51 protein-coding genes, 6 tRNA genes and 1 pseudogene (1 of these 58 only partly in view) are annotated in these 57291 nt (G+C 56.7%); 34 read left to right on the top strand and 24 right to left on the bottom strand.

What is annotated here, in order from left to right; genetic code table 11:
- A protein-coding gene (locus WFM49_RS07350) for a LysR family transcriptional regulator (RefSeq protein ID WP_230940579.1) crosses the window boundary here: on the bottom strand, positions 1-328 show its 5' portion. It extends 596 nt beyond the left edge of the window; only the first 328 of its 924 coding nucleotides appear in the window; the start codon lies at positions 326-328; the stop codon falls past the left edge of the window.
- 306 nt (positions 329-634) lie between these two features.
- Here WFM49_RS07350 and WFM49_RS07345 point away from each other — a divergent pair, with 306 nt between their 5' ends.
- Positions 635-2014 (top strand): MFS transporter, encoded by a 1380-nt coding sequence (locus WFM49_RS07345; protein ID WP_022983431.1) that lies wholly within the window; start codon positions 635-637, stop codon positions 2012-2014.
- A 246-nt stretch (positions 2015-2260) separates the two neighbouring features.
- Positions 2261-2695: a hypothetical protein gene (locus tag WFM49_RS07340; protein ID WP_336972581.1), complete on the top strand. Its 435-nt coding sequence runs from the start codon at positions 2261-2263 to the stop codon at positions 2693-2695.
- A gap of 58 nt (positions 2696-2753) precedes the next feature.
- On the opposite strand, the gene WFM49_RS07335 is transcribed toward WFM49_RS07340, so the two are convergent.
- The 13 genes from WFM49_RS07335 to dacB form a co-directional block, all read right to left on the bottom strand.
- Complete coding sequence (locus WFM49_RS07335) at positions 2754-4064, bottom strand: amidase (RefSeq protein WP_336972579.1); 1311 nt, start codon at positions 4062-4064, stop codon at positions 2754-2756.
- Positions 4045-5211 carry an oxamate carbamoyltransferase subunit AllG family protein gene (locus WFM49_RS07330; RefSeq protein ID WP_336972576.1) on the bottom strand — a complete coding sequence of 389 codons (1167 nt, stop codon included), beginning with the start codon at positions 5209-5211 and terminating at the stop codon, positions 4045-4047. The genes WFM49_RS07335 and WFM49_RS07330 overlap by 20 nt, the downstream gene beginning before the upstream one ends.
- A 9-nt stretch (positions 5212-5220) precedes the next feature.
- A complete protein-coding gene (locus WFM49_RS07325) occupies positions 5221-5835 on the bottom strand; it encodes an NAD-dependent dehydratase (RefSeq protein ID WP_336972574.1) in 615 nt (204 codons plus the stop codon).
- A gap of 47 nt (positions 5836-5882) precedes the next feature.
- Entirely contained in the window at positions 5883-6755 is an 873-nt protein-coding gene (locus WFM49_RS07320) for an NAD-dependent epimerase/dehydratase family protein (RefSeq protein WP_022983428.1), read from the bottom strand.
- Between the two features lie 20 nt (positions 6756-6775).
- A complete protein-coding gene (locus WFM49_RS07315) occupies positions 6776-7741 on the bottom strand; it encodes a PDR/VanB family oxidoreductase (protein WP_336972572.1) in 966 nt (321 codons plus the stop codon).
- A gap of 18 nt (positions 7742-7759) precedes the next feature.
- Positions 7760-8983: an aromatic ring-hydroxylating oxygenase subunit alpha gene (locus WFM49_RS07310; protein WP_022983427.1), complete on the bottom strand. Its 1224-nt coding sequence runs from the start codon at positions 8981-8983 to the stop codon at positions 7760-7762.
- Between the two features lie 520 nt (positions 8984-9503).
- Positions 9504-10382: a LysR substrate-binding domain-containing protein gene (locus WFM49_RS07305; protein WP_254499724.1), complete on the bottom strand. Its 879-nt coding sequence runs from the start codon at positions 10380-10382 to the stop codon at positions 9504-9506.
- A 158-nt stretch (positions 10383-10540) separates the two neighbouring features.
- Positions 10541-10930 (bottom strand): hypothetical protein, encoded by a 390-nt coding sequence (locus WFM49_RS07300; RefSeq protein WP_009455163.1) that lies wholly within the window; start codon positions 10928-10930, stop codon positions 10541-10543.
- A complete protein-coding gene (locus WFM49_RS07295) occupies positions 10927-11316 on the bottom strand; it encodes a phage holin family protein (protein ID WP_009455164.1) in 390 nt (129 codons plus the stop codon). The genes WFM49_RS07300 and WFM49_RS07295 overlap by 4 nt, the downstream gene beginning before the upstream one ends.
- Positions 11317-11474: 158 nt before the next feature.
- On the bottom strand, positions 11475-11792 hold the full coding sequence (locus WFM49_RS07290; protein ID WP_009455165.1) for a DUF883 family protein: 318 nt from the start codon (positions 11790-11792) through the stop codon (positions 11475-11477).
- A gap of 145 nt (positions 11793-11937) precedes the next feature.
- Positions 11938-12660 (bottom strand): hypothetical protein, encoded by a 723-nt coding sequence (locus WFM49_RS07285; RefSeq protein WP_336972567.1) that lies wholly within the window; start codon positions 12658-12660, stop codon positions 11938-11940.
- Between the two features lie 101 nt (positions 12661-12761).
- On the bottom strand, positions 12762-13412 hold the full coding sequence (upp, locus tag WFM49_RS07280; protein ID WP_009455167.1) for a uracil phosphoribosyltransferase: 651 nt from the start codon (positions 13410-13412) through the stop codon (positions 12762-12764).
- A gap of 70 nt (positions 13413-13482) precedes the next feature.
- The gene (dacB, locus tag WFM49_RS07275) at positions 13483-14931 is read right to left on the bottom strand and encodes a D-alanyl-D-alanine carboxypeptidase/D-alanyl-D-alanine endopeptidase (protein ID WP_022983426.1); all 1449 of its coding nucleotides are present in this window, start codon (positions 14929-14931) and stop codon (positions 13483-13485) included.
- Positions 14932-15089: 158 nt separating this feature from the next.
- Between dacB and queA the strand changes: the two genes are divergently transcribed.
- From queA to secF, 5 genes are all read left to right on the top strand, one after another.
- Complete coding sequence (queA, locus tag WFM49_RS07270) at positions 15090-16154, top strand: tRNA preQ1(34) S-adenosylmethionine ribosyltransferase-isomerase QueA (protein WP_336972564.1); 1065 nt, start codon at positions 15090-15092, stop codon at positions 16152-16154.
- Positions 16151-17287, top strand: a complete 1137-nt coding sequence (gene tgt, locus WFM49_RS07265; protein ID WP_009463845.1) for a tRNA guanosine(34) transglycosylase Tgt — start codon at positions 16151-16153, stop codon at positions 17285-17287. The genes queA and tgt overlap by 4 nt, the downstream gene beginning before the upstream one ends.
- An 89-nt stretch (positions 17288-17376) precedes the next feature.
- A complete protein-coding gene (gene yajC, locus WFM49_RS07260; RefSeq protein WP_003803689.1) occupies positions 17377-17721 on the top strand; it encodes a preprotein translocase subunit YajC in 345 nt (114 codons plus the stop codon).
- A gap of 60 nt (positions 17722-17781) precedes the next feature.
- A complete protein-coding gene (gene secD / locus WFM49_RS07255; RefSeq protein ID WP_022983425.1) occupies positions 17782-19653 on the top strand; it encodes a protein translocase subunit SecD in 1872 nt (623 codons plus the stop codon).
- A gap of 52 nt (positions 19654-19705) precedes the next feature.
- Entirely contained in the window at positions 19706-20644 is a 939-nt protein-coding gene (gene secF, locus WFM49_RS07250) for a protein translocase subunit SecF (protein WP_009463846.1), read from the top strand.
- 446 nt (positions 20645-21090) lie between these two features.
- Here secF and map read toward each other — a convergent pair whose 3' ends face one another.
- Entirely contained in the window at positions 21091-21858 is a 768-nt protein-coding gene (map, locus tag WFM49_RS07245; protein WP_336972559.1) for a type I methionyl aminopeptidase, read from the bottom strand.
- Complete coding sequence (locus WFM49_RS07240; RefSeq protein ID WP_009463848.1) at positions 21855-22076, bottom strand: ParD-like family protein; 222 nt, start codon at positions 22074-22076, stop codon at positions 21855-21857. The genes map and WFM49_RS07240 overlap by 4 nt, the downstream gene beginning before the upstream one ends.
- A 262-nt stretch (positions 22077-22338) precedes the next feature.
- Here WFM49_RS07240 and miaB point away from each other — a divergent pair, with 262 nt between their 5' ends.
- The 5 genes from miaB (at position 22339) to lnt (ending at position 27843) form a co-directional block, all read left to right on the top strand.
- Complete coding sequence (gene miaB / locus WFM49_RS07235; RefSeq protein ID WP_226348958.1) at positions 22339-23739, top strand: tRNA (N6-isopentenyl adenosine(37)-C2)-methylthiotransferase MiaB; 1401 nt, start codon at positions 22339-22341, stop codon at positions 23737-23739.
- Between the two features lie 3 nt (positions 23740-23742).
- Entirely contained in the window at positions 23743-24738 is a 996-nt protein-coding gene (locus WFM49_RS07230) for a PhoH family protein (protein ID WP_009463850.1), read from the top strand.
- Complete coding sequence (gene ybeY / locus WFM49_RS07225; protein WP_250757217.1) at positions 24731-25207, top strand: rRNA maturation RNase YbeY; 477 nt, start codon at positions 24731-24733, stop codon at positions 25205-25207. Before WFM49_RS07230 ends, ybeY begins: the two co-directional genes overlap by 8 nt.
- A gap of 148 nt (positions 25208-25355) precedes the next feature.
- Entirely contained in the window at positions 25356-26237 is an 882-nt protein-coding gene (locus tag WFM49_RS07220) for an HlyC/CorC family transporter (RefSeq protein WP_009463852.1), read from the top strand.
- Positions 26224-27843 carry an apolipoprotein N-acyltransferase gene (lnt, locus tag WFM49_RS07215; protein ID WP_009463854.1) on the top strand — a complete coding sequence of 540 codons (1620 nt, stop codon included), beginning with the start codon at positions 26224-26226 and terminating at the stop codon, positions 27841-27843. Before WFM49_RS07220 ends, lnt begins: the two co-directional genes overlap by 14 nt.
- A gap of 57 nt (positions 27844-27900) precedes the next feature.
- On the opposite strand, the gene WFM49_RS07210 is transcribed toward lnt, so the two are convergent.
- Positions 27901-30723: an EAL domain-containing protein gene (locus WFM49_RS07210; RefSeq protein WP_336972556.1), complete on the bottom strand. Its 2823-nt coding sequence runs from the start codon at positions 30721-30723 to the stop codon at positions 27901-27903.
- Positions 30724-31279: 556 nt separating this feature from the next.
- On the opposite strand from WFM49_RS07210, the gene WFM49_RS07205 reads away from it, so the two are divergent.
- The 6 genes from WFM49_RS07205 (at position 31280) to WFM49_RS07180 (ending at position 31953) form a co-directional block, all read left to right on the top strand.
- A tRNA-Ala gene (locus WFM49_RS07205) sits at positions 31280-31355 on the top strand.
- 27 nt (positions 31356-31382) lie between these two features.
- A tRNA-Glu gene (locus WFM49_RS07200) sits at positions 31383-31458 on the top strand.
- A 20-nt stretch (positions 31459-31478) separates the two neighbouring features.
- Positions 31479-31555 (top strand) — tRNA-Asp (locus WFM49_RS07195).
- Between the two features lie 125 nt (positions 31556-31680).
- Positions 31681-31756: transfer RNA gene (locus WFM49_RS07190), tRNA-Ala, on the top strand.
- Positions 31757-31781: 25 nt separating this feature from the next.
- A tRNA-Glu gene (locus WFM49_RS07185) sits at positions 31782-31857 on the top strand.
- A 19-nt stretch (positions 31858-31876) separates the two neighbouring features.
- Positions 31877-31953: transfer RNA gene (locus WFM49_RS07180), tRNA-Asp, on the top strand.
- Positions 31954-32104: 151 nt separating this feature from the next.
- On the opposite strand, the gene WFM49_RS07175 is transcribed toward WFM49_RS07180, so the two are convergent.
- Positions 32105-32419: a hypothetical protein gene (locus tag WFM49_RS07175; RefSeq protein ID WP_250756732.1), complete on the bottom strand. Its 315-nt coding sequence runs from the start codon at positions 32417-32419 to the stop codon at positions 32105-32107.
- A 245-nt stretch (positions 32420-32664) separates the two neighbouring features.
- On the opposite strand from WFM49_RS07175, the gene WFM49_RS07170 reads away from it, so the two are divergent.
- The 4 genes from WFM49_RS07170 (at position 32665) to WFM49_RS07155 (ending at position 38073) form a co-directional block, all read left to right on the top strand.
- Positions 32665-33276 carry a TetR/AcrR family transcriptional regulator gene (locus WFM49_RS07170; RefSeq protein ID WP_336972553.1) on the top strand — a complete coding sequence of 204 codons (612 nt, stop codon included), beginning with the start codon at positions 32665-32667 and terminating at the stop codon, positions 33274-33276.
- A 54-nt stretch (positions 33277-33330) separates the two neighbouring features.
- Positions 33331-34416 carry an efflux RND transporter periplasmic adaptor subunit gene (locus WFM49_RS07165; protein WP_336972551.1) on the top strand — a complete coding sequence of 362 codons (1086 nt, stop codon included), beginning with the start codon at positions 33331-33333 and terminating at the stop codon, positions 34414-34416.
- Complete coding sequence (locus tag WFM49_RS07160) at positions 34413-37475, top strand: efflux RND transporter permease subunit (RefSeq protein ID WP_324577949.1); 3063 nt, start codon at positions 34413-34415, stop codon at positions 37473-37475. The genes WFM49_RS07165 and WFM49_RS07160 overlap by 4 nt, the downstream gene beginning before the upstream one ends.
- Before the next feature lie 115 nt (positions 37476-37590).
- Complete coding sequence (locus WFM49_RS07155) at positions 37591-38073, top strand: DUF3293 domain-containing protein (RefSeq protein WP_009463860.1); 483 nt, start codon at positions 37591-37593, stop codon at positions 38071-38073.
- Here WFM49_RS07155 and WFM49_RS07150 read toward each other — a convergent pair.
- Complete coding sequence (locus tag WFM49_RS07150; protein WP_009463861.1) at positions 38050-38472, bottom strand: acyl-CoA thioesterase; 423 nt, start codon at positions 38470-38472, stop codon at positions 38050-38052. The genes WFM49_RS07155 and WFM49_RS07150 overlap by 24 nt on opposite strands.
- A 288-nt stretch (positions 38473-38760) precedes the next feature.
- Here WFM49_RS07150 and bioB point away from each other — a divergent pair, with 288 nt between their 5' ends.
- The 3 genes from bioB (at position 38761) to WFM49_RS07135 (ending at position 41814) form a co-directional block, all read left to right on the top strand.
- Positions 38761-39777 carry a biotin synthase BioB gene (gene bioB / locus WFM49_RS07145; RefSeq protein WP_336972546.1) on the top strand — a complete coding sequence of 339 codons (1017 nt, stop codon included), beginning with the start codon at positions 38761-38763 and terminating at the stop codon, positions 39775-39777.
- Between the two features lies 1 nt (position 39778).
- Entirely contained in the window at positions 39779-40630 is an 852-nt protein-coding gene (locus WFM49_RS07140; protein ID WP_035271192.1) for an EamA family transporter, read from the top strand.
- Between the two features lie 164 nt (positions 40631-40794).
- Complete coding sequence (locus WFM49_RS07135; RefSeq protein ID WP_336972544.1) at positions 40795-41814, top strand: BMP family protein; 1020 nt, start codon at positions 40795-40797, stop codon at positions 41812-41814.
- Between the two features lie 101 nt (positions 41815-41915).
- Here WFM49_RS07135 and WFM49_RS07130 read toward each other — a convergent pair whose 3' ends face one another.
- The 5 genes from WFM49_RS07130 to WFM49_RS07110 form a co-directional block, all read right to left on the bottom strand.
- On the bottom strand, positions 41916-43424 hold the full coding sequence (locus tag WFM49_RS07130) for an MFS transporter (protein ID WP_336972542.1): 1509 nt from the start codon (positions 43422-43424) through the stop codon (positions 41916-41918).
- A gap of 167 nt (positions 43425-43591) precedes the next feature.
- Entirely contained in the window at positions 43592-44101 is a 510-nt protein-coding gene (locus tag WFM49_RS07125; RefSeq protein ID WP_009463866.1) for a peroxiredoxin, read from the bottom strand.
- Positions 44102-44435: 334 nt separating this feature from the next.
- Positions 44436-45761 (bottom strand): TRAP transporter large permease, encoded by a 1326-nt coding sequence (locus WFM49_RS07120; RefSeq protein WP_022983420.1) that lies wholly within the window; start codon positions 45759-45761, stop codon positions 44436-44438.
- Positions 45758-46393, bottom strand: a complete 636-nt coding sequence (locus tag WFM49_RS07115) for a TRAP transporter small permease (protein WP_336972534.1) — start codon at positions 46391-46393, stop codon at positions 45758-45760. Before WFM49_RS07115 ends, WFM49_RS07120 begins: the two co-directional genes overlap by 4 nt.
- A 119-nt stretch (positions 46394-46512) precedes the next feature.
- Positions 46513-47496 carry a TRAP transporter substrate-binding protein gene (locus WFM49_RS07110; RefSeq protein WP_026485094.1) on the bottom strand — a complete coding sequence of 328 codons (984 nt, stop codon included), beginning with the start codon at positions 47494-47496 and terminating at the stop codon, positions 46513-46515.
- A 115-nt stretch (positions 47497-47611) separates the two neighbouring features.
- Here WFM49_RS07110 and WFM49_RS07105 point away from each other — a divergent pair, with 115 nt between their 5' ends.
- From WFM49_RS07105 to WFM49_RS07070, 9 genes and pseudogenes are all read left to right on the top strand, one after another.
- Positions 47612-49582, top strand: coding sequence for a PAS domain S-box protein (locus tag WFM49_RS07105; RefSeq protein ID WP_336972529.1), 1971 nt, complete (start codon positions 47612-47614; stop codon positions 49580-49582).
- Positions 49575-50213, top strand: coding sequence for a response regulator transcription factor (locus WFM49_RS07100; protein WP_250756727.1), 639 nt, complete (start codon positions 49575-49577; stop codon positions 50211-50213). Before WFM49_RS07105 ends, WFM49_RS07100 begins: the two co-directional genes overlap by 8 nt.
- A 79-nt stretch (positions 50214-50292) precedes the next feature.
- Positions 50293-50796: a cyclic pyranopterin monophosphate synthase MoaC gene (gene moaC / locus WFM49_RS07095; protein WP_336972525.1), complete on the top strand. Its 504-nt coding sequence runs from the start codon at positions 50293-50295 to the stop codon at positions 50794-50796.
- A gap of 19 nt (positions 50797-50815) precedes the next feature.
- Positions 50816-51073, top strand: a complete 258-nt coding sequence (gene moaD / locus WFM49_RS07090; RefSeq protein ID WP_035271201.1) for a molybdopterin converting factor subunit 1 — start codon at positions 50816-50818, stop codon at positions 51071-51073.
- 1 nt (position 51074) lies between these two features.
- On the top strand, positions 51075-51554 hold the full coding sequence (locus tag WFM49_RS07085; protein WP_336972521.1) for a molybdenum cofactor biosynthesis protein MoaE: 480 nt from the start codon (positions 51075-51077) through the stop codon (positions 51552-51554).
- On the top strand, positions 51547-52089 hold the full coding sequence (gene moaB / locus WFM49_RS07080) for a molybdenum cofactor biosynthesis protein B (protein WP_336972519.1): 543 nt from the start codon (positions 51547-51549) through the stop codon (positions 52087-52089). The genes WFM49_RS07085 and moaB overlap by 8 nt, the downstream gene beginning before the upstream one ends.
- Before the next feature lie 103 nt (positions 52090-52192).
- Positions 52193-53398 (top strand): molybdopterin molybdotransferase MoeA, encoded by a 1206-nt coding sequence (locus WFM49_RS07075; protein WP_009463876.1) that lies wholly within the window; start codon positions 52193-52195, stop codon positions 53396-53398.
- 272 nt (positions 53399-53670) lie between these two features.
- Positions 53671-53790: pseudogene (locus WFM49_RS18635) on the top strand (ESPR domain-containing protein); the annotation flags it as partial.
- Positions 53791-53865: 75 nt separating this feature from the next.
- The coding region (locus WFM49_RS07070; protein ID WP_336972516.1) for an autotransporter-associated beta strand repeat-containing protein at positions 53866-57291 on the top strand (3426 nt) is incomplete at its 3' end.

The raw sequence follows: 57291 nt of genomic DNA, 5'->3' as shown, positions 1-57291 counted from the left end.
CGTCCTGCACCGCATAGTCGTTATAGGCAATGATCAGGTGTCCGATATCGCCAAACTTGGCTTTCTGAGCCAGCTCGATCCCGCGCTCCAGATGCACAAAAACCTGTTCGATTTCCTGCAGCAATAAAAAGCCTGCCGCTGTGAGCTTGACCTGGCGGGTGCTGCGTTCAAACAGGTCCACCTGCAAATCATCTTCCAGTTTTTTGATGATGCGCGTCAGGCCCGGTTGCGTGATATGCAGCAGCTCCGCCGCCTTCTTGAAATGCAACTGTTCGGCCACCGTTTTAAAGGCGCGCAGGTGATGCAAATCCAGGCGTGCGGGAATCATGGTTTTGCTCATATTTTAGATTGATAACATCGCGATCAATAATAGTGCGCGAATAGTGAATGGACAAGCAATTTGCAGAGGATTAGCTTATCTAGCACGCACTGGATGGCGCTTTGCAAGCATGCCAGGACCGGATGCCCAGCCCCACGGAAAGGAGGAACTCATCCTGTTGCAGCCGATGCTCTAGCCGAGCTTTCAACCAATACCAAGAAAAGATAGACACGTAGAAATAATAAAAAAACCAGCTACCCCCACAGGGTTTGATTTCAAAAAACAGATGGTCCCAATACTTGAGGAGACATAAGTATGCAAAGGGAAAGCACCGTGGCCGAATCGGAACATACCGATACGGGTCACATCAAGAAAGTAATGATGGGTTCAGCGGCCGGTACGATCGTTGAATGGTTTGACTTTGCCTTGTTCGGCTATATGGCCGTCTACATCGCACAAAACTTCTTCCCCTCGGAAGACAAGATGGCGGGCCTGCTGGCCACCTTTGCCGTATTTCTGGTGTCCTTTATTGTTCGCCCCCTGGGCGGCATCTACTTTGGCAGGCTGGGCGACCGCATTGGCCGCAAGAAAATTCTGGCCCTGACTGTCTTGCTGATGTCCGGGTCCACCGCCGCCATTGGTCTGATTCCAACCTATGAAAGCATTGGCATCTGGGCTCCGGTTCTGCTAATCATCATCCGCTGTATTCAGGGGCTGTCGGCCGGTGGCGAATATACGGGCGCCACCATCTACACCGTTGAACACAGCCCCATGAACAAACGCAACTCCTACGCCTGGGCCATGTCCGGTGCTACATACTTTGCGTTTGCACTGGCAGCAGGGATCAGCGCCGGCCTGGCCGCGATTGTCGGTACCGAGGCCATGGGCGATTGGGGCTGGCGCACCATCTTCCTGCTGGCCGTTCCCATGGGCATCGTGGCCTTCTTCATTCGGGATCATCTGGCCGAGTCGCCCGAGTTCCAGCAAATGCGTGCGGAGAAAAAAGGCCAGCTCAGCTACAGCGCGTCCCAGGTCTTCAAGGCAGAGGGTTCCAATATTGTGAAGCTGGGCGGCTTTATCGTGCTGTACGCCCTGTCCTTCTACATTTTCTCCACCTACATGAACACCTTCCTGCGCACGGTCATTGGCTTGTCCTCCGTCCAGTCCCTGACTGCGAACATGGTTGCCCTGCTGTTTGTCACCGCCCTGACCCCGCTTGCCGGTGTGATCTCGGACCGGGTGGGCCGCCGTCGCATGATGCAATTTGCCGCTGTCTGGCATGCGCTGTTCACCATTCCGGCCTATATGATCGTCAGCAAGGGAGCTTCGTTGGAGGCCGCCATTTTCGGCATGCTGATTATCGGTATTGGTCAGGTGGCAGCCAGCGTGGTGGCCGTCACCCTGCTCTCGGAAATGTTCCCGACCGACATGCGCTATACCGCTTCGAGCATGTGCTACAACATCACCTTCGCAATTTTTGGTGGCACCGCACCTTACCTGGCTATCTGGCTGACGGCGCAAACAGGCAGCTATCTGGCTCCCGCGTTTTACGTCACGGTGGTCGCGGTTCTGTGCTTTTTCTGGGTGACTGTGCTGATGCCCGAAACCGCCAACAAGCCTTTGCGCCGCTACCACACCGAACCGGCTCATGATGCCAAACCGGCCGTCAGCATGGGCAAGGCAGGCGCCAGTTAAGCCTTCTTTATTCCCGCTGGTTTTCCGCAATCAACAGCCCTGTAAAACAGGGCTGTTTTTTTATGGAAAAAGAGCATTGATTTACATTAAAAGCAATTCACATAAAGCTGATTCTGCCCATACAGAAACAGTATTCCCATACCGGCTTCTATAGAATAGCCTTCTATAGCCCGCGTCAAATATAGACTCACCTCCTGCCTTAAGCAGACTGAAGAATGCGCTTGCACTGCCCAAGGGATTTGCACCATGACCACCATCAGCCTCACCGACGTAACCGTAAGCAGCGACGCCGCCTCGCATGCCCAAGGGTGGCTGACGGTTCAATTCAGTAATGGCTACCGCATCCAGGCCTCCTGCCCCGAGAGCAATGACAACTGGGCTCAGGAAACCCGGCAGTTGTGCAAGCCAGGACATCACGACGGTCTGGCTCCCACACAGGTGGACGAGCTGCTGATGCAAGCGGCTGACGATGGCAGCTATGTCGTCTTGCAGGCCACTTTACCCAAGACCTCCATTCCCATGACTTACGCCCGGCCCGCTGACGAGCACGTTTATATGGAGCTGTCCCATAAACAGCAAAGCGTTTTCAGCGCAGATTTTCTGGCCATTGCTGCGATTATTTTCGGGGCCTTGTATGGTTTGAAATGGCTCTTTGAAAAGTACCTGCTACCCAAACTATAAAAACGCAGCCCAAAAAAAACGTCCTGTAAAAACAGGACGCTTAAAAGAAAAAAGAAAACTACACCGCCAGAACTGAGCTGCTGTTTAAAAAGCGCTGCTGCAACTGACGCGCCTGTAAAAGCAAAACATCATCCTGGTGCGGCTTTCCAATCAACTGCAAACCCATAGGCAACTTCTGGAAATACCCCAAAGGCAAGGACACCACCGGCAAACCCAGCAACTGCCAGGCACGACTCATGAAGGGTGCCCCCGTTCCTTCGGTTTTATAAGGCGCAACACCGGCTGCCGCAGGTGCCAGAATGAAATCCGCCCCACTATCTGCAAACCACTGCAGCATTGCCTGTTTGAGCGTGTCCGCTCTTTGCAAGGCAGCGATGTACTCCTTGTAGGGAAAAGCCAGACCCGTGCTCATCAAGGACTGCATATGGGCGCTCAAGGTTTCATGCTGCTGTTGCTCGTACACCAGATTCCGGGCCACTTCATAAGCCATGATCTGAGCATGCAAGGCCGTCAATTCAACAAGGGCGTCCTGCAAGGGAAAATCCACCAGCGTATGCTCCTGTTCCAACAAATCCTGCTGGCACGCCAGCAAGGTCTCCAGCATCTTGCCCTGAACTTCACCCAATGCCTGCCCGGAGAAAACACCGAACACACAAGCCGCCTGCGCTCCCGGCGTGCTCAGAGTCAAGGGTTTGTGCAGCAGAATATTGCGCAGCAAGAGCGTGTCGAGCACGTCATTGCTGAGTATGCCCAGGGAGTCCAGAGACTGAGCCAGCGGCTGAATATTGCGCAAGGAAAACTCGTTCTTGCTACCTACATAGCCAATGCAGCCACAGTAGGACGCTGGCCGTATGACCGATGCCGCCGTCTGGGTCCCGAAGGCGACTGGCACCATGAAATCAGCCACGGCGGCAGCAGAGCCGCTGGAGGAGCCGCCGGGTGTGCGTTCGGCATCATGCGGGTTATTTGTCTTGCCAGCCTGAAAATAAGCGAACTCGGTCGTGACCGTCTTGCCCATCAAAATGCCGCCTGCCGCTTTCATCGCGGTAACGCAGGAGGCATCCATATCCGGAATCCGATCCTGATGAATAGCCGAGCCCATTGTGGTGGGAATACCGGCCGTATCAATGACGTCCTTGACCGCAAAGGGCAGACCCATCAAGGACGAGGCCTTGTAAAAATCACTGCGGCTTTCGTACTCGGCCAGATAGTCGTCCTGATCAATCAGATACTGCCAGGCACCAATCTTGTCATCGCGTATGGCAATGCGCTCATAAAAGGAGGCCACGATCTCCGGCAGACTGGCTTCGCCCGTATGCAGAGCATGCAGCAATTGATGCAAAGGCAGCTTAAACCACTGTCGTTTCATGCTGCCACTCCTTGAGAGCTTGCAATAAAGAGGCATCCACCGTCGCCACCCCACCACCAACACGGCCACGTTCTCCGGCACCGTCAATCATGCCCAGCAGCACCAACGGCCCGGTATTGTTGGCAATCACTTGCGCAAAATTGCTAATACCATTGCGCCCGGCCAGAAAGGGCAAGCGGGTTTTCAGGAACTTGTTTTGACGCGTCAGGTAGTCCGAGGGTAGAAAAGCGTGCAGATTCCTGGCACTCATTCCCGCCAGATCCAGACACTGGCCACCCAGCCCTACGAAATCCACGACAGCACTATCGCCCAGGGCACCCAGTGCTTTTGCCTGCTCATTACCGGGCTCTTTATTGCCAGCAATAACAGGAGCGTCCGTAACCAGCCAAGTTGTGGAACTGGCCAATTGCAAACCAAAGCGCAAGCCATTACCGCCAACTTTAACGATGGCATCCGCGCCATCAGCAGGAGCCTGATTTGCCAGAATCAAGGCACTGGCGGCCATCCAGTAATTCAAGGCCCAGGCCATCGCGCCATATAGAAAGCTTTGGCTGGCGTCGTCATTAATGCCCCAGGAGACAATAATGTCGGCCAACTGCCGGGAGCCATGCATGGTACGAGCATGACCATCATCACCATTGAGCAGGGAAGCCTGAACAATAGGCCCCAGAGCGACCGGCCCCTGAAACTGTGCAGCCAGCCGCGCACCCAAACCCTGATGCAACCAACGCAGATGCGGCACCATTTCATCGGCAAAAATACCCAGGCGGGTACACCATTGCATGCCTTCATTCAGCACCGAGTACTTCTTGTTTTCGGGCTGATTACTGTCGCTGACCTCAATCAGATACATGGACGGCGTGACCACTCCGGCCAATGGCACCACCACGCCGTAATCCTGCGCGGGAGCCAGTTGCACGCCCCCTGCGTCCAGCAAGGCTTGCGCCTCTTGTTTGCTAGCTGCCCAGCCCTCATACAGAATGCCGATCAAAGCCGAATTTCGGATTGCGGCAGGCAACTCCTGTGCATCCCGAAACGGTGGCCCGGCATGCAGGACCAGGCGGCCTTGCGAGGGCAAAATGGATTGCAGAGGCCGGACCCCTGTCCAGGCTGGCATCACGGCCTGCGTCTCTACATGCTGAGCCATATCGTCTCCTTACGCCACGCGCACCCAGGTTTCGCTGTTCGCCAGGCTGGCGGACTGCGCACGCGAGCCGTTAAAGTCCCGCTCTATGGTGTTGCCCGGCAAGGCCGTGCCATTGATCAGCACCCTGGCTTGCTGGGCCGGGTGGAACACGCACATCATTTCGTGCTGCTGGGTTTGGGTCTGGCTTTGCGGCAGGTCCACACAAATCGCTGGCTGCGTCATGTGATGCCATTGCAATTCCACCGCCAGACCTGCACTGGCGGAGGTGACAGATTCGCTGACCAGCTCAGGGAAACGGTTCACGGTCTGGAAAACACCGTCACTCAACACTTGCAACTTGTCCAGCGCCACCGCCTTGCGAAACAGACCAAAATGGCGCACAAAATCCTGCACCAGATACTCGGCCAAAGGCTGGTTGTCCGTAATCAGCAAACGCGCGTCGCTGTCCTGCCCGTCTTCGTAAGGCTTGTCCAACACCAGGATGGCCTGGCCGCTGCCATACGCCGAGCTGGCGATGCGAAAGTACAGGGACAAGGACGACCAGTCCTGTTCAGGGTCAGTCTTCAAGTAAATAAAAGGGTTGTCACCCGTCCAATCCAAGGTGCCGGTTTTAATTCCCGTCATGCTCAAGTCTCCGTGTTCAATGTAGTCGTCATGGGTGCCTGGGCGTTTCACGCCAGGTCTTTTTCCACCGCGTATTCCTGGCGCAGTAGCTGGAAGTCCGTGCTTGGTTGCCAGCCCAGAATTTCCTTGGCCGCATGGCTGCTGAAAATGGAGGCACGGGGATTGTTCTGATACCAGCGCGGGTTCTTGATTTCAGGCACAGGGCCGATAATCTGCTGATACCAGTCTGTGGTTGCCAGGGGGTGGGAGCTATCGTCTGCGCTGATGAAAAACACGCCGTAGCGTAAACCTTGCAGATTCACGGCGGCCTCAAAGGCACGCGCCAGATCCGCAGCCCAGATGTAATAGAACAGCCAGTTACGCTGCGGGCTGTCAACGAACTGGATGTACTCGGCAATGGTTTCCGGCAGCACCACGGCCAGCGGACGCAGACAGATCACTTCCATATCGCTGGCATCGCTAAAGCTTTTTGCCATCTGCTCCATAATGATCTTGCTGACGCTGTAGGCCTGATAAGGCTTGTTTTCATGGGCCTCGTCCACAGGCAGATACTGGGGTTTCCAATCAGCTCGCATCTCGGACAGACCGCAAGCGGAAATGCTGGAACACAGCACCACTTTCTTGACACCGTTTTCGCGACAGGCTTGCAGCACATGCCAGGTGCCGCGCACATTGACGTTGATGTACTGCTCCTCAGCAGCCTTCCAGTCGAAATCAATCGCCGCCAGGTGAATCACGGCATCGGCATCTTTGGTGGCCGCACGCACGGCCTCCAGATCCATCACATCCGTTTGAATAAAGGAAACCTGATGCTGGCTGGGTTTCAGATCCGCCACGACCACATCCATGGTCTGCATCAATTGCTGTACGACGTACGAGCCCACACGGCCCGAGCCGCCTGTAACCACCACTTTTTTCATGGTGTTTCTCCTGTTTATTGTTATAGATCCAAAACCAGTTCGGCCGACAAGGCGCGCGAAACGCAGATCATCATGGTTTCATTCAGCTGCCGTTCTTCTGGCGACAGCACAAAATCCCGATGCTCCGGCAAACCGGAAATCACCACAGTTTCGCAGGTGCCGCAGGTGCCGTTCTGACATGAGCACTTGACCCGTATACCTTCCCGTTTCAAGGCGGCCAGAATCGTTTCATCCCCCGCTACCGCGATGCTTTTGCCCGACTTTTGCAAAGTCACGGTAAAGCCCTTGCCTTGCAGCAGGGCCGGATCGGTCTCTACCGAGAAGCGTTCCAGCACCAGCTGCCAGCCAATATCGGCCTGTTCCTGTTGATAGTTTTCCAAGGCAGTCAGCAATGGTTGCGGACCGCAGGAATAGACGACGGTTTGTGCATCCAGCGTTTTCAATGCGCCTTGCAGATCAAACAGCCCGTCCTGATTGGAGGCATGCGTGGTGATACGCGCAGCATCCACTTGTTGCAGCTCTTGCAGAAAAATAAAATCCGCTGCGTTTCTTGCCAAATACAGCAAGTGCCAGTCCAGGCCGGCTGCCGCAGCCGCCTGGACCATGGGAACGATAGGCGTAATACCTATGCCTCCGGCCACAAAAAAGCACTTCTTGTTTGCAGCAAAGGGAAAGTGATTTTTCGGCACGCTGACAGCCAGCGCATCACCTTCCTGCAACACCTCATGGATATACGCAGAGCCGCCCCGCCCGGCTTCTTCTTTCAGAACGGCAATTTGCCATTCACGGGTATTGGCCTGCTGGCCACACAAGGAATATTGACGGTAAAGCGGTTCGGTCTGCGACACCGCCAGTTCCAGTTCAATATGCGCCCCCGGCTCCCAGACGGGGAACGCGCCCCCGTTTTGCAAACCCAGGGTCAGGCCCACAACGCGCTCTGACAGCCTGGTTTTCTTCAGCACGCGTGTTTGCAAAGTTTGCTGCATGATGCTGCTCCTGCTCCCTTAGGCAATCGCTCGGATCGGCAATACCCGGCTTTGCTCGTCCACACGGCGCTCTTCTGCGCGGTACAGATCAATCAGCCAGTTTTGCAAACGCTTGATGACCAGCTCTTCATTGGTCAAACGACCACGGGAGGCAAAGTTGGATTGCATGCCCTGATGCGAACGACGCCAGGCAAACAGGTCCTCAATCATCACGGGGTACAGATCATCGTGTTCCTGATCGAACTTCTCTTTGTGGTCCTCGCGCTCCAACGTTTCCTGCGGGTACATCCAGGACACGCCATAGGTGGACTGCTTGGCGCTCTTGGGCAGCCACATGAAGTACTTCACCTTGTCGGGCATGGCCACCAGCAAAAGGTTGGGAGCCACGGTCACGTAAGAAAGCTGGGTCCGCTCCTGGTCAGTCAAGCCCTTCATGGGCGGCTGCAAGATGGAGCCGGTATGCGTGGGGGCTGCGTCTTTGTGGGTGGAGATCAGGTTGTAGGAGACAATGCCATTGGCCACGTCATTGAAGACAGCGGTTTCATCCACACGGTCCGGATTGGTTTCGTACATGCCGCCCCAGGACGAAGCGTGCAGAAAGCTGCAGTGGTAGCACTCGTCATTGAAGATCTTCCAGTTCCAGTCGAAACCTTCCATCTTCAGGGGTTCCGAGGACTTCAGCTCGGACATGCGATAGTTCGCCAGCTGCTTGCCCAGATTGCCCAGGCGGGTGTGCAAGGCCGGTGCCGTAGCGTCGTAGTTGATGAAGATAAAGCCTTCCCAAACCTCGGCGCGGATCTTGGGCAAACAGACGCTCTTGGGGTCAAAGCTGGCACCGGTATCGGTCAGACCTGGGGCGGAAACCAGCTCGCCTTCCATGTTGTAGACCCAGGCGTGCAAGGGGCAGCTGATGCGGCGTACATTGCCTGCACCTTCCAGCAACAACATATTGCGGTGACGACAGACATTGGACAGTACATTGATGCCACCTTCACGAGTGCGGATGGCAAACAGCGCATCATTGCCTACATCGAAGGTGAAGAAGTCACCAGCATTGGGGATGTCAGTGGCACGGCCCACACAGAACCACTGCTTTTTCCAGACGGCATTCAGCTCAAACTGGAAAAACTCTTCCGAGGTAAAGCACTCGGGGGGCAAGGCGAAAACCTCGTCGGTTTCCTGCTGAAAGTAGCTGCGGTCAAATTCTTCAATCGCAATGGGCGAGCGTAGAGCGGTATTCATCTCAGTATCTCCTCTGGTTTGCATAAGCACCATGAATGGCTTTTATTAGGTCAAGCCAATCATGCGACAGGGAGCGACACTTGAAAATTGAGCAAATTTGACGGAACGATGAGTTTTTTTTGTTGCTGAATATGGGTAACGAGAAAGCGGTAGGTCGCAAGCACTGCAAAGTGTGGAAATTCGCAGCGTCATGAAACCCGATTCATGGCTGCGTGTCAGGTATTTGGCAAGCAGGTATGAGCGGTGTGAGAACTATGCGAAGCTTGATATAGCCTCCAGTCACACGCATCAGATCGGGGTTCCACACCCTGATCGTTGAGAAGTGAGCAATGAACGACGTGCGATGAGCGATGAGCGATGAGCGATGAGCATCCAGCCTGGTTCGGAAAGGCCGACACATAAAAAAACCTGCATATTTGCAGGTTTTTTTAAAGACGCAGGGACAGCGACAAGATCAGCAAAGAGCGGAGAAAGCCCGGTCACCAAGCACAACACATAGAAGCCATCTAGCAGCTATCGCCTAGCGTATTGCAATCGACGCCACCCAATCCACAAACTCCTGCTCCTGTCGGCTAAGGTTTGCCTCCTTGGGGTAGGCCAGGAAATAGGCATACTCTTCCAGGCACACATTGAACAGCTGGACGATTTCCTTCCTGTCGATCAAAGGCTTCAGCAAGGCCGGACAGCCCAGCATCACCCCTTGGCCATTCAAGACCGCATTCATGCGCACATTGGTGTCATCAATGTGAAAGCTCTTCTTGGCCGTCAGCTCCTGTCCTGCTGCCTTGCGTAACCACTGCTCCCAGCACAGCTGATTTTCTTCATGAATCAGCACATGCAGGTTCAGATCTTCTGGGGACGTAATCTTGCCATGCGCCTGCAGGTAAGACGGCGCACAAACAGGCGTCAAATTGCCGGGGATGATACGCAAGGTTTGCAACTGCGGCCAATCGCCCTGCTTGCCCCAGACGATAGCAAAATTGATGTTGTCCCTGAAAAAATCCGGAGCCTGCAGCCTGTGCAACAAGTTGATTTCAATGTCTGGATGCTTCAGCCAGAAGTCTCCCAACTGCCCGGTAAACCACATGCTGGACACAAAGGGCCGCAAGGATAGATTGATACGGCTCTTGCCGTGCGGCATGCGCAATTCGCTCAAAGCCTGATTGATCTCGTAAAACGGCCGTTGCAAACGGTCGAATAGAAACTGACCCTGATCCGTTAGTTCCAGAGATCGGTTCTTGCGCAGAAACAGCTTGCAAGCCAAATACTCCTCCAGCACCTTGATCTGGTGGCTGACTGCCGAGGGAGAGACCAGCAGGTCTTCTGCCGCCTTGGTGAAGTTCAACCTTTGCGCCGACACCGTAAAGGTTCTTAAGGCATTCAGTAATGGCACCTGCATGACGGGCTATGTCTCCTGACGTGGGTAGCTTTGTTCTGGAATTATTTATTATCGGAGCATAAGCCTTGCCGCCTTCAAAAACCAGTCAGGCAGAACGCCGAGCTTGCGGCAGGCAAAAAAAAACCGGCCTGGGCCGGTTTTCAAACAGACAAGCAGACTTACTCGTCCACATCGGTTTTGCGTCGTACCGGAACCAGTACATTGCGTGCTTTCTCACGTGCCGACCTGGAAGAATCAAACAGCTTCCAGGCTCCCAGAGCCAAAGCCCCGATACGCATCCAGCGCCCGCCAAAACTGCTCAGCACGGCAGAAGCACCGGACAACAGGAACGGATAACGGCGCGACAAGGACAGCGCGCTGGTGACTACACCGCCCATGCTCAAACCCGACGGCTTGACGCTGTTCCACAAATTGCCGGGGCTTAAATCTTCGCCCAGGGAGTGGATCTGGGACGACATGGTCTGCCGCTCCAACGAGGCGCGGACTCGCAACAGTTCAATACGCACAGCCCGCTCCTGGGCGGACATGCTCTCTTGCTTCGTGCTCATTTGCCGTCTCCCTCGGAATCCCTCAAGCGCTCAATAAACGCGACATCGCGACGCAACTCGGACAAGGTGGCCGAAAAAGGAATCGGGCCTGTAGTCAGACGACGGCGTACGGCCAGGAAAAGACCCACTCCCAAACCGGCATACAGAACGACCAGCACTCCCAAAGCCCAGTAACGATAATCCGTAGGCCAGAAGTACAAGGCCAGCAACAAGCTGAAAACCAGCACCGCCAGAGTGGAGAACAGCAGTGCGCCAAACACCATGCTGAAGATGGTGATCAGGCTTGCCTTTTGCTGACCGGCTTCCAGAGCGAACAGCTCCAGCCTGGTACTGACAGCCCCTATCAAGGTAGAACCAAGCTGACTGATAGTTTGCCTAAGCGCCATGATTTATCCCTGCTCTGCGACATCCTGCCATTGCATGCAATGGCAAGAGCCTGATTTCTAAGAGGCTGCCGATCTGGACCGCAAAGTCCAGATCGGCAGGGCTGCTTTTTATGCTGCTGCAACCCCGCAAAGGGCCCGCAGCGCAGAGCAAAGACAGATTAACGACGGCTGATCAGCATACCGAACATCAGGCCCACAATACCGGCCACGCCAATGGCTTGCCAGGGCTTGTCGTGGACATAGTTGTCGGTTGCCTTGGCGGCACGCACACTGTGCTCGACCACGGCTTCCTGAGCATCGTGCAGGGAATCCCGGGTCACACGCAGAGAGCGCAGCGCCTTCTCACGCAGCTCACCGGCCTTGTCGCCCGTGGCTTCAGCGGCCTCACGCATCAGTTTTTCAGCTTCATCCAAGCTCGCTTTCACTTCTTCGATGAATTTGTCCCCGCTGTTTTCCACACTTTTCTTGGTAGCCATAAATAACTCCTTGCAGTTGAAAGGGACACGCGACAAATACGTATCGCCAAGTGAATGGCGCCATAGCAGCGCCGCACAAAATTCTTTAACCCGCAGTTTTCAGGATAAAGATACTCGATGTACCTGAGACCAGTCAGTCGCAGGTTTACTTCAGTTGCGTCACATCCACCGTGGACGGGACACCGTTCTGAATACTTTCCTGCTTCATCACCATCTGCACATCCGGGCAATACCAATCCGTAACCTGGGAGTTGATGCCCGGTATGGGCAGACTGATGCCACTGAAACTGGCCTGGGTAGGCTCGATCTCGCGTTGATAACGAATAGGCCAACATTGGTAATTGCCCAATGCAGTCTGTACCGATTGTTGAGCTCCAACCGTCTTGGCACCAGTATGAATGCGCAAGACATTGGCGTTGGACTGGGAGCGCTTGTCCAGATTAATCTGGAAATCCTGGCGCGGAAAGGTCTGCCCTTCCTGCAGCCCACCGTGTTCGTAGGAAAACAGGCCCAGCAGGCGCAGGTCAAACGAACCTTGAACGGCTTCCAGACCACCACGGCCATCATCGCGCTGGAAACGGGTGCGGCCCTCGCGCACCGTCATCACGTAGTCAATATTGGGCTTGCTGGCCGGCAAACCGGCCAGGGCTACACTGGCCTTGCCCTGTACACGCGCCTGGCACTGATCACCGCCCTGCTTTTTCACGTCAGAAAAAGCCAGATCAGCGCCCAAGGCCAAAAAGCCCGAGCCAGTCAGTTGTATCTGCCCACCGTCACGCATGAAAGGCACGTCACACAAACCAGCCTGAGCCGAGCTCAGGCCCAACATGACCAACAGCGGTGCAGCCATCCAAGCATTCAGTTTCATGTACATCCTGATTCAGTGAAACTTAGATTCGACTCTTTATTATGCCTATCCCCTCTGGCGTACTGGCAAGGGATTGTAAAAAAGCACGACAAGTTCTGGACTTAGAGTTCGCCGTCCTGAACCTTCTGGCGAGTACCAAAAATACGGTCGCCCGCATCGCCCAGCCCCGGCACGATATAACCATGCTCGTCCAGATGCTGATCAATGGACGCGGTATAAATATGAACATCAGGGTGATGTTTTTCAAGAGTGGCGATGCCTTCCGGAGCCGCCACCAACACCAAAGCGCGAATATTCTTGCAGCCTGCTTTTTTCAGCAGATCAATTGTGGCGACCATGGAGCCGCCCGTTGCCAGCATGGGGTCAATAATCAGGGCCAGGCGCTGATCCAGCTCGCCGACCAGACGCTCCAGATAGGTCTGGGCTTCAAAGGTTTCTTCGTTGCGAGCAATACCAATCACGCTGACTTTGGCGCCAGGAATCAAGCTCAACACCCCGTCCAGCATGCCAATACCAGCGCGCAAGATAGGCACAACTGTCACTTTCTTGCCAGCCAGCTTTTCCACTTCCACATTGCCACACCAACCTTCAATGGTGGTGGGTTCCAGAGGCAGATCCTTGCACGCCTCGTAGGTCAGCAAAGAGGCAATTTCCTGAGACATTTCGCGGAAATTTTTCGTGCTCAGATCTGCCTTGCGCATCAAGCCCAGCTTATGGCGGATCAAAGGGTGGCGTATTTCGTGTATGGGCATGATTGCTTCATCAAATTAGGGACTAACTAAAAACAGGGCTGCAGCACAGCAGCCCGCACTATCGTGATCGTCAACGTACTGCCAGCCACTTCACCACCGCATCAAAAAAGGGTCGGGCAGAGGCAGAACGTTCGTCATTGACCATCATGACGACAATATACCGCTTTCCGCTGGCTCCCAGCACGTAACCGGCCAAGGCACGGCTATCGCGCAGCGTGCCGGTTTTCAAGTGGGCACGGCCCTGGACCTCGTCATCGCGCAAGCGCGAACGCACCGTGCCGTCCACACCGGAGATCGCAAAGGACGAAATGTACTCGGGCATCCAGTTCGAGCGCCAGGCGACTTTCAGCATGTCAGCCATGCCGCCCGCCGTGACGCGGGCATTGCGTGAAAGGCCCGAGCCGTTGTCCACGGTCCAGCCTGCGGTATTGACCCCCTGGCGACCGAGCACGTTCATGACGGCGCGCTCGCCGGTGGCCACCGTGGCACCGGGACCATTCATTTCTGCGCCCACGGTCAGCAAAATGGTACGGGCCATCACATTGTTGCTTTGCTTATTAATAAGACGGATCAGGTCAGACAGGGACTGCGAGTCATGCCAGGTAATCGCCTGCGCACGAGCCGGCACACGGCCTGCTTTGATGTCGCGGGCCAGGGTGCCGCCCAGATCGCGCCACAGGCTGCGGAACAGCTTGTCAAAAAACTCGGTTTGGGAATGAACCAGACGGTAAACGCTGAACTCACCGCAAGAAGCGGCGGCCTTGCCACTGACACGGACCACCATGCCACCGGCTTCAGGCTGAATCTGGGTACCAACAACAGGCGAACCAGGGCAGGTCGCCGTCGACCACTCGACTTCACCCTGTACGCGCACTCCGGGCAAAGGCGGGTCAATAATCGCAATCCATTTGCGCGCCTGTGTATCTGGCTGGAACACCAGCCGGGAAGCACCTAGCCCCACCATCATGGCATCCGGGCTGGCGTTATAGGGACGGTCACCCGCATTATCGAAGTCACCGGGATTGATGGTGACGTTGCCGAAGATGGAACGATCCACAATAACTTCGGTCAGATTCTTCACCCCACGCAAGCGGAGCTCGCGCAACATGTCCCACAACTGCGGCACGGTCAAAAACGGATCGCCCCCCGCCTTGATGTACAGAGGCCCTTTCAAAGTGCCTTGTTCGTCCACCTGCAGGCCGTCCTGGGCCATTAACGTCGTACGCCAGGTATATTCTGGCCCCAGAGCGGACAAACCGGCCCAGGTACTGACCAGTTTCATTACCGATGCGGGGTTACGGGGCTCCTGGGGATTGACGCCGATCAGGCGCGGACCGTCCACCTCGTCTACCACGATGGACAGAGACGATTGCGGCAAGCGGCTGGCGTTCCATACCGAAGCCAGCTCGGGCGGCAAGGCCTGGGCCAGGGCTAGTGATGCGCCTTGCACCATGAGCAAGGTGGCCAGAGCCACGTGCTTGCAACGACTCAAAACAGGCTTTGCCTTTAAAACGCCCATGCCCTCGTCTCCAACAGATCAATTCAGGAAAGACCCAAGCATACCGAAAGAAAAACACCACGGATATGGCCGTTTCAGCAATCTGGCGGCAAAGCGTTAAAATAGTCGGTTACCCCATCAGGCCCGGCCTTCTGGCCAGTGGCCCTTTACGACAAACCATGAGCATCGACCCCTCTTTAACTATCGCCCAGTTCGACTACGAGCTTCCCCCTGATCTGATCGCTCAAAGCCCGCCGGCCCAGCGCCAGGGCAGCCGTCTGCTGCATCTGGACGGTGCCAGCCAATTGCATGACCGCCAGTTCACCGACCTGCCCAGCCTGCTGCGCAAGGGTGACCTGCTGGTCTTTAACGATACGCGCGTCATCAAGGCCCGCCTGCATGGCCAGAAAAGCAGCGGCGGCAAGGTGGAAGTGCTGATCGAGCGCGTAACCGGCCCCGATACGGCTCTGGCCCATATCCGCGCCAGCAAGTCCCCCAAACCTGGCACGTTGCTGGAACTGGCCGACGGCAAGGTACTGGCCGATTGCACCGGGCGGGAAGACGCCCTGTTTGCGCTGCGCTTTCACGAGCCTGTGCTGGACATGCTGGAGCAATACGGCGCCACGCCTTTGCCACCCTACATTACCCACGCAGCGGACGAGGAAGACGACTCGCGCTACCAGACTGTTTACGCCCGTCACCCCGGTGCCGTGGCCGCCCCGACGGCTGGCCTGCACTTTACCGACGACATGCTGAACACCTTGCGCGAGCAAGGCGTGGACCAGGCCTTTGTGACCTTGCACGTGGGTGCAGGCACTTTTCAGCCTGTGCGTGTGGACAATATCAGCGAACACGTCATGCACGCCGAGCGTTACCATGTGCCCGCCACCACCCTGGCCAAGATCGAAGCCACCCGCGCTGCCGGTGGCCGCGTCATTGCCGTGGGCACCACCAGTGTGCGTTCGCTGGAGTCTGCCGCCAGCAAAGAGCCCGGCATGAACCAGCGCTGCACCGATGGCAGCATTGAAGGCGACACGCGCCTGTTCATTACCCCCGGCTTCCAGTACCAGTGGGTGGATGCACTGATCACCAATTTCCATTTGCCCCAGTCCACCTTGCTGATGCTGGTATCGGCCCTGGCGGGGATCGAACCCATACAACGTGCCTACCAGCACGCCGTCCAATCCCGGTATCGCTTCTTTAGTTACGGCGATGCTATGTTCATTGAGCCTCCTACCCCATGAGTGGACTGAAGTTTGACCTCTTAAGCACCGATGGCGCCGCTCGCCGTGGCCAGATCACCCTGAACCACGGTGTGGTGCAAACCCCCATTTTCATGCCGGTAGGCACCTATGGCAGCGTCAAGGCCATGATGCCGCACGAGCTGAACGAGATTGGCTCGCAGATCATATTGGGCAATACCTTTCACCTGTGGCTGCGTCCGGGCACGGAGGTCATGGACAAGTACCAGGGTCTGCATAATTTCATGCAATGGGACAAGCCCATCCTGACGGACTCGGGCGGTTTTCAGGTGTTCAGCCTGAAAGGCATGCGCAAGATTACCGAGGAAGGGGTGAAGTTTGCCTCCCCCATCACCGGCGAGCGCCTGTTTCTGACGCCTGAAGTGTCGATGCAAATCCAGTACTCCTTGAACTCCGATATTTCCATGGTGTTCGATGAATGCACGCCCTACTTGATTGACGACCGTCCCGCCACGCATATCGAAGCGGCTAAATCCATGCGCATGTCCTTGCGCTGGGCTCGCCGTTCACGCGAGGAATTCAAGCGTCTGAATAACCCCAATGCCCTGTTTGGCATTGTGCAAGGCGGCATGTACGAGGACCTGCGCGACGAATCCCTGGCTGGTCTGACCGAAATCGGCTTTGAAGGCTATGCCATTGGCGGCCTGTCCGTAGGCGAGCCCAAAGAAGACATGATGCGCATTCTGGCGCACACCACCCCGAAACTGCCCACGCATGCCCCCCGCTATCTAATGGGTGTGGGTACACCGGAAGATCTGGTGGAAGGGGTCAGCCAGGGCGTGGACATGTTTGACTGCGTCATGCCCACCCGCAATGCGCGCAATGGCTGGCTGTTTACCCGTTACGGCGACATCAAGATACGCAATGCCCGTTACCGCGACGATACCCGCCCGCTGGATCCCAGCTGCACCTGCCATACCTGCAAGCATTTCTCGCGTGGCTACTTGCATCATTTGCAGCGTTCCAATGAAATTACCGGCTCGCGTTTGAATACCTTGCACAATCTGCATTTCTATTTGCAGATCATGCAAGAGATGCGCGATGCTATCGAGCAAAAGCGTTTCGCGGCCTGGCGGGAGCAGTTCCACCAGGATCGGGCGCGCGGTATTGAATGACACGCTGTTTGTGATACCGCAATAAAGTGCCGCTACAATACACCGTTAGTTTTTGACAACCCACACAAAAAAATCCTCAGGAGCCCCACATGTCCGCTGTTGACATTCTGACTCTCATCCCCGCCCAGGCAGCTGCCGGCGGCGAAAATGCCTTGATGGGCATGCTGCCCATCATCTTGATGTTCGTTGTGCTGTACTTCTTGATGATTCGTCCTCAAATGAAGCGTCAGAAAGAGCACCGCAACCTGGTCTCCAACCTGGCCAAAGGCGACGAAGTAATCACCTCCGGCGGTCTGCTGGGCAAAGTCAGCAAAGTTCACGACAACTACCTGACCGTTGAAGTGGCCAACCTGACCGACAAGCCTGTTGAAGTTCTGGTCCAACGCGTGGCCGTTACGACTGTTCTGCCCAAAGGCACGATCAAGTCGCTGTAATGCCTCCGACCCCGGACCTCGGTCCGGGGTTGCCATTTCTGCACCCGTCGTAGATATCCCATGAATCGTTATCCTCTCTGGAAATATGTCATCGTCTTGGTCGCGCTGGCGATCGGCCTGATCTATACCTTGCCCAATCTGTTTGGTGAGTCTCCTGCTGTCCAGGTTTCCAGCGCCAAATCCACGGTCCGGCTTGAAACCAACCTGATCAGTCACGTTGAAGAGCTGCTCAAGAAAAACAATATTCCTACGACGGGCTCGTATTTTGAACAAAACGGACCTAGCGCCACTGCGCGTTTCCGTTTTGAGTCCACCGATGTTCAGCTCAAGGCCAAAGACCTGATCGAGCGCGAACTGAACAAGGACTCCACAGCTACCGCCCCCGACTACACCGTCGCGCTGAACCTGGTGTCTGCGTCGCCTGCTTGGCTGACCGCACTGGGTGCCCACCCCATGCACCTGGGCCTGGACTTGCGCGGTGGCGTGCACTTCCTGCTGCAAGTGGATATGCAAGGCGCGCTTCAAGCCCGCTACGACTCCATGGTGGCTGATGCCCGCAGCGTGCTGCGCGAAGCCAAAGTGCCTGTTGGCGGCATCGAGCGTGATGGTCACTCGCTGCGCATGAGCTTTGCCTCGGCAGACGATCGCGACCGCGCTCAATCGGAAATGCGTCGCGCCATGCCTGATCTGGCTTTCACCCCTGCCGGTGACAGCGGTCTGACAGCCCGTTTGACCGAAGCCGCCACCATTCAGGTGCAATCGAACGCCCTCAAGCAAAACATCACCACCTTGCATAACCGAATCAATGAGCTGGGCGTAGCCGAGCCTGTAATTCAGCAGCAAGGGTCCGATCGCATCGTGGTTCAACTGCCCGGCGTGCAGGATGTAGCCAAAGCCAAGGAAATTCTGGGTCGTACGGCCACACTGGAACTGCGTATGGTGGAAGACTCGCCTGCTGCCGTTGCGGCCTTGAACTCGGGTACCGTGCCCTTTGGTCTGGAGCGCTACACCGAGCGTGGTGGTGCCCCCCTGCTGCTGCGTCGCCAGGTCATCCTGACAGGTGAAAACCTGCAGGACGCCCAGCCCGGTCGTGATTCGCAAACCCAGCAACCCACCGTCAACCTGACGCTGGACAATAAGGGCTCGCGCATTTTCCGCGACATTACCCGCAACAACATCAACAAGCGCATGGCGATTGTGCTGTTTGAAAATGGCGTGGGTGAAGTGGTGACGGCTCCGGTTATCCGTAGCGAAATTCCTAACGGCCAGGTACAGATCAGCGGCAGCATGAATGCTCAGGAAGCCGCCGATATTTCCCTGCTGCTGCGTGCCGGTTCGCTGGCCGCCCCCATGAGCATCATTGAAGAGCGCACCATTGGCCCTAGCCTGGGTGCCGACAATATTCGCCAAGGCTTTAACGCCACGCTGTACGGCTTTATTGCGATCGCCATCTTCATCATGCTGTACTACCACCTGATTGGTCTGTTCTCCACCATTGGCCTGACCTTCAACGTGCTCTTGCTGCTGGCTGTCTTGTCCATGCTGCAAGCCACCCTGACCTTGCCGGGTATTGCAGCTATCGCCCTGACCCTGGGTATGGCCATTGACGCCAACGTGCTGATCAACGAGCGTATCCGCGAGGAGCTACGCAATGGTGCCTCGCCGCAACAAGCCATTCACCTGGGTTTTGATCGTGCCTGGGCCACTATTTTCGACTCCAACCTGACCAGTCTGATTGTGGGTGTCGCTTTGCTGGCCTTCGGTTCCGGTCCTATCCGTGGTTTTGCGGTCGTCCACGTGATCGGTATTCTGACCTCCATGTTCTCTTCGGTGGTTGGGGTTCGTGCCCTGGTCAACCTCTGGTATGGCAACCGTCGTCGCCTGCAGGGTATTTCCATTGGTCAGGTCTGGAAACCACAGGACAAGAAGTAAAGTGCCGGGGCCGGTGCAAACCGGCCAGGCCCAACTACAGGCATAAAGCATCATGGAATTTTTTCGTATTCACCGCACTATCCCGTTCATGCGCCATGCGTTGGTGCTGAACCTGATCAGTTTTCTGACATTTATTGCAGCGGTCGTCTTCATTATTGTGCGCGGCTTTCACCTGTCCATCGAATTTACCGGTGGTACGGTCATGGAAGTGCACTATCAGCAAACCGTGCAGGTAGAAGATGTGCGCGGCTCGATTCAGTCGCTGGGCTATACCGACTTCCAGGTACAGAACTTCGGCACGTCGCAGGACATCATGATCCGCTTGCCCGTTCTGGACGGACAAGACTCTACCCAGCAAAGCGAACAAGTACTCCAGGCCTTGAAGCAGCAGCACTCGGACGTGGAGCTGCGCCGTGTGGAGTTCGTGGGCCCACAGGTGGGGCAGGAACTGCTGCATAACGGTTTGATGGCCCTGGCCTTTGTGGTCGCGGGTATCTTGCTGTATCTGGGTTTCCGCTTTGAGTGGAAGCTGGCACTGGCTTGTGCGATTGCCAACTTGCACGACGTGGTCATCATTCTGGGCTTTTTCGCATTCTTCCAGTGGGAGTTCTCGCTGTCGGTGCTGGCCGGTGTCCTGGCTGTGCTGGGTTACTCCGTGAACGAATCCGTTGTGGTGATGGACCGTATCCGTGAGAACTTCCGCAAGCAGCGCAAGATGTCGGTGTCGGACATTATTGATCTGTCCATCACCCAGAACATCTCGCGTACCATCATCACCCACGGTTCTACCCAGATGATGGTGCTGTCGATTTTCTTCTTCGGTGGACCCACGCTGCACAACTTCTCGCTGGCGCTGACCATCGGTATCTGGTTCGGTATTTACTCCTCCGTGTTCGTGGCCGCCGCCATTTCCATGTGGCTGGGCGTGAAACGTGAGGATCTGGTCAAGCCGATCAAGAAAGACGAAGGCGGCGAGGTTGTAGAAGGCTAAGTTGCTTCTTGGCTCGCTGTTAACGAAAGCCCGACATTAAAACAATGTCGGGCTTTTTTGTTTCTAAGGCTGCTGGATTGCGAGTAATAGAGTGGCGGCAGTAAGCCTCTTTTTGTTTTATTGAGGGCCGGACCAGGTCGGCGGGCGAGTCAGGTTATTCGCCGCGGGCAGAGGCCGGATGCGGGGTGCAAGGGTCGTGCTGTTTGAGGAGCACGCTTGCGGTTTGTCCGGGGGACAAACCGCGCTCCGAGTTCACGACCCGCCCGCATCTGGACTCTGACAAGGGGACCCGTGCGCAGCACGGGCGAATGGCCCGCCAAGCCGACCTGGTCCGGCCCTCAATAAAACAAACGCCTGCCACCCTATATTTATCTGAAGGAATACTTCGGCACGACGGCTAGACAACGAGCGATATTGTGATGGCAATATAGCGACCAACTACTTAATTAATGCGGGATAGTTTCATCAGGCCGCAGCGTCAATACGCGCACACCACTGTCTGTCACCGCTACCGTGTGCTCAAACTGTGCTGACAGCAAGCCATCGCAAGTGCGCACGGTCCAGCCATCTTTCCCGGTTTGCACCGCATGGCCACCTTGATTCAGCATGGGTTCAATCGTGAACACCATGCCCTCTTTCAATCGCAGTCCTGTGCGCGGCATGCCCCAGTGCAAAACTTCAGGCGCTTCGTGCATTTCCCGCCCGATGCCGTGCCCACAGTAATCACGTACAACGGAATACCCATTCTTGCGTGCGTACTGGGAGATGGCAAACCCCACATCACCCAAAGTCGCGCCGGGGCGTACGGCTTGTATACCTTTCCACATCGCCATATAGCAGGCATCGACCAGTTTTTGCGCAGCAGGAGTCACCTGCCCCACCGTGTAGGTTTTGCTGGAATCCGCAATAAAACCGTTCTTCTCCAGGGTGATGTCGAAATTCACGATATCCCCCTCTTTCAGTACATCCGTCGTGGACGGCATACCGTGACACACGACTTGATTAGGCGATGAGTTCAGAACATAGGCATAACCGTACTGCCCTTTGCTGGCGGGCCGGGCTTGCAGATCATGGACGATGTAGCTCTCGACCAGATCATTGATCTGCATGGTGTTCATGCCAATCAGATCTAACTGATCCAGGCGCGTGAACACTTGAGCCAGCAAACGGCCCGATTCGGCCATCAAGGCAATTTCATCTGCCATCTTGATCATGCTGACTCCACCTGATCCAGAGGCACGGCAGGCTCACCCAAACCAGCCGCCTTCATTTCACGGGCGACAATCTCGTTAAAACTCATGGTCGGGTTCAGTTCGCACAACAGCCCCATACGTATCCAGAAAGCCGCCTGCGCATTGATGGAGCGACATGAAACCGTACTCGCCTTGCGTAGCTGGTCGTGCAGCTCGTCATCAATATTCACGATACCCATTTTTCAATCCTTATATGATACATATACGAATCATATAATCCACAAAATCAGGACGCAAGTAGAAGTTGACTGAAAATCCTGATCCAGCTTCATGCCCCGACAAGACTATTTCCAGCCTTCTCACCCCAAAGGGCGGCCTGTCTGCAACAAGTCCTCCCACATGATCCCAGCTTGCTTGTGGCTCACGGGAGGCTGGGCGTTATAATGCCCGATTCATCATTTTCAATGGCCCGCGGGATATACACCCGTCACGGCTCCTTCTATGACCGACACCACAATCTCTACCCCCGCCAGCGCGGATGCTGCTACCAAGCCTGCCCGCAAGCTCTTCATTCGCACCTTTGGCTGCCAGATGAACGAGTACGACTCCGAAAAAATGGCCGATATCCTGAATCAGGATCGCCCCGTGGAGTTGACAACCAACCCCGAAGAAGCAGACATCATCCTGTTCAATACCTGTTCGGTGCGCGAAAAAGCGCAAGAAAAGGTGTTCTCGGATCTGGGCCGGGTTCAGCATTTGAAAGCGCTCAATCCCGATCTGGTCATTGGCGTAGGTGGCTGTGTGGCCAGCCAGGAAGGCGACACGATTATTCGTCGTGCTCCCTACGTGGATGTCGTGTTCGGACCACAAACCTTGCACCGCCTGCCCGAGCTGATCGTCAAGCGCCGCAACAGCGGCCGCTCGCAAGTAGATATCAGTTTTCCTGAAATCGAAAAATTCGACGCCCTGCCTCCCGCACGCGTGGAGGGTTATTCCGCCTTTGTGTCCATCATGGAAGGCTGCAGCAAGTACTGCAGTTTCTGTGTAGTGCCCTACACCCGTGGCCCCGAAGTCTCCCGTCCCTTTGACGACGTACTGATGGAAGTGGCTGACCTGGCCGACCAGGGTGTGCGGGAAGTGACGCTGCTGGGCCAGAACGTGAACGCCTACCGTGGCCCGACCGACGTCGCTGGCGAGATTGCCGACTTTGCCATGCTGCTGGAGTACGTGCACGAGATCCCTGGTATCGAGCGCATTCGCTACACCACCTCGCACCCCAAGGAAATGACCTCGCGCCTGATCGCCGCCCACGGCAATCTGCCCAAGCTGGTCCCCTTTCTGCACTTGCCCGTACAGGCCGGCAGCGACCGTATTCTGGCTGCAATGAAACGCGGCTACACTTCGCTGGAGTTCAAATCCATCGTCCGTCGCCTGCGCGAGGCCCGTCCCGACATCGTCCTGTCCTCGGACTTTATCGTGGGCTTTCCCGGTGAGACGGAAGAAGATTTCCAGAAGACACTGAAGCTGATTCGCGATGTGAATTTCGACCAGTCTTTCTCTTTTGTGTATTCGCGTCGCCCCGGCACACCGGCCGCCGACCTGGAAGACAACACCAGCAAAGAAGAAAAGCTGGACCGCCTGCACCGCCTGCAAGCGCAAATCAACGAGCAGGCCCAGGCCATCAGCCAGGCCATGGTCGGCAGCGTACAACGCATTCTGGTCGAAGGCACCTCGCGCAAAGACGACTCGGAACTGAAAGGCCGTACCGAAAACAACCGCATCATCAACTTCCCCGGCGACCCTCGCCTGATCGGACAAATTGTGGATGTGCACGTGACCCAAGTACTGACCAATACCTTGCGCGGAGAAATCGTGACCCATGACCGGGTTGCAGGAGCCTGATCCATGACTAGCCAACGCCGCCGCATGCCCACTTCCTTGCGCCTGGACGGGGACAATACCCATCTGGCCAATATGTGTGGCCCCTTGGACGAGAACATCAAGCAGATTGCCATTGCCTATGACGTCACCCTGCGTCGGCGTGGCAGTCATGTTTCGATTGAAGGCGAGCGCGCGGAGGAGGCTGCCAAGGCCATTGACTGGTTCCATTCGCGTGCCGTGCACCGTGCGCTGAATATCGACGATATTCAGCTGGGCCTGGTTGAGCTGGGCGCCAGCCGCCGCCACGAAAAAGAGGAAAAGCCCGAGCCCCTGCCCGAGCTGCCCCCCGTCGGCCAGGAAGAAATTTCCCTGCGTACCGCCAAACGCGACCTGCGTCCTCGCACCCCCGGTCAGCGCGAGTACCTGCGCAATATCCTGAACAACGACATCAACTTCGGCGTAGGCCCAGCCGGTACCGGCAAGACCTGGCTGGCAGTGGCCTGCGCCATCGATGCGCTGGAGCGCGAATCCGTGCACCGTCTGGTGCTGACACGTCCTGCCGTCGAGGCGGGTGAGCGTCTGGGCTTTTTGCCCGGTGATCTGGCCCAGAAGGTAGATCCTTATCTGCGTCCTTTATACGATGCTTTGTATGACTTGATGGGTGTGGAGAAGGTACAGCGCCTGTTCGAGAAACAAATCATCGAAATCGCACCGCTGGCCTATATGCGCGGCCGCACGCTGAACCATGCTTTCGTGATCCTGGACGAAGCCCAGAACACCACACCGGAACAAATGAAAATGTTCCTGACGCGCATCGGTTTTGGCAGCAAGGCGGTGATTACCGGCGACCCCACTCAGGTGGACTTGCCCAAAGGCCAGCGCAGCGGCTTGAATCATGCCGTCAAGGTGCTGGAAAACGTGCAGGGTATTTCCTGCTCGCGCTTTAGCAGCCGTGATGTCGTGCGCCACCCGCTGGTTGCGCGAATTGTGGACGCCTACGAACGAGCCGGTGATGCCTGATCTGTCCCTGAGCGTCCAGTACGCTATTGATTGCCCCGAGCTGAGCCGCTCCCGTATCCGCCGCTGGATGCAGCGCACGATTGATATGGCAGTCGAACGCATCCACCCCGAAGATCGCTTCACCGCCCTTTCCGCCACCTTGCGTATTGTGGACGCCGAAGAAGGCCAGAGCCTGAACCTGAGCTACCGGGAACGCGACTACGCCACCAATGTGCTGACCTTTGAATATGGTCAGGACGAGGACGGCGTGGTCCACGGCGATATCGTCTTGTGCCTGCCCGTGCTGGAGCGTGAAGCCCAGGAACAGCAAAAGCCATTTCTGCACCATGCCGCTCATCTGGTGGTGCACGGCTGTCTGCATTCCCTGGGTTACGACCACATTGAAGAGGACGAAGCCCAGGACATGGAAGCGCTGGAAACCGCTGTTCTGGCCAGTTTGCGCATCCCCGATCCCTACCAGGAGCGCTAGCTCGCCCACTTGTCACAAAGGGTCTCCCATCCCTGACAAAGCTGCGCCAATCCTCACTTCCCTTCCCGCATTCCGAATGATGACAGGTACATACCTTGTCATCATTTTTCGGTTATGCTTGTTTCTTCCTTAACTCGTCCTTCGGACAATGTCAGACTCTGCTCCCGACCCCGAGCCCCGCCCTTCCAAGGCCAGCTCAAACAATCCCATCTCTCGCTTAAGTGCTTTTTTCAATCGGCGTCACGAACCCGAAGACCGAGAAGACCTTAAGTCTGTCCTGGTTGCGGCCCACGCCCGCAAAGTTATCGACGACGAATCGCTGTCCATGATCGCCGGAACACTGGATATGGCCAACAAAACAGTGGCCGATATCATGGTGCCCCGATCCAAGATCGATATGCTGGACATCGCCAAGCCCTTGACCGAGATGCTGCCCATCATTATTGAAACGGGCCACAGCCGCTTTCCGATCTACGAGACGGAGCGCGACAATATCATCGGTATCTTGCTGGCCAAGGACCTGCTGCTCTCGATCGCCAATCCCACGCTGGATTTGCGCCCGCTGATTCGCCCTGCGGTATTCATTCCCGAGACCAAGCGCCTGAACGTCTTGCTGCACGAGTTCCGTGGCAGCCGCAATCACCTGGCCGTCGTTATTGACGAGCACGGTGGTACAGCAGGCCTGGTCACCATGGAAGACGTGCTGGAACAAATTGTGGGCGACATCGAAGACGAATACGATGAAGACGCCGAGCAGACCATTTTCCAGGCCGGCCCCGACAGCTGGCGTGTCATGGCACTGACTGAAATCCCCGATTTCAACGAAGCCTTCCAGACCCACCTCCCTAACGACGACTTTGACACCGTAGGTGGTTGGCTGGCGTCCGAATTGGGACATATCCCTCGCCGGGGCGATGTGGCCCAGCTTGATGGCATCAGCCTCACGGTTGTCCGTGCGGATGCCAAACGAGCCCTTTGGTTGCACGTTCAGCGAGCCACACCCGCCGAGCCTAATCTTGAACAAGCCTGATTCCAAACCTTTACCCCAGGCGCTTGGCGTCGCTTTACTGCTGGTCCTGGGGGGCTTGCATGCCCTGTCCTTTTCCATTGGCCCGCTGCCATCCTGGATTTTGCCTTTCTACCAGATCACCTTGCTGGCCATTGCCTGCTCGCAGATCATGGGTTCGACGTCCGTGCGCCAGGCCTTTGGTCGCAGTTATCTGTTTGGGCTGGGGCATTTTGGCGTAGGGATTTACTGGCTGTACATCAGCATGCACCAGTATGGTGGCATGCCCTCCTGGATGGCCGCCCTGGGCGTTTTGCTACTGGCTGCCGCCCTGGCCCTCTTTCCTGCTCTGGCTTCAGCGGTTTGGCAAAAACTGCGCCCCAAGCACGATAGTGATTCCTGGCTGCCACGATTGTTGCTATCAGCAGGCTGGGCAAGCTGCTGGGCATTAAGCGAATGGCTGCGCGGCAATTTGCTGACTGGCTTTCCTTGGTTGAATATCGGCTACGCCCACGCAGAAGGGATGTTTACCGGCTGGGCACCCGTTGTGGGTGTGTATGGCCTGGCCTGGCTGTCGGCTTTCAGCGCCGCCGTGATTGCCCAGTTTGCCGCCTCCAAAGACAAGAACCAAAGCCCTTCCAGCGCGATCGGCATTGGTATCGCCATGATTTTTGGCCTGATCGGGATCAGTCTGCCGCATATTGCCTGGGTCCAGCCCCATGGCGCGCCCTTTATTGCCCGCCTGGTGCAAGGCAATATCGATCAAAGCGCCAAGTTCGGCCCCAATATGAGCGAAGGCATAGAGCGTTATTACGAGCTGGCAAACCTGCCGGCCAAGACCCCCGAAGACGCGCCGCGCCTGATTGTTCTGCCTGAAACCGTTATCCCCGTATTGCAAAACCGCCTGGAAACCAGCTTCTGGTTGCGCTGGACGGAACTGGCACAGCGCCATCAAGCCAATCTGGTGCTGGGTGTCCCCATGGACCGTGGCACGGTCAACGGCAAGCTGAGCTACACCAACAGCGCCTTGCTGATCAGCCCCGAGACTCAGCCCCAGGACATCATCAATAGCACGGCCAGCTACTACGACAAGCATCATCTGGTGCCTTTCGGCGAATTCATCCCCACCGGCTTTCAATGGTTTGTGGACATGATGAATATCCCGCTGGGGGACTTCCATCGTGGCGCCTTGCCGCAAGCGCCCTTCAAGATGGCAGAGGGGCGTGTTGCCCCCAACATCTGCTATGAAGACGTGTTTGGTGAAGAGATCATCCAGGCCGTGCAAGGCAGTCCTGGCCAGGAAGGCGCTACCTTGCTGTTGAACATCAGCAATCTGGGCTGGTTTGGCGATTCCTGGGCCTTGAGCCAGCACTTGCAGATCTCACGTATGCGGGCTCTGGAAACAGGCCGTCCCATGCTGCGTGCCACCAATACCGGCATGACAGCCGCCATTGATCCTTATGGGCGTGTTCGTGCAGCTCTGCCGCCCCTGACGCCGGGTGTGCTGGATGTGGAAGTTCAAGGCACAACAGGCCTGACTCCCTACGTGAAATACGGCAATCTGCCCTTCTTGATCTGGGCAGGCCTGCTTCTGATTATTTTTGCCTGGCGCTCTCGTCGTCAGGACTAAGCACCAACAAACTCACCACAGGCTTTGCGGTAGCGGAGACTCCCTGAAAGGATTCTGCTATTGCAAAGCCTGCGGTGCATTCGGGTACAAGCGCGCGGCAAAACCACCGGCACGCTCCCGATTCCAGGTCTTGCACCAGTCCACGAACTCATCCGCCGGGATAGGCGTAGAGCACAAGTAGCCCTGCATATAGTCGCAACCGGCGTTGTTCAACAAATCCAGTTGCTCGTGACTGGTCACACCTTCTGCCACTACCCGCAAGCCCAGCTTTTGCGCCATGACAATCATGGCCTGAGTCAGCACCAGATCCTCGCTGCTCAGGGCCAGATTGCGGATATAGCACTGATCAATCTTGAGCACATTGATGGAAAACCGCTTCAGGTGCGACAGAGAGGAGTAGCCGGTGCCAAAATCATCCAGCGCCACACTCATGCCGTACTCCCGCAAGGAGCGCAACTGCTGCAAGGCTTGCCCCTGATCGTCCAGCAACAAGCGCTCGGTAATTTCCACCACCAGCGCATCACCCGGAATGCCTTGGGTTTGCAGATACTCCACCCACTCGCGCGCGCAGGAGCCATTGAGCTTGAACTGCGCGGGCGAGACATTCAGGCTGACCCGGAAACCGGGGTCCAGCTCGTTGCGTAGTTTCACCGCGGCCTGGGCAGCCGTCTCGAACACCCATTCGCCAATCAGCACAATCAGACCGGAATCTTCGGAAAACGGAATGAATTCTGAAGGGGGCACCAAGCCCAACTGCGGGTGTTCCCAGCGTATCAAGGCCTCGGCACGGGTGACCTGCCCTGTACGCAAATCCACAATGGGTTGGTAATAAAGCTGGAACTGCTGCTCGCTTAGTGCCTTTTGCAAATCCTGCGAAAAACGCAGGCGCGCTTCCACGGCTTCGCTCATGGCAGGCAGGAAGCGACAGTATTGATTGCGGCCGCAAGCCTTGGCGGCGTACATGGCCATATCCGCATTCTTCAAAAGCTGGCCGGCATCATCGCCATCTTCGGGGAACAGCGTGATTCCCAAACTGGCGGAAACAGACACCGAGTTCTTGCCCAACTGGAAAGGCTCTTCAATCGTGTCCAGCAAACAGCGACAAGTGCGCTCCACAATCGAGGTATCGCTGATATCCGAGATGATGACGGTAAACTCGTCACCACCAATACGGGCCACGGTATCCGTTACCCGCACACAGCGCTGCAAACGCTGGGCCACTTCCTGCAGCAGGACGTCGCCCTTCTCGTGCCCCAAGGAGTCGTTCACATCCTTGAAAAAATCCAGATCCATAAAGATCAGCGCGAAAGGCAAGCCTGTGCGACGCGACTGCTCGCGCGCTTGCTGCAAGCGATCCTGGAACATCTGCCGATTGGGCAAGCCCGTCAAATGATCGTAATGCGCCTGCTTCCACATCTGCGCTTCACGCTTCTTATGGCTGGTGATGTCGGTGAACAAGCCAATATGGCGATACACCGTGCCATCCGGGTTCCAGGCAGTGCTGATGGTCAAACGCTCGGCAAAATCCTCGCCGTTCTTGCGTCGATTCCAGATATCGCCCTGCCACCGCCCGGTTTCCGAAATCTCGCGCCACATTTTGCGGTAGAACTCCGTGTCCTGACGCCCCGAGTTCAAGATAGACAAGGTGCGGCCCCGCACTTCGTCCAGCTCGTAGCCGGTGATGCGGCTAAAAGCCGGGTTGGCATCTACCACATGGCCAAAACGATCCGTCACAACAATGGCTTCGCAAGTGTTCTCGTACACCACGGCCGCCAAACGACCCGTCACTTCGTTGCGCACCCGCGTGGTGATGTCCTGCACTACTGCCACCATGCCCATACGACCCTCGAGCTCGATGGGAATGGCACAGATCTCGACATCAATGGATTTGCCGTCATGACGCAATGCCCGCGTTTCATAGCGCAAACTGCTGCCACCAGAACGCGAATCGGCCACCACTTGAGTCAAAGAAGGAAATCGCGGCGACAGAAAGACTTGATCAACCGTGAACTCCTGGCGCAATTGTGCACGGCTATATCCCAATGTCTCTGCCAGCTTTTTATTGACGAAATCAAAGCGGCCATCGCGGGATAAATAAACTCCCAATAAAGGGTTGTGGCTCAAACTGCGGCATATGGCGTTGAGCTGGGATAAATTGCGCTGCTGAATAGAAAGCTGCGCATCCAGCTGTTGAATCTGCAAACCGCAGTAATTCAAAATCTGCGACAAATAACGCGTTTCACTAGTGCCTGAACTGGTGCTTTTCGCACGGTAATTGCCGCCAGTAAAAGCCTGGCCTTGGGCCACCAGCTGTCGCAAGGGATCGGCTGCCCAGGCACGCAACATGAAGTAGGACAGACACAGCGCGATCAAATCCAGACCCAGCATGAAGAACACCGTCCAGCGGTGCTGCGAGCGGATACTTTCACGCGAGGCATCAAACGCATCCAGCAATTGCTGGGTGTTATGACGAAACAACGAGTCTTCCGCGTTCAGGCTGGCCGCTGGCAGGAGCACTTGCTCGGAGCTGACCGGAAAATCCAGACGCATCAAGCGCCGCTGCCATTCATTACTTAGTTGGGAGACCAGCCCCAGCAAGGGCTTGTCCAGCGGGACCAGGACCACACCATCGACTACTCCGCCATCGCGTAACAACTGCACCACCCCTTGGAACTGCTGATCCAAGTGGCGCAAACGGGCAGGCGTCGAACTGGAAGGCGCGGCCAGCGCCACGGAATAGCTGATATCAGAGAGCTGGCGCAGGAGGCCGCTACTTGCCTGCAGGCGAATTTCTGCCTGGTTTTGCTTGTAAATGACAGTAACCGTTGCGGAGATCAACAACAGCCAGACCAACAGCACCCAAATCAGCAAAGCACTCAAACTGATTCGTCTTTGTGCATCCACTGGAACAGGCAGAGGTGATGATATGCACTGCTTTGCTGACATAGCGCCATTAAATAAAAAAATGCAGGCTAAGTGAGGGGCCTACAAAACGTAATTATTGCAGGTGAAATGTTACTCAACGAAGCATACCATCATTAGATTACAGAGCAGCGCAAATTTCTCACAAACCCTGCATTTATGCGCCTAAGAAGGGAATTAGACGATCCTGAAAGGGACAAAAAAACGACGCTAATAGTTGAAAGCATTTCCTTCTATTGAGCCATAAATGAAATGTTATGACACAAAGAAGATACAAAACCACGTATAAAACAAAAAGATACACGCCCATTTCAGGCACGCCCTTAGCCCTGTTTTCGGCTTCCGCACGCCGGGGGTATCGCCTCCTCTGCCTGCCCCCTGCCCCCCCTCTGGCAGCCCCTCTGAAGTTTTTTCACTTTATTTTGGTTTTTTTCTTCAAAAGACTTGCACAAAGATAAAAACACCTTCATAATCTCAATTCTTCGTTGGTGGTCGACAAAAAGAACGCCGAAATGGGGGTATAGCTCAGCTGGGAGAGCGCTTGCATGGCATGCAAGAGGTCAGCGGTTCGATCCCGCTTACCTCCACCAAAAAACGAAGATTAGCTGTAGAGTCCTGTCCCCTTCGTCTAGAGGCCTAGGACACCACCCTTTCACGGTGGGTACAGGGGTTCGAATCCCCTAGGGGACGCCAAGATTCTTGGCAACCGCTGCGGAGCGGTAGTTCAGTTGGTTAGAATACCGGCCTGTCACGCCGGGGGTCGCGGGTTCGAGTCCCGTCCGCTCCGCCAAAAGATTTAAAAAAATCAGTCCTGGACTGGTTTTAGCAGTTTGAAGTGGCAAGCCTCGTCAAGCCTGACACTTATTTCGATACTTTGGTTTTTTGACGCAGTTAAAAAACGAAGTAAAGAAAATTGGGGGTATAGCTCAGCTGGGAGAGCGCTTGCATGGCATGCAAGAGGTCAGCGGTTCGATCCCGCTTACCTCCACCAAAACGACGATTTAGTTGTAAGTCCTGTCCCCTTCGTCTAGAGGCCTAGGACACCACCCTTTCACGGTGGGTACAGGGGTTCGAATCCCCTAGGGGACGCCAAGATTCTTGGCACCGCTGCGGAGCGGTAGTTCAGTTGGTTAGAATACCGGCCTGTCACGCCGGGGGTCGCGGGTTCGAGCCCCGTCCGCTCCGCCAAAAAATTCAAAAAGCCTGATAGATTTCGATCTGTCAGGCTTTTTTCATTGGTGGACTCCCGGCCTGCAAGCATGCGCACCAGAACACCTCTCTCAGCCTCTGGTGCCTATCGCTCGTCTACGAATACCGTGCAAAGAAAAACCGATAAGCACTAATGCCCCTCCAAACAGGCATACCGCATGCCACCCACCCAGACGCCAGGCAATACCAGCCCGACCAGCAAAACCACCGCCTGCCCCAGAATCAATTTTCTACGGTCAATCCGGTCTCCAAGAGGGACCAGAAAAAACAGGCCGCAAACAAACCCCAACTGGGTCGCCATCGGGGCCAGATTAATCAGCCCTCTTTCCTGCGAGAATGCCTGTTGCAACAGTTCCAGAAGCGGCTGGTTGTAATAGACATTCGAGACAAATACGCCGCAGGCAATGAGGCATCTCCCATCCGAACAACCATACGCATCAGCCACCTTGCAAAAAGCGCTATCCCTGGCACGCTCTCAACAAGCCAAAGCCTGGAAGGTCAGACTCAAAGCATGATCCCATCCTGCGGATGCCCTGCTGCCTGCTCAAGCCATCGGCTGATCTAAAAGGTTTGCCTGTCAAGAAGAGTCCCATCAAGCAAAAAAACGGGATATGTGGCCTCAATTTACTTGCCGCGGCTTAACAAGGAAGTTAATGTATTGCGTTATCGTTACTTCAACATTCAACTTCTATGCCAGCCAGTACCCTGGGCCAGCGTGGTCCGACCGAGCATCATCGCCGCGAACAGATCATTGAGCAGGCCAATACGCATTTCCGGCTCTACGGGTATCGCAAGACCTCTGTTGCCAGCCTGGCCAAATCCATAGGCGTGTCCAGCGCTTATCTCTATCGTTTTTTCGACTCCAAGCAGGCTATCGGCCAGGCGATCTGCCACTCTGTGCTCAAAGGCATGCACGTGCAGCTGCAACAGATTGTGGAGGGCGACTTGCCCCCTATCGAACGTCTGCGCCACTTCATTGAAACCGCCTGCACGCTAAGCCTGGAGCTGTTCTTGAAGGAAGGCCGCATGCAAGAAGTGGTCATTGAAGCGCTGCAAAACAATTGGACAACAGTGGACCAGCACAGAGAAGATTTGCTGACCCAAATCACCGCCCTGGTGCGCGCGGGCCGTGAAAGCGGCGACTTTGAACGCCGCACGCCCTTGGACGAGGTGGTTCAAGGCATCCTGTTTGCCTTGACCGCCTGTCTACACCCTGTCTTGCTGGAAATACATCCGCCTGAAAAAACCCGCCAAGGTTTGCTGGTGGTAACGCAGCTTATCCTGCGTAGCCTGATGCCTTGAACGTCACGTCCCAAGTTACAGTTCATCCAACCATTTACCTACCCGGAGTCCTGCATGGCTCTTTTTCGCTCTCTTAGCCCTGTCTTGAGTTTGTCCGCCGCCCTTGTACTGATGGGGTGCAGCCAGCAGACACAGGAGGCCGACCCTCGCACTCAGGCTCCTTTGGTCATTCAAAGCGTGATTCAGCCCAAGGCCGATCAGCAACGACGTTTCCTGGGGCTGGTCAGCGCACGGGTGGAAAGCCCGCTGGCATTTCGGGTAGGCGGCAAGATTGATACGCGCAAAGTTCAAAACGGCGAGCACGTTGAAAAAGGCCAGCTCTTGATGACGCTGGACCCCAAGGATCTGCAACTGGATTACCGCGCCCGTCTGGCTGCCGTGCAGGCCGCCCAGGCTCAGGCCGAACAAGCCCAGTCAGATTACAAACGCTTGTCCCTGCTGGTGGAGCAAGGCGGTGTTTCCCGTCAGGCGCATGAACAAAGCCAGAAGGCACTGCGTAGCGCACAGGCAAATCTGAAGTCCGCCCAAGCACAAGCTGAAATAGCCCGCAACGCCGACCAATACAGTTCCCTGAAAGCAGAAGCCAGCGGCATCATTACCGCCCAGATTGCGGATGTTGGCCAAGTTGTCAGCCCGGGGCAAGCCGTGCTGCGCCTGGCCCAGGACGGTCCACGTGATGTCATTGTCAGCCTGCCCGAGCAGTGGGATATTCCGCTGGGTACTCGCGCCACCATTGAACTAACGGACTCCCAGGAAAGCCTGCCCGCCCAACTGCGCGAGCTGGCCCAATCCTCTGACCCTGCAACCCGCAGCTATCAGGCCCGCTTTTCCTTCGAGGGCGAGAATGTCACCGCAAGACTGGGTTCCAGCGCCATTGTGCATTTGACGCCCCCGGATGCAGACGCCTTGAATCAAGTGCCGCTGACTGCAATTTACGATGCGGGTAAAGGGCCTGGTGTGTGGGTAATTGATGATCAGAAAACCGTGCACTGGCAGCCCGTGACCATTGCCAAGCTTGCCCAGGAACACGCTTACCTGTCCCAAGGCCCTGAAGCCGGTACGGCCATCGTGGCGTTGGGCGCTAACCTTTTGCATGAAGGCCAGGAAGTTCGTCCTGAACCACGCGAGGTCAAGCAATGACAGGCCGCTTCAATCTTTCCGCTCTGGCGGTGCGTGAACGGGCCATCACGCTGTTTCTGATCATTGCTCTGGCAGCGTCCGGCATTTACTCCTTCGTGAAACTGGGTCGAGCCGAAGACCCGGCTTTTACCGTGAAAGTGCTGACCGTCACTGCCATGTGGCCCGGGGCCACCGCCCAGGAAATGCAGGATCTGGTGGCCGAGCCCATGGAAAAGCGCATGCAGGAACTGCGCTGGTTTGACAAGGTAGAGACGGTTACCCGTCCCGGCACAGCCTTGATGGTGGTGACCCTGAAAGACACCATGCCGCCCGCGGACGTTCAGAGCGAGTTCTATCAGCTCCGCAAGAAGCTGCAGGATCAGGCTCCGCGCTTGCCCAAAGGCGTGCAGGGGCCGTTTGTGAACGATGAGTACTCGGACGTGTCCTTCAGCCTGTTCGCGCTGCAAGCCCCCGGTCTGCCACCGCGCCTGCTGACTCGCGAGGCCGAGAAAGTACGCAGCCAGCTACTGCAAGTCCCCGGCGTCAAGAAGGTGAATATTCTGGGCGAGCAAAGCGAGCGTATTTTTGTCGATCTGGACGAAGCCAAGCTGCACAATCTGCAGCTCAATCCTCAACAGATTCTGGAAGCCTTGTCCAAGCGCAGTGCCATGACAGCCAGTGGTGCCATCAGCACCGATGGCCCGCGTATTCACATGCGCCTTAGCGCCGGGCTGGAGGATGTGGAGGCCATCAGCAATACCTATATCTACGTGCAGGGTCATAATCTGCGCTTGGGCGACATTGCCACTATCAGCCGTGGTTACGAGGACCCACCCAGCTTCGAGATTCACCACAACGCACAATTTGCCATGTTGCTGGATGTGGTGATGCAGGAGGGCTACAACGGCCTGTATCTGGGCAAGGATCTGGAAAAGGCACGGGAAGATATTGCCGCTGCCCTGCCCCTGGGCTTCTCCCTGGAGACCGTCACCAACCAGTCGGTGAACATTGCCTCCGCCGTAGGCGAGTTCATGTTCAAGTTCTTCGCGGCGCTAAGCGTCGTGCTGCTGGTGTGTCTGGTCAGCATGGGCTGGCGGGTCGGGATTGTAGTGGCTGCCGCTGTGCCCCTGACGCTGGCCATGGTGTTCGTCATCATGATGATGACAGGCAAGGTGTTTGATCGGGTAACGCTGGGCGCGCTGATTATCTCGCTGGGCCTGCTGGTGGACGACGCCATTATTGCGATCGAGATCATGATCGTGAAAATGGAAGAAGGCATGGACCGCCTGAAAGCCGCCGCCTATGCCTGGAACCATACGGCAGCCCCCATGCTGTCCGGCACCCTGGTGACGATTATCGGCTTTCTGCCGGTGGGTTTTGCCCGTTCCTCTGCCGGGGAGTACGCCGGCAATATCTTCTGGATTCTGGCCGCTGCCCTGCTGACCTCCTGGCTGGTTGCGGTGGCCTTCACTCCCTATATGGGCGTGAAATTGCTGCCCGCCATTCCAGCCCGTCCCGGCGGCCATCAGGCCATTTACGACACCCCCAATTACATGCGCCTGCGCCGCATGATTGCCTGGTCGGTACACCACAAGTTTCTGGTGGCCGGAATTGTGGTGGCAGCCTTCGTGCTGGCGGTTGTAGGCATGGGTTTCGTCAAACAGCAATTCTTCCCCACCTCCGACCGACCCGAGCTGCTGGTAGAAGTGCAGTTACCCGAGGGCAGCAGTATTCAGTCCACGCAAGCCGTTACTCGCAAGGTGGAGAGCTGGTTGCGCGAGCAGCCCGAAACCAAGCTGGTCACCAGCTATGCCGGGCAAGGCGCACCGCGCTTTTTCCTGTCCTACAACCCTGAACTGCCTGATCCCTCCTTTGCTCGTCTGGTGGTGCTGACGGCTGATCACCACGACCGCGATGCGCTGCTGCAACGCTTCCGCCAAGTGGTGGCCGATGGCCTGACACCAGAAGCGCGTGTCCGTGCCACTCAGCTAGTGTTCGGGCCATCCACCAAATACCCGGTGGAGTTCCTGGTACGTGGCCCTGATCTGGACAAGCTACGTGATATTTCCGAGCAAGCCATGGCGGTGATGCGGGCCGACAAGGACATGCGTCAGGTGAACGTGGACTGGGGTTCGCGCGTACCCGTCCTGAAGCTGGACGTAGACCCGCAACGTCTGCAAGCCTTGGGTTTGAATCGCCAGAGTCTGGCCGAGCAAATCCAGTTGCAGCTGGATGGCACAACCGTTGCGGAATACCGCGAGGACCTGCGTAATGTACTGGTTGTGGCACGCAGCTCTGCCAGCAACCGCCATGATCCCATGCGCCTGTCCGGTCTGACCGTCATGAATGATCAGGGCCAGAACCTGCCCTTGGAGCAGGTCGGCAAGCTGGAAATCATGCAGGAAGAACCCAAGCTGGCACGTCGCAACCGCCTGCCCACCATGACAGTGCGGGGAGATATTGCTCCACACGTGCAACCGGCAGAAGTGGCCAATCGGGTGATGAAGGAGTTTGCCTCCTTGCAGGCTTCCCTGCCCCCTGGCTACCTGATAGAGATGAGCGGTATTACCGCCGAGGCCAAGAAGTCCAATGACGCGCTGCTGCCCGTCTTCCCGGTCATGATTGCCTTGATGCTGCTGGTCATCGTGATTCAGGTACGTTCGCTCTCGAACATGATCATGGTGTTCCTGACCGCCCCCTTGGGCCTGATTGGCAGCGTGCCCGCCTTGCTGATTTTCCAGCAACCCTTTGGTTTTACCGCGATTCTGGGGCTGATCGGTCTGGCGGGAATCCTGATGCGCAATACCTTGATTCTGATTGAGCAGATCAAGACCAACCGGGCTGAAGGTGCCTCACCCTACGATGCCGTGATTGAAGCCACTGTGCAGCGTGCCCGCCCCGTCATTCTGACGGCGCTGGCGGCGGTACTGGCCTTCATTCCGCTGTCCTTCTCCGTGTTCTGGGGCTCCATGGCCCTGACGCTGATCGGCGGTACAGCCATTGGCACCATCCTGACGCTCTTGTTCTTGCCCAGCTTGTATTCGATCTGGAATCGAATCCAGGATCCACGCGCCTCATAACTTGCTTGAAGGCTGAAACTGTGTAAATAATGGATGCATGGTTTGAACACCAACAAACCATGCATCCCACTGCCAGTCTTGTGGGTCCGGAGAACAGAACGACGCAAGATAGCTTATGTCTACACAGAAAGACCTGCCCGCCGCCCTGTCTCACGCTTTCGAGAAGGCGATCTACCGTATACACAGCCCAAAGGGCGATATGGACGTGCGCATCGGCCAGCTCAACCGCCCTCTGAATCAATTACTGGAACAAGAAAACAGCCGTGGGGCGGCAATTTTGACCGCCTGCAATCCAGGCGCGCAAATTTGCAGCCGTGCCTTTAACGATGCGGTTCAGGAAAGCTTGCTGCGCGATTTGCAGAAACTGGATCTGCGCTGGTGGCCCGCCGTGAATCTGGACCCCAAGGGCAAATGGCCGGATGAACCCAGCCTGCTGGTGCTGGACATCAGCCTGCAACAGGCACGCTGGCAAGCACGCCTGTTCAAGCAATTGGCTTTTGTCTATATACCGCTCAATGGCAAGCCGCAGCTGCATCAAGTGCAGCAGCGCCTGCCGGTGTCTGATCAGGCCGCTTCAAACAGCCCCGTTCCCTTCTAAGCGCTGACGAAAGTCTTCAGCAATGGCGGCACCTTTCAGCCGCCCTTCCGGCAAGACCTGCGCCCAGGCGCGCCACTCGTGGCCGGTTGCTACCAGCACACCGTCCATATTGAAGACTTGATATTCAAGCTTGAAGCGCCGCTCCAGCCATTGAGCCACCTGCACGCAAACGCGAATCTCGCGATCATAGGTAACGGGTGCGCGGAAGTTGGCACCGACATCCACCAAGGGCGTTACCGCATCATATTCCTGGCGCAAGATACGCTGACTCAAGCCTGCTTGCCGCAGCCACGCCTGATACGTGCAGTCAAACCAATAAAAATAATTGGGATAGAAAACAATCCCGGCCTCATCGCAATCACCCCATTCCACGGTGATGCGGCGCTCGAACACGTGCATGTTTATCCTTTTGCAAAATCGCCTGCCAGTTTACCCCGGATAAAAAGGTGGAAACCACGGTAATCAGGCACTGAATCAGCCGCTGAAACATTTTGCAAATACTGCCTTTGAAATAGTTTGTATCCCTCACAATAATTGAAATTAAGCGAAGTTAGCGACAATTTCCTCTAAAAATTACTGAAATAGGCCCCATAGCGAGAAAAGCCTCCGGAGCCTGCCAGCCCCAGGAGTCGTCTTTCACAGGCAGAAAACCTAGCATAGCTGCGTCACTGAATAAGGTAGCCTGCCATGTCTGTAAATACCCCCGCACCCTGGACGATTCGTCGCATCATGGAGCTTTACGAGCTGCCCTTTATGGACCTCGTGTTCCAGGCGCAGACCGTACATAGACAGCACCACCCGGCCAATCAAATCCAGCTCTCCAGCCTGCTCTCCATCAAGACAGGCGCCTGTCCCGAAGATTGCTCCTACTGCCCGCAATCCTCCAAATACCAGACCGAGCTGGAACCTGAACCCTTGATGCCCCTGGAACAGGTATTGGAAGCGGCCCGCGCCGCCCAGGCACAGGGTGCTCAGCGTTTTTGCATGGGTGCCGCCTGGCGCTCTCCTACCGAAAAACAGTTGGACCAGGTAGTTGAGATGGTCAGCGCCGTCAAAGCGATGGGGCTGGAAACCTGTGTCACCTTGGGCATGCTCAAAGACGGTCAGGCGCAACGCCTGAAAGATGCCGGGCTGGACTACTACAACCACAATCTGGACACTTCCCCCGAGTTCTATGGCCAGATCATCAGCACGCGCACGTACCAGGACCGCTTGGACACGCTGGAACGCGTACGCGCAGCCGGTTTGAACAGTTGCTGCGGCGGGATTATCGGCATGGGTGAAAGCCGTCGCGAGCGTGCTGGTCTGCTGGCTCAGCTGGCCAATATGCGCCCTTACCCAGAGTCCGTGCCTATCAACCAATTGGTGAAAGTACCGGGCACGCCGCTGGATCAGGTCGATGATCTGGACCCCTTCGAGTTTGTACGCACAATTGCCATTGCACGTATCCTGATGCCCACCAGCGCCGTACGCCTGTCGGCGGGACGAGAAACCATGGATGACAGCACCCAGGCCCTGTGCTTTATGGCCGGTGCCAACTCCATTTTCTATGGCGAGCAATTGCTGACTACCGGCAACCCGCAGTTTGTGGCGGACCAGGATCTGTTTGCCCGCCTGCAACTGGAAGCGGCCAAAACCACGCTGTCCGAACCCCCTTTGTCATTGGCACAAACCCGTCCACGCGCTATGGTCGAGGCCCTCTAACATGCTCACTCTGATCGCCAGCATTCTGTGCAGTGTTGCCGTTTCCATTCTGCTGAAAGTCGCTCGCCAGCGGCAGATCGATGTCGCCCAGGCCATCATGGTTAACTACGGCGTGGCAGTCACCTTGAGTCTGGTATTGCTGCAACCGCATCCCAGCAGCCTGCTGAATCCTGCTACCCCCTGGTGGATTCTGATTGCCTTGGGTGTGCTCTTGCCCAGCGTCTTTCTGTTCATGGCGGCGGCAGTGCGGCAAGCCGGGATTGTGCTGAGCGATGCTGCCCAGCGCCTGTCCCTGTTCATTCCCTTGTTGGCGGCCTTTCTCTTGTTTGGCGAGCAACTGGCTGGTCAGAAACTGCTGGGCATCGCCCTGGCCCTGATTGCCTTGCTGTGCCTGCTGATACGTCCGCGGCAGGCCAGTAGCCAGGAAGCAGGCTCCGGGCATCCTGCCCTGATGCTGCTGGCTGTGTGGCTGGGCTATGGCGTGATCGACATCATGTTCAAGCAGCTTTCCAAAGCCGGTGCAGCTTTCTCCAGCAGTCTGGTGGTGTCCTTCTCGCTGGCCGGTGTGCTGATGCTGTGCTGGCTGCTGGCCAAGCGCACCAGCTGGCACAAAGGCAGCCTATTAGCCGGTCTGGTGCTGGGCCTGCTGAACTTCGGGAATATTTTCTTTTATATCCGCGCCCACCAGATCTTCCCGGAGAACCCCACTCTGGTGTTCTCGGCCATGAATATTGGTGTGATTGCCATGGGTGCCATCATCGGCGCGGGCTTCTTCAAGGAAAAGCTCAGCGCGCTCAATATGGTGGGGGTTGCCCTGGCGATTGGCGCTATCGTGGCCTTGATTCCGCGGTGAACAATATCGGGCGTGTCTCATACATGCCCGCGTAAACGCACTATACGAGAATTCTTATATTTGACATTTAAAACTTCGGGGACCGCGGCTTTTCATCTCCTGTAGATTAGAAAAAAACGATTTTTACCGACGCCCACGTCGGAGACTACACAGGAGACATGATCATGACCGGATTTACCCGTCGACAGTTACTGCTGGCCGCCGCTTCCGCTGGAGCCAGCGCACTGGCTGCCCCTTGGCTTGGCCGCAGTGTGCTGGCGGCCAACAAACCCGTCGTTGCCGCCCTGTTCTGCGGCCACATTGATGACAACGGCTTCATGCAAGCTGGTTATCAGGGCTTCAAGAAGGCCACGGACCAGTTGCCCATTACCGGCCACTACCAAGATCAGGTGGCTAACGAAACCCAGGCGCAAATTGCCGCTCTGCGCGAACTGGCAACACAATACAAACCGGCCTTGCTGATCGCCCACGGCGGTCAGAACACCGATGCTGCCCTGGCCGTTGCCAAGGAGTTTCCGGATACCCGCTTTGTGATCACGCAAGGTGCCGTCACTGCCAGCAATCTGAGCAGCTATGACGTGCGTCAGGAAGAGTCAGCCTGGCTGGCCGGTGCCTATGCCGCCCTGATGACCAAGACCGGCGTGGTGGCCCACCAGTCCGGCATACGCGTGCCCCCTGGTTTGCGCGCCCGCGCTTCCTATGCCGCTGGCGTCAAGCATGCCAATCCGGATGTGAAGCTGCTGACAAACTTCTCCGGCAACCAGGATGATATTGAGCTGGCCGCGCGGGTCACCCAGGCACAGGCCAAAGCTGGTGCAGACATCATCTACACCATGCTGAACAAAGGCCGTAGCGGCACAACGCAGGCCTGCCGTGAACTGGGCATCAAAGAAATTGGTAATGTGATCGACTGGGTCGCCCGTGAGCCCGACGTATTCGTCGGTTCCGCCTGGGCCGATGTAGGCATTGGCGTATTTGAAGCTTGCAAGGATCTGAGCGAAAACAAGTTCGAGTCCGGCAAGATCTTCAAGGTTGGCCTGCAGCAACCGGATGCGGTGCGCCTGATCATGGCCCCGGACACACCGGATGCCGTGCGCCAGCGTATTGCAGCGCTACAGCAGGATATTCTGGCTGGCAAGATTGAGGTTGAGGCCGAATTCAACGGGCCTGAGTTCCAGACTTAAGATCCGGGCAGAAATAAAAAACCCAGGCTTGGCCTGGGTTTTTTTATGAGTGAATCATGCTCGTAAACCGCTATGAGAACATGCTCGATTCTGGCGGCGACCTAAGGGGCTGGATCTGAGGGTTTACGTGCTTTCTCTGCGTCTTTCTCAGCGCTCGAGCTTTCCACATCTGCCGCGCTCCCAAAAGCGTCCAAGCCTTCAGAATTCACAGAGCTTCCAACAACAGAATCAGCCCGTTTGTCGTCCTCGGCAAGTGTCGCCTCTGCAGCCTCATCTTCCGCCTTGCGCTCCGCAGCCGTGCTTTCCGTCGTTGCGGGCACCCGCTCTTCAACTGGCGGCAGATCTTCGAAAACCGGATCATGCGACACGTCAGAGCTGATATCCACCCGTGGGTCCAGTGCCACCGCCGCAGCCGAGCTTTGCAAGCTGTCTGGCATAGGCACAAAGGTAGTAGGCGCATCCTGGCTCAAGTGATCACCCAGTACCTTTTGCGGGCGGACCAGCAGAACCAAAGCCAAGCCACAGGCTGCCACGAAGATGTAGTACAGATTGCTGCCAATATAAGACATCAGGCCGCCGGCAAGCAGCGGCCCCAGACAGGCCCCCAAGCCATAGACCATATACAAAATGGCGCTCAAGCCAACTCGCCGCTCCGGATCCACGTTGTCATTGGCGAAAGCCGCGCCCAAGGGGTACAGCGTAAATTGCAGAATCCCGAACAACGCCGAAAAAATCAGCAGAAACCAGAACGGGGCCTCAAACCAGCCCCACAACGGAATGGCCAAGGCCAGCAAACAGATCGCGTTAATGCGGATCAGTTTGACGCGATTCATGCGGTCCGCCAGCCAACCCACCGGCCATTGGGCCAGCACACCGGCGGCCACAGACACGGCGACAAACAAGGCAGCCTGCTCATTGCTTAGATGAACGCGCACCGCATACACGGGCGCCAGACCATAAAAGGCCCCGGTCAACATACCGGCGACCAGCAGCACCATCATGGACAAGGGCACGCGGTCCAGGTAATAGCGTGCGTTAATGGGCGCGGGTACTTGCAAGGGTGGGTGACTGCGACGGGTAATCGCCACCGGCACCAGACTGAAGGCCGAACAGATCGCCACAAATACCAGCGGCTCGTAATTCAGATGCGGAAACAGAGTCAGCGACAACTGCCCCAGCACGGTGCCCAGGCTGGAGAACACCATGTAAAAGGCAAAAATGGTGCCGCGTTGACTATTGTCGCTTTGCTCGTTCAGCCAGCTTTCAATCCCCATGAACTGCACCACCATGGCCGCACCCGCCAAAAAGCGCAGCAGCAGCCAGACGTACATGGAATCAACCAGAATCTGAACCAGCACACAGATGGTGACAATAGCAGCACTGGCGGCGTACGCCCGAATATGACCCACGCCCATGATCAGGCGGTGACCCATACGAGCACCAAATACCAGGCCCAGGTAATACACCGCAATCAGCCCGCCAATCCATACCTCTGACACCGAGATGGCCGTCAGGCGCACCCCCATGAAGGTATTGAACAGGCCCGAGCTGAGCAAGAGCATCAGGGTCGCAAAGTACAGGGACGAAAACGCACCCACCGATGACAGCATCCAGACATCCTAAAAAAACCGCGGCACCGGCCCCCAACTCTCGCTACCATCCAGATTCCGGCCTGGGTTTTGCGACAGGAGCACGGTAAAAAAAAGCGCCAGCTTGCCGCCAGCGCCTTGTAATCCTTCTATCCCTCGCCACGCCGGACTGGCGGGGGATCAGATACTTACGACTTTACCTGTTTCAACAGGGTGTCTGCATCCGATGTGTGCAGGCCGCCGTCGTTATCAATGTTCAATTGTTTGACAACACCGTCTTCCAGCAAGGCAGAGAAACGCTTGGAGCGCACACCCAGGCCTTTGGACGTCAGGTCAAATTCCAGACCCAATGCTTTGGTCCAGACAGCACTGCCATCGGCCAGCAGACGTACTTTGCCATTGACGTTCAGGGACTTGCCCCAAGCGCCCATTACGAAAGGATCGTTCACTGCCACGCACCAGATCTCGTCTACGCCGGCAGCCTTGAACTCGTCTGCCTTGGCAATAAAGCCAGGCAAGTGCTGCTCGGAGCAGGTGGGGGTGAAAGCGCCAGGAACGGCGAACACGGCAATTTTCTTGCCTTTAACCAGATCAGCCACCTGAAAGTTGTTGGGGCCCATAGGGCAGCTTTCTGTGGCGGTTTCAATGTACTCGCTAAGGGTCGCGTCTGGAACGCGCGCACCGACTGAAATGGACATAAGGTCTCCGTATGAATAAATACCGCCAGTATGGCGGCCCGAACTACCTATGATACTAATAGACTGGCCTGTCTTAGCAAATAACACTTATCAGTACGTTTCACAGGGCTACAAAACCGCGCGGGGTCTGGACACAAAAAAAGCCCCCACGCTACGCCTTCGGCTTGCTGCCCCCCGAGGGGGAGTGTTTGCCTTGGGACGGCCCAGCGACAAAAAAAAGGCCGGGCTTTTTGCCCGGCCTTCAAGGTGATTCACGTCTTGCGCAGCTTGCATCAAGCCGTACTGCCACATCAGGGGCTCACCTTGCCCTGCTCGCGGATAGCGATCAGGACTACTACAGCCATCCCATCATGCGGGGCAGCCAAAGCGTAATTTCAGGTACGAAGGTAATCATCAACAGGAAGGCCAAACCAGTCAGCAACCAAGGCAATGTGGACTTGGTAACTTCGGTCAGGCCCAACTTCGATATGCTGGACGCCACATACAGGTTCAAGCCCACTGGTGGTGTCGCCAGCCCAATCTCCATGTTCACCACCAGCATGATGCCAAAGTGAACCGGGTCCATGCCCAGCTTCATGGCGACAGGAAACAGGATGGGAGCCATGATCAGAATCAGTCCCGAGGGCTCCATCACCATACCGATCACCAGCAACAGGACGTTCACGAACAGCAGGAAGGCGATCAGGCCCATGCCTTGCGACACAATCCATTCCGCAATGGCTTGTGGAATCTGCTCGGAGGTCAGAATGAAGGCGAACATGACCGCGTTGGTGATGATGTACAGCAGCATGGCACTCATGGCTGCCGATTCCAGCACGATACGTTTGACCTCGCGCAGCTTCACATCCTTGTAGACCCAGACCGCAATCACAAAGGCGTAAACCGCACTGATAGCTGCTGCTTCGGTAGGCGTGAACACACCGGAGTAAATCCCGCCCATCACGATAACGATCAACATCAGACCCCAGATGGAGTCCATGAAGGCGCGCCAGCGTTCTTTGTAGGAAGCACGCGGCATACGGGGGTAGCCCAGTTTCCAGGCGCGGAACATGGTCGTGGCACCCAGGAGAAACGCCAGGATCAAACCCGGAACCACACCGGCAATAAACAACTGACCAATAGAAGCCGTACCAACTTTGACCCCATCCGGACCCTCAACCATCATGCCGCTGGTTGCCACGGCATACATCACCATCACAATCGAGGGTGGCAGCAAGATGCCCAGACCGCCGGAGGTCGCCACAATCCCGGTCCCGAATTGCACGGGGTAGCCTTGTTTGACCATGGCCGGAATCATGATTGAACCAATGGCCGCCACCGTGGCAGGCGAGGAACCACTGATAGACGCAAACAGGGCGCAAGCCAGCACCGCAGCCAGACCCATACCGCCGGGCAAGTGGCCGACCATGGAAGCGGCAAAGCGAATCATGCGTTGTGCGACCCCGCCATGCGTGAGGAAGCTACCGGCCAGGATGAAGAACGGAATCGCCATGATCTCGAACTTCTCGATCCCGGTGAACAGCTTGAGCGCAATACTGTCCATAGGAACTTCGGTCATGGTGAACAGGAACCCCATCACCGTCAGACCCAGGGCAATCGATACCGGCATGCCTGTCAGCAACAGGATAGCCAGCAAGGCAAAAATAATCAGGGCGGTCATGCGCGCGCTCCTTCGGATTCAGACACACCGCGCTCTGTTTCAGCGATCAGATCCGCCGCAGGCTCGTGATGAGGCAAATGGCCCGTCTGGATAAAGTTCATCAAGGCTTGCAGGAAGCGGAAGCACATCAGCAAGGAGCCCGCAGGCACCGCCAGATACACAATCCACACCGGCACTTCCAGGTCAGCCGTCACCTGGGCAGTCTGGGCAATGCCGTAGACAAAGCGGCCACCAATCCAGGCAACAATGGCTGTGAACAAGGCACCGGCGAACAGGGAAATCACCACCAGCAGATGACGCCAGCGTGGGCCCACAGCGTTCACCAGCACGTCCACACCCACGTGGATACCAACACGAACGCCGTAAGCGGCGCCGAATTTGGCCATCCAGACAAACAGGTAAATGCACAGTTCCTGTGCCCAGAGCAAGTTGACGCCGGCCACGCTTCGATAGGTAGAACGGGCCATGGCGGTAATGGACTCATAACCCTGAGCCCGCGACCAGGACACCAGCTCCGCCAGCAGGCTGACCGAGTAGCGCTGGCAGACCGCTACAAAAATAATCACTACGGCCGCCACCATCAGAAATGAGATGAACATTTCCTCAAAGCGGTCCAGAAATCGTAAAAACATGGGTAGCTCCAGACTACAGTCTGCCCGCCCGGGGGCCGGGCAGACACAAGCATGTAGCGGGAAGAAAAGAAGAACAGGTCTGAATCAGACCTGTACAAGACAATCAGATGAAGCAGGCTTTATTCGGTAGCCTTGTAGAAGGCGTCGATCACGTCCTGGCCGATACGCGAAGCCATTTCCTTGTGCACGGGACGCAGCTGCTTGACCCATTCCTGACGCTCGGCATCGCTCAGTTGGTAGAACTGGGTCTTGCCGGACTCTTCCATGGCCTTCATGGAGTCGTTGTTCTCTTGCTCAGCAATGTCGTTGGCGTAAACCGTGGCTTCTTCCATGGCTTTTTCCATGCCTTGGCGAATATCGTCAGGCAGACCTTCCCAGAACTTCTTGTTTACGATCACGGCATAACCCAGGTAACCGTGGTTGGACACGGTGGCGTGCTTTTGCACTTCGTGCATTTTCTGGGTGTACATGTTCGATGGCGGGTTCTCGGTGCCGTCGACCACACCTGTTTGCAGAGCCTGGTATACCTCGGAGAAGGCCATCACCTGAGGCACAGCGTCCAGTGCCTTGAACTGGGCTTCCAGAACCTTGGAGGACTGGATGCGCATCTTCAGACCCAGGAAATCATCCACGCTTTTCAGGGGCGTGTTGGCGCTCATGACCTTGAAGCCGTTATCCCAGTAGGACAGACCCTTGATGCCCTTGGGCTCCAGCTTGTCCAGCAACATGCGGCCTACAGGACCTTCGGTCACCTTACGCAGGTCCTCACGGTTCTGAAAAATGAAAGGCAGGTCGAACACTTCAAATTCGCGTACGCCCAGAGGGCCAAACTTGGCCAGCGACGGAGCCAGCATGTGCACGGCGCCCAGTTGCAGGGCTTCCAGTTCTTCCTTGTCCTTGTACAGTTGCGAGTTCGGGTAGACCTCGACAACCACCTTGCCCTCGGTGTACTTTTCGGCCAGTTCCTTGAAGCGCACGGCACCCTTGCCCTTAGGTGTATCTGGCGATACAACGTGGCTGAACTTGATGATCATGGGGTTAGCCAGAACAGGCGCGGACAAGAATACGGACGCCAGCAAGCTGGCCACAAGGGTCTTTTTCATGTTTGCCTCCGGTCGGTTAAGAGCCGACACGTTTTATTGATTGATGTGCTTGAAAGCGTGTAGCTTAAAAAAGCGGCCCCGAATTATCTATTGTGGAAATCCGAAACCTTTTGTCATGATGCGTCTTGCCCGTCCGTCCGGATTCATACGCCAAGCGGCCTCGCGCACTCTGGCGGCCTACCCGATCAGCACCTATGTGCCTATTTTGGCCATCCTGATTATTGTGCTGCTGATGGGCGTGTTTGCCTGGGCGGTCAATAAGGAACGGGATGAGGAGCAGTCCAACGAGCTGATACGCAATGCCTTGTGGGTGGAGCAATCCCTGTCCTTTCAGCTGCGCTCGCACGAGAACAATTTAAGCCGCATTGCCAGCGAAATTGAAGTCCAGTCCCAGCCCGTCACGACCCAGACCGCGCTGACGCAATTACAGCACTTCAAGACCATCCACCCGGATCTGCTGAAAGTGGCCGTGCAGGATCGATTTGGCACCACCTTGCTGGTGCGCCCGCCCGGTGCTGATACGCGGATTGCAGCCCACGTCAGCACGCCGCGCACGTCCACCTGGCTACCGGCCTATTACTCCAATGAACACCAGGAAAGCGTGCTGGATCTGGTGGTTCCCATTTACGAAGACAACGATATTGTCGGCACCTTGCGCGCCACCTTTTCGCTGGCCACCATCCTGATGGAAAACGTGCCCTGGTGGATTGCCGAGCAATATCACGTCTCCCTGATCGACCAAAGCGACCAGACGCTGGCCACACGCTCCAAAGGCGAGCCGGGCGAAAGCCAGTTGCGTTACGCCATGTCGGTAGACCCGCCCTTGCACGGTGTGCGTTTGCTGATGACGCCTTACCCGCAAAAGAACATCCCCACCTTCACCTTGCTACTGACCGTGATTGCGGGCCTGGCCCTGCTGGCTGTGGTGAACCTGGCCATGCAACATCACTACGCCCGCAAGCGCCGTGAAGCCGAGCTGGCCCTGATGCAGGAGCAGGCCTTTCGCAGCGCAATCGAAAACTCCATGGTGACTGGCATGCGCGCCCGCGATCTGGACGGCAAGGTGCTGTATGTGAACCCGGCGTTTTGCGAACTGGTGGGCCGCAGCAGCGAAGAAATTATTGGTCTGGCCCCACCCATGCCCTGGTGGGTGCCGGAAATGATGGATGAAACACTGGAGCGTCGAGATCGACTGAAATCCTCCCGCTCGGTGCAAGTTTTTGACACCCTGTTCCAGCGCCCGGACGGCTCACGTGTCGATGTGCAGGTCTTTGAATCCCCGCTGATTGACGCGCAAAAACGGCACGTGGGCTGGATCAGTTCCATCATCGATATCAGCTCGCGCAAGCAGGCCGAAGCCCTGGCCAGTTCCCAATCCGAACAGCTACACCACACGGCCAAGCTCATTACCATGGGTGAAATGGCCTCCACACTGGCCCACGAGCTGAACCAGCCGCTCTCGGCCATTGCCAGCTATGCGGCTGGTTCCCTGAACCTGCTGGGTAATGAACCGCTGGACCCGAAACAGCTGCGTCGCGGTCTGGAAAGCCTGGCGGAACAAACCCGCCGCGCAGGGCAAATCATCCACCGCATTCACGACTTTGTGCGCAAGCGCGATCCGCAGCTTAGCCCTCTGAATTTGCCCGATGCCTTGCAAGGCGCCCTGGCCATGGCCAAGGCAGGTCTGCGCCATCACCAGATTCAATTGATTGTGCCCTCCCACCCCGAAAGCCTGCCCGTAATGGGCGACAAGGTACTGCTGGAACAACTGATTTTCAACCTGCTGCGCAATGCCGCCGAAGCCATGTCGGGCCTGGAGCCAGAACGCCGGGTACTGGAAGTGACCATGCAGGCCAGCAATGGTGTCGTGCTGGTGATGGTGGCCGACCAGGGCCCCGGCGTGGCAGCAACGATCATGGCAGAAGTGTTCCAGGCCTTTACCACCACCAAAGCCCAAGGTCTGGGTATTGGCTTGAATATTTGCCGCTCCATCGTGGAGTTGCACCATGGCAAACTCTGGTTTGAAAACGGGGTTCCCCACGGTGCCACTTTCCTGTTTTCCCTACCCTTGATCGAACATGACTAAGCGCGCTCCTTTGGTCCACATCGTGGACGACGACCCGGCCATCCGCGATGCCCTGTCCTGGCTGTTCTCCACCCGTCAGGTCAACACCGAACTCTGGGACAGCGGCGAGGCTTTTCTAAATGCCCTGAGCCCCGAAACGCAGGGCTGCATCCTGCTCGACATACGTATGGATGGTCTGTCCGGCCTGGAAGTGTTCGAGCAATTGCGCGAGCGCCAATCCCGTCTGCCCGTTATTTTCCTGACCGGCCACGGCGACCTGCCGCTGGCCGTGACCGCGCTGAAACAAGGCGCGGCGGATTTCATCGAAAAGCCCTTTAACGATAACGATCTGGTGGACCGGGTACTGGATGTGCTGCGCAGCTACGAGGCCAGTCAGGAAGAACGGGACAACGAACAGGCACTGGAAGAGCGGCTGGACACCCTGTCGCAGCGCGAGCGCGAAGTGCTGGCCCTGGCCCTGGAGGGACGGCTGAACAAGCAGATTGCCCAGGACCTGAGCATCACCATGCGCACCGTGGAAGTGCACCGCGCTCGGGCACTTGAAAAAATGCAGGCTCGCACCCTGATCGAACTGGCCCGACTGCTGGACCCGGCCCGCTTGCGGGAAGACCGCAACCCGCCGGGGCCTTAGCCAGAGCCACCGCGCCGGGTGTATATAATGCAACCATAAACAATTAGAACCGCGCACTAGGCCCGGTCCCGGAGCGATCATGAGCACCACTACCGAAAACACAGATTTGCACCTTTCCCATCTGGATGAAGATGGGAAAGTTCAGATGGTCGATGTCAGCCACAAATCCGCCACCTCCCGCTCGGCCACGGCCCGCGCCGTGGTGCGTTTGAGCCCCGCTGCTTACCAGTTGCTGTCGGCTCAGCACAATGCCAAGGGCGAAGTGCTGAACACCGCACGCGTGGCCGGTGTACTGGCCGCCAAGCGCTGTGCCGAACTGATTCCCATGTGCCACAGCCTGCCCCTGGATTTTGTCGGCATTGATTTTGAAAGCGACGCCGCAGCAGGCACCATTGCCGTGCTGGCCACCTGCCGCACCCGCTACACCACCGGCGTAGAGATGGAAGCCATGACGGCCTGCTCCATTGCCGCCCTGACCATTTACGATATGTGCAAAGCGGCCGACAAAGGCATTGTGATCGAACAGACCCGTTTGCTGGAGAAAACCGGCGGCAAAAGCGGGACCTGGACTACCCAGCTCTAAGCCCTTTCACGGAGATAGCATGACAAGCCCTTTGACATTGCGCGTCCTGTACTTCGCCCAAGTGGCCGAACGCACAGGCCAGCGCCAGGAAAACTGGGAATGGTCCCAGGAAGGCACCGTTCAGCAATGGACCGAGGCCCTGCTGCAACGCCACCCGAATTTAAGCGATATGGCCGGCCGCCTGCATGTGGCCGTCAACCAGTTTCACGCCAAGCCTACCGACCCTGTCCGCCCCGGCGATGAAGTGGCTGTGTTCGAGCCCGTCACCGGAGGTTGAGATGGTTCGCATCCAGACTGAAGACTTTGATGTCGCGGCCCTGAACGCGGAGCTGCGCGCCACGGCTGGCGGCAAGGCCGGTGCCATGGTGACATTTACCGGCTATGTGCGCGATCAGGCCGATGGCACCGCCACCGAATCCCTGTTCCTGGAACACTACCCCGGCATGTGCGAGCGCGAGATTGAAGCGGTTTGCGATCAGGCCCGTCAACGCTGGCCCATACTGGATACGCTGGTCGTACACCGCGTGGGCGAGTTGCACCTGACCGAGCAGATTGTGTATGTTGGCGTCACCAGTGCCCACCGTGGCGACGCTTTTCGCGCCTGCGAATTCATCATGGACGTGCTGAAAACCCGCGCCCCTTTCTGGAAGCGCGAAACCCTGGCTGACGGCAAGCGTTTCTGGGTACAGCAGCGCGACAGCGATGCCCAGAAAACCGATTCCTGGAATACCTCTGCGGACACCGACAAGCATGTCTAAAGCCAAGACCGACCGCCCCGCCGCACGTTTGAACGCGGCTGTTCTGACGATTTCAGACCGCCGGGGCCCCGACGAGGACAGCTCGGGTGATTACCTGGCCGCCAGCTTGACGGAAAGCGGTCACCATTGCGTACAGCGCGCCATCAGCAAGGACAATATTTACGCTATCCGTGCGCTCTTGAGCCAATGGATTGTGGATCCTGACATTCACGTCATCATCTGCAATGGCGGCACCGGCTTCAGCCACAAGAAATCCACGATTGCGGCCGTCACCCCCTTGCTGGATCAGGTCATTACCGGCTTTGGAGAACAATTCCGCTACTTGTCCTATCAGGACATTGGCTCCTCGGCGCTGCAGTCCGATGCGCTGGCAGGAACGGCCAACCGTACCTTGCTGTTCTGCATTCCCGGTTCGGGCGGCGCCTGCAAGCTGGCCTGGGAAAAGATCCTGAAAGAGCAGCTGGACAGCCGACATCGGCCCTGCAATTTTGCCTCGGAATATCTGGAGCCACCCGCCCCTTCAGCCCAGGCTTGACCCCACATGCAACGGTACAGAGCAGCTTGCACGCACGGTGACGACCACACGGCCATCACTCGCTCCAAACCAGAACCCAGTTTTATCGAGTTTCCCCAAACCTATGATCGAATTTGACGTAGCTCAGCAGCGACTGGCCCAGGCAGGGCAAGTCCCCACCCAAACCGAAACCTGCGACTTGTCGCAAGCTTTGGGACGCATTCTGGCCCAGGATATTCAAGCGCAATTGGACATGCCGCCCGCCGACAATAGCGCCATGGACGGCTATGCTCTGCGCCTGGCTGACATTGCCGACGGCAAGGTACTGCCCATTCAGCAGCGCTGCTATGCCGGCGATATTCCTGAAACGCTGAAAGAGAACATGGCGATCCGTATCTTTACCGGCAGCATGTTGCCACCCGGGGCGGATACCGTGGTTATTCAGGAAAACTGCCAGGAAGACGAAGCAGGTGTGCGCATTCTGGAAATGCCCGAGGCTGGTGTGAACATCCGCCGCCGAGGCGAGGACATGCGCATTGGTGAAGTGCTGATCACCACAGGCACCAAGCTGACGGCGGCCCATATTGCCCAACTGGCTGCGCAAGGCCACGCTCAGCTGCAGGTCTACCCGCTGCTGACCGTCGGTATTCTGACCACCGGCGACGAGCTGACCCCTGCCGGCCAGCCTTTGAAAGCCGGCCAGATCTACAACTCCAACGCCCCCATGCTGCGTGCACAACTGCAAGCGCTAGGGGTTGAAACAGTCCACGCGGTTCATGCCAAGGACACGCTGGAAGCCATTCAGGACGCCCTGAAAGAGCTGCTGCAACGCTGCGACCTAGTGCTGACCGTAGGCGGTGTCTCGGTCGGTGAAAAAGACTTTGTGAAACCTGCCATCGAAGGCATAGGCGGCCAGCTGGATCTGTGGAAAGTGCGCATGAAACCCGGCAAGCCGCTGGCGCTGGCCTACATTGATCAGAAACCACTGGTGTGCCTGCCCGGCAATCCGGTGTCGTCCTACGCCGTGTTCTCCTTGATGGTCTCTCCCCTGATTCGTCGTCTGCAAGGTCGCCAGCAAGTCCTGCCCACCACACGCTACGGCATCCTGCAGGGCGAGCGTCACTTTGAAGGTGACCGCGAAGAGTTCATTCGTGTTCAGGTAGATAACGACGAGCAGGGCCGCCTGCTGGTTCGCCCCTTCGATAATCAGGGTTCAGGCGTGATCAGCTCCTTGCCTTGGGCACAGGCGCTGGCCCGCCTCCCTGCCGATACCCACACTGCCCCCGGCGACGTTGTGCGTCTGTATGAATACAGCCAGTGGCAGGCATAATTTCAGACACTGATCCAAGCTTTGGCCTTGCCATAAGAAACCGCCCTGATCAGGGCGGTTTTTTTTGCTTGAACGAACAGTTCCAGGCTCTTGCCCGCCTGCCCGGCAGCTTCATTTTTTGCTGCGACATCGTCACGTTTAATTACCTGTCATTGCCCCTCTGAGCGTTCAACGGCTCTTACCTATACTGGCCGGCTGCCTGTCGGTCAGCCATTCACTCTGGCTGTCACTGACTATCCCTTCTTATCAATGTCTCACCCCGGTAGCAGCCAATGAATCACACCTATCGCCTTATCTTTAATCGCCGTCTCGGACTTTGGCAGGTCGTCAGTGAATTGGCTAAAGGGCATGGGAAAGGCCGGGGCCAATCAAGCACGGTATCAGCAACATCCTCAGGTACAAGGCTGCCCATCCAGGAGCGTCAAGCAACATGGCTGCACCATACGCTCAGGGCAGCCCTGCTTGCCATGGCCCTGTCAGGTCAGGCACATGCCGATAGCTTCCACACGGGAGAGATCTTGTGGGACCGTCAAAACCTCTTTGTGGGCAAAACTGGCACGGGTGCTCAACGCATCGAAACCGTCAATTATGGTACCGCTTACCACGAGAGTCGCAGCGTCATCCTGGGCCATGAGATCAGCGGCATTGGCACTATCAGCGTCTCGGGGCTCAACTCCTCCTACCACATACAACCACCCGCCCCCCACCAGCCCACCGTACTAACCGTGGGCAACGCTGGAACGGGAGCAGTCAACCTGATGCAGTCAGGCGGCCTGAAAACTTACGGTAGCAAGATGATCCTGGGCGCCCAGTCCACAGGCCAGGGCACGCTCACTATCGGTGCCGCTCCCGGAGCGGAGCCCGTTGCCGCCGGTTACCTGGAGGCTGGCAGTGTTGAATTCGGATCGGGCAAGGGGACCGTCAACTTCAACACTTCCGATACCCATCTGTTTGCAAGCCCACTGGTGAGCCTGCCCGGCTCGGGACAGCATGACATCAATCAACTCGCCGGCGTTACCATCCTGACGGCTGACAGCCAGCACTACAAGGGCAAGACCACCGTCTCAGGCGGCACGCTGCTTATCAGAGGCACGCTAAGCGGTGATATGCAGGTAAACGGCGGCACCTTGCAGTTTGGAGATAAAACAGCGGGCCTTCATAACCTCGTCAACAGTGTGAGCGTTCAGGGCTCAGGAAGTACTCTGGCGATAGACTCATCGGCCCAGCTAAGCGTTGATCAGACCCTTGAGCTGGCGAGCAATACCATCCTGGACCTGGGTGTCGCGCAGTCGGGCCAATCCCTCTCTGCCAAACAGCTCAAGATCGGGCAAGGCGTCACACTTGAGCTGAACAATGTCGCCAATGTGGGCGAGAGCGTGCGCACTCTCATCCAGACCAGTGATGGCATTAACGGCGAGTTTTCAACCATCAATGTGGTGGATACCTCCCCCGACAAGGTGGATTACAAGACAGTACAAGTTACCAAGTCCGACGATAGCGCTCGCTTGCTGGCCGCCTCTATCCTTAGCTGGAATGCCAACACTACGGTGGCACATGGCACGTTCACCCTGGCCAAAGCTTCAGACAAATTTACGGTTTCCACAAACCTGAAAGACCAGTCTGGCAACAGCGCCACGAACTGGGACGGCCGCAGCTTGACCAAAGCCGGGCCAGGAACCCTGGTTCTCGCTGGTATCAATACGTATACCGGCGGCACCGTGCTGACAGGCGGGACCCTGGAGGTCGAGCGCGACGAAAATCTGGGTGCAGCCAGTGGCTCACTGTCTTTCAATCAAGCCACCTTGGCCACGACGGCCTCTTTTGACAGCAACCGAAAGGTCACACTCAATCAGGCTGGCGAATTCAACGTTGCCTCCAACACAACACTGGGCCTGAACAACACCATATCCGGTACAGGGGCGCTGACTAAAAGCGGAAATGGCATCCTCGTGCTGAACGCTCAAAACAGTTATGAGGGCGGCACGATCCTGAACGCTGGCACGGTGCAGGTTCAAAACGATGGCAACCTGGGAGACAGCAGCACAACCCTCACTTTCCAAGGGGGTTCGCTGAAGACGACTGGCTCGTTTAACAGCATGCGGAGCATCACCCTTGCGAATGCAGGAAGAATAGACACGGCCACAAACACAAGTGTCAACTTGCAAGGCACCCTCTCCGGGCCTGGCGATCTGATCAAAGCGGGTGATGGCACGCTGCGCTTGAGCGGTAACGCCAACGCCTACGGTAATACTTATATTCGAGCGGGCACACTGATCGGCAACACCAGCTCCATTTCTGGCCAAGTCTCCAACCTGGGCAAGCTGGTCTTTGATCAAGTCGCCAATGGCCGCTTTGACCAGGTCATTTCCGGCTCGGGCTCGGTGCACAAACAAGGCACAGGCACCCTGGAGCTGAATGCAGTCAATCTTTACAGCGGCGACACAAGGGTTTCCGAAGGCACGCTGAGCATCAAACACAACAACAACCTGGGCAGTGCCACGTCCAAATTGATCATGGATGGCGGCACCTTGGCCACCCAACAAGATCTCCACCTGGGACGCTTGGTCCAATTGGATCAGGACAGCCAGTTCAATATTGCTTCTGGCGGTACTCTGCACCTGAGCCAAATCGTCTCGGGCACCGGAGCCCTGATCCTGCAAGGTGCAGGCATCCTGGAGTTGAACGCGGCGAACAGCTATAGCGGCGGCACTGAATTGCAAGGCGGGCAACTGCATGTCGCCCGCGATGCCGCCTTGGGGAATGCCACAGGCGGACTCAAGCTGAACGGGGGCACGCTGGTCGCAACACAGACGTTTGATAGCTCACGCGATGTACAGCTGGCGCAAACAGGGCAAATCGAGGTGCGTGCCGACAAAAACCTGGGGCTGAACGGCGTACTCGCCGGCTCGGGCAGCTTGTCCAAGCTAGGCTCGGGCACACTGACCCTAAGCGGTGACAACAGCTTTAGCGGCGGTCTGAACCTGTTGGAAGGCACCGTGAGCATTGATCGCGACGCTAACCTGGGAGACGGCCAAGGGGGGCTGCTCTTTAACGGCGGCGTACTGGCCACAAGCGCCTCTTTTAACTCGGCTCGCGCAGCCGAGTTCAAGCAAGATGCACAGTGGAACATAGCCGATCAGTCACAACTGCACTTGAGTGGCACACTCAGCGGCACAGGCGCCTTGCTGAAAACAGGCAATGGCACGCTACGTCTGAGCGGTCAAAACCAGTACCTGGGCGGCACAGCCATTCATGAGGGCACCCTGGAAGTGGCGCAAGACGCCAATCTAGGGGATGCCAGCGGCAGCATCCGCTTGCATGGTGGGACTTTGCACGCCACGAACTCCTTTACGAGCGCCCGCCAAATAGAGCTGGACCAACAAGAGACCATTACGGTCAGCTCGGGTGCCACCCTGGCTCTGACGGGCTCCATTGAGGGCACGGGTGCGCTCCATCAAAAGGGCGGCGGTACGATGGTGTTGAGTGGCGATAATAGCTATCAAGGCGGCACCACCTTGCATGAAGGACGACTAGTCGTCAGCCAGGACAGCAATTTAGGCTCCGGCGCACTGAGCTTTCAGGGCGGCGAACTCGCCAGCACAGCCTCTTTTGACATGAACCGCCAGATCACCCTGAGCCAAACCGCTCATCTGGATGTGGCAGACAACACCGTACTGGGGCTGAACGGAAAAATCAGTGGTAGCGGCAAGCTGGTTAAAGAAGGCGCGGGCACTCTGCGACTGTCCAACACCGCCAACCACTATGAAGGCGGCACAACACTGGCCGACGGTCGCCTGGAAGTGTCCCAGGACGCGAACCTGGGCGCCGCCAGCGGTGAGTTACGTTTTCAGGGCGGCACCCTGGTCGCCGCAGACTCCTTCAGTACTGCTCGC

The sequence above is a fragment of the Alcaligenes sp. PF14 genome (assembly GCF_037150615.1).
Taxonomy (GTDB): Bacteria; Pseudomonadota; Gammaproteobacteria; order Burkholderiales; family Burkholderiaceae_B; genus Alcaligenes; species Alcaligenes phenolicus.
The sequence above is the reverse complement of the archived record's forward strand: the minus strand, read 5'-3'. Positions and strand labels throughout refer to the sequence as shown.

What these genes read in the sequence shown, in the direction of transcription:
- WFM49_RS07150 (WP_009463861.1), bottom strand. Translation starts at nt 38,472, where the DNA reads ATGCACGTGTTCGAGCGCCGCATCACCGTGGAATGGGGTGATTGCGAT.
- WFM49_RS07295 (WP_009455164.1), bottom strand. Translation starts at nt 11,316, where the DNA reads ATGGCGCTTAGGCAAACTATCAGTCAGCTTGGTTCTACCTTGATAGGG.
- WFM49_RS07130 (WP_336972542.1), bottom strand. Translation starts at nt 43,424, where the DNA reads ATGCTGTCATCGGTGGGTGCGTTTTCGTCCCTGTACTTTGCGACCCTG.
- WFM49_RS07105 (WP_336972529.1), top strand. Translation starts at nt 47,612, where the DNA reads ATGATGCGTCTTGCCCGTCCGTCCGGATTCATACGCCAAGCGGCCTCG.
- WFM49_RS07075 (WP_009463876.1), top strand. Translation starts at nt 52,193, where the DNA reads ATGATCGAATTTGACGTAGCTCAGCAGCGACTGGCCCAGGCAGGGCAA.
- WFM49_RS07120 (WP_022983420.1), bottom strand. Translation starts at nt 45,761, where the DNA reads ATGACCGCCCTGATTATTTTTGCCTTGCTGGCTATCCTGTTGCTGACA.
- WFM49_RS07155 (WP_009463860.1), top strand. Translation starts at nt 37,591, where the DNA reads ATGTCTACACAGAAAGACCTGCCCGCCGCCCTGTCTCACGCTTTCGAG.
- WFM49_RS07305 (WP_254499724.1), bottom strand. Translation starts at nt 10,382, where the DNA reads ATGCAGGTGCCATTACTGAATGCCTTAAGAACCTTTACGGTGTCGGCG.
- WFM49_RS07115 (WP_336972534.1), bottom strand. Translation starts at nt 46,393, where the DNA reads ATGTTTTTACGATTTCTGGACCGCTTTGAGGAAATGTTCATCTCATTT.
- WFM49_RS07335 (WP_336972579.1), bottom strand. Translation starts at nt 4,064, where the DNA reads ATGAAACGACAGTGGTTTAAGCTGCCTTTGCATCAATTGCTGCATGCT.
- miaB (WP_226348958.1), top strand. Translation starts at nt 22,339, where the DNA reads ATGACCGACACCACAATCTCTACCCCCGCCAGCGCGGATGCTGCTACC.
- upp (WP_009455167.1), bottom strand. Translation starts at nt 13,412, where the DNA reads ATGCCCATACACGAAATACGCCACCCTTTGATCCGCCATAAGCTGGGC.
- dacB (WP_022983426.1), bottom strand. Translation starts at nt 14,931, where the DNA reads ATGGGCGTTTTAAAGGCAAAGCCTGTTTTGAGTCGTTGCAAGCACGTG.
- WFM49_RS07345 (WP_022983431.1), top strand. Translation starts at nt 635, where the DNA reads ATGCAAAGGGAAAGCACCGTGGCCGAATCGGAACATACCGATACGGGT.
- queA (WP_336972564.1), top strand. Translation starts at nt 15,090, where the DNA reads ATGAGCATCGACCCCTCTTTAACTATCGCCCAGTTCGACTACGAGCTT.
- WFM49_RS07330 (WP_336972576.1), bottom strand. Translation starts at nt 5,211, where the DNA reads ATGGCTCAGCATGTAGAGACGCAGGCCGTGATGCCAGCCTGGACAGGG.
- WFM49_RS07240 (WP_009463848.1), bottom strand. Translation starts at nt 22,076, where the DNA reads ATGGGTATCGTGAATATTGATGACGAGCTGCACGACCAGCTACGCAAG.
- moaB (WP_336972519.1), top strand. Translation starts at nt 51,547, where the DNA reads ATGTCTAAAGCCAAGACCGACCGCCCCGCCGCACGTTTGAACGCGGCT.
- secD (WP_022983425.1), top strand. Translation starts at nt 17,782, where the DNA reads ATGAATCGTTATCCTCTCTGGAAATATGTCATCGTCTTGGTCGCGCTG.
- moaD (WP_035271201.1), top strand. Translation starts at nt 50,816, where the DNA reads ATGACAAGCCCTTTGACATTGCGCGTCCTGTACTTCGCCCAAGTGGCC.
- WFM49_RS07300 (WP_009455163.1), bottom strand. Translation starts at nt 10,930, where the DNA reads ATGAGCACGAAGCAAGAGAGCATGTCCGCCCAGGAGCGGGCTGTGCGT.
- WFM49_RS07135 (WP_336972544.1), top strand. Translation starts at nt 40,795, where the DNA reads ATGACCGGATTTACCCGTCGACAGTTACTGCTGGCCGCCGCTTCCGCT.
- WFM49_RS07100 (WP_250756727.1), top strand. Translation starts at nt 49,575, where the DNA reads ATGACTAAGCGCGCTCCTTTGGTCCACATCGTGGACGACGACCCGGCC.
- WFM49_RS07140 (WP_035271192.1), top strand. Translation starts at nt 39,779, where the DNA reads ATGCTCACTCTGATCGCCAGCATTCTGTGCAGTGTTGCCGTTTCCATT.
- WFM49_RS07290 (WP_009455165.1), bottom strand. Translation starts at nt 11,792, where the DNA reads ATGGCTACCAAGAAAAGTGTGGAAAACAGCGGGGACAAATTCATCGAA.
- WFM49_RS07340 (WP_336972581.1), top strand. Translation starts at nt 2,261, where the DNA reads ATGACCACCATCAGCCTCACCGACGTAACCGTAAGCAGCGACGCCGCC.
- WFM49_RS07085 (WP_336972521.1), top strand. Translation starts at nt 51,075, where the DNA reads ATGGTTCGCATCCAGACTGAAGACTTTGATGTCGCGGCCCTGAACGCG.
- WFM49_RS07320 (WP_022983428.1), bottom strand. Translation starts at nt 6,755, where the DNA reads ATGAAAAAAGTGGTGGTTACAGGCGGCTCGGGCCGTGTGGGCTCGTAC.
- bioB (WP_336972546.1), top strand. Translation starts at nt 38,761, where the DNA reads ATGTCTGTAAATACCCCCGCACCCTGGACGATTCGTCGCATCATGGAG.
- WFM49_RS07315 (WP_336972572.1), bottom strand. Translation starts at nt 7,741, where the DNA reads ATGCAGCAAACTTTGCAAACACGCGTGCTGAAGAAAACCAGGCTGTCA.
- tgt (WP_009463845.1), top strand. Translation starts at nt 16,151, where the DNA reads ATGAGTGGACTGAAGTTTGACCTCTTAAGCACCGATGGCGCCGCTCGC.
- WFM49_RS07285 (WP_336972567.1), bottom strand. Translation starts at nt 12,660, where the DNA reads ATGAAACTGAATGCTTGGATGGCTGCACCGCTGTTGGTCATGTTGGGC.
- moaC (WP_336972525.1), top strand. Translation starts at nt 50,293, where the DNA reads ATGAGCACCACTACCGAAAACACAGATTTGCACCTTTCCCATCTGGAT.
- secF (WP_009463846.1), top strand. Translation starts at nt 19,706, where the DNA reads ATGGAATTTTTTCGTATTCACCGCACTATCCCGTTCATGCGCCATGCG.
- WFM49_RS07310 (WP_022983427.1), bottom strand. Translation starts at nt 8,983, where the DNA reads ATGAATACCGCTCTACGCTCGCCCATTGCGATTGAAGAATTTGACCGC.
- WFM49_RS07230 (WP_009463850.1), top strand. Translation starts at nt 23,743, where the DNA reads ATGACTAGCCAACGCCGCCGCATGCCCACTTCCTTGCGCCTGGACGGG.
- yajC (WP_003803689.1), top strand. Translation starts at nt 17,377, where the DNA reads ATGTCCGCTGTTGACATTCTGACTCTCATCCCCGCCCAGGCAGCTGCC.
- WFM49_RS07170 (WP_336972553.1), top strand. Translation starts at nt 32,665, where the DNA reads ATGCCAGCCAGTACCCTGGGCCAGCGTGGTCCGACCGAGCATCATCGC.
- WFM49_RS07125 (WP_009463866.1), bottom strand. Translation starts at nt 44,101, where the DNA reads ATGTCCATTTCAGTCGGTGCGCGCGTTCCAGACGCGACCCTTAGCGAG.
- WFM49_RS07110 (WP_026485094.1), bottom strand. Translation starts at nt 47,496, where the DNA reads ATGAAAAAGACCCTTGTGGCCAGCTTGCTGGCGTCCGTATTCTTGTCC.
- map (WP_336972559.1), bottom strand. Translation starts at nt 21,858, where the DNA reads ATGATCAAGATGGCAGATGAAATTGCCTTGATGGCCGAATCGGGCCGT.
- WFM49_RS07220 (WP_009463852.1), top strand. Translation starts at nt 25,356, where the DNA reads ATGTCAGACTCTGCTCCCGACCCCGAGCCCCGCCCTTCCAAGGCCAGC.
- WFM49_RS07165 (WP_336972551.1), top strand. Translation starts at nt 33,331, where the DNA reads ATGGCTCTTTTTCGCTCTCTTAGCCCTGTCTTGAGTTTGTCCGCCGCC.
- ybeY (WP_250757217.1), top strand. Translation starts at nt 24,731, where the DNA reads ATGCCTGATCTGTCCCTGAGCGTCCAGTACGCTATTGATTGCCCCGAG.
- WFM49_RS07160 (WP_324577949.1), top strand. Translation starts at nt 34,413, where the DNA reads ATGACAGGCCGCTTCAATCTTTCCGCTCTGGCGGTGCGTGAACGGGCC.
- WFM49_RS07325 (WP_336972574.1), bottom strand. Translation starts at nt 5,835, where the DNA reads ATGACGGGAATTAAAACCGGCACCTTGGATTGGACGGGTGACAACCCT.